The 57,671-nt window shown below is 60.9% G+C and carries 46 protein-coding genes and 1 riboswitch (2 of these 47 only partly in view); of the genes, 26 read left to right on the top strand and 20 right to left on the bottom strand.

Annotated elements, in window-relative coordinates; translation table 11 throughout:
- Both FF098_RS01160 and FF098_RS01155 read left to right on the top strand, forming a co-directional pair.
- A protein-coding gene (locus FF098_RS01160) for an Hsp20 family protein (RefSeq protein WP_155136173.1) crosses the window boundary here: on the top strand, window positions 1–410 show its 3' portion. 73 nt of this gene lie to the left of the window's left edge; the window shows 410 of its 483 coding nt (coding positions 74–483); the start codon falls outside the window, past its left edge; the stop codon is at window positions 408–410.
- A gap of 184 nt (window positions 411–594) precedes the next feature.
- Window positions 595–852, top strand: a complete 258-nt coding sequence (locus tag FF098_RS01155) for a hypothetical protein (protein ID WP_155136170.1) — start codon at window positions 595–597, stop codon at window positions 850–852.
- 16 nt (window positions 853–868) lie between these two features.
- On the opposite strand, the gene FF098_RS01150 is transcribed toward FF098_RS01155, so the two are convergent.
- Window positions 869–1,729: a DUF2306 domain-containing protein gene (locus tag FF098_RS01150; RefSeq protein WP_205967330.1), complete on the bottom strand. Its 861-nt coding sequence runs from the start codon at window positions 1,727–1,729 to the stop codon at window positions 869–871.
- Between the two features lie 205 nt (window positions 1,730–1,934).
- On the opposite strand from FF098_RS01150, the gene FF098_RS17895 reads away from it, so the two are divergent.
- Window positions 1,935–3,035: a helix-turn-helix domain-containing protein gene (locus FF098_RS17895; protein ID WP_155136168.1), complete on the top strand. Its 1,101-nt coding sequence runs from the start codon at window positions 1,935–1,937 to the stop codon at window positions 3,033–3,035.
- Here the strand turns inward: FF098_RS17895 and gpmA are convergent.
- The 6 genes from gpmA to murJ form a co-directional block, all read right to left on the bottom strand.
- Complete coding sequence (gene gpmA / locus FF098_RS01140) at window positions 2,990–3,709, bottom strand: 2,3-diphosphoglycerate-dependent phosphoglycerate mutase (protein ID WP_155136165.1); 720 nt, start codon at window positions 3,707–3,709, stop codon at window positions 2,990–2,992. The two genes, FF098_RS17895 and gpmA, sit on opposite strands and share 46 nt — an antisense overlap.
- Before the next feature lie 107 nt (window positions 3,710–3,816).
- Entirely contained in the window at window positions 3,817–4,755 is a 939-nt protein-coding gene (locus FF098_RS01135) for a diacylglycerol/lipid kinase family protein (RefSeq protein WP_155136162.1), read from the bottom strand.
- A complete protein-coding gene (locus FF098_RS01130) occupies window positions 4,752–5,579 on the bottom strand; it encodes a metallophosphoesterase family protein (protein WP_155136159.1) in 828 nt (275 codons plus the stop codon). Before FF098_RS01130 ends, FF098_RS01135 begins: the two co-directional genes overlap by 4 nt.
- A 3-nt stretch (window positions 5,580–5,582) precedes the next feature.
- Window positions 5,583–6,917, bottom strand: coding sequence for an endonuclease/exonuclease/phosphatase family protein (locus FF098_RS01125; protein WP_155136154.1), 1,335 nt, complete (start codon window positions 6,915–6,917; stop codon window positions 5,583–5,585).
- A 17-nt stretch (window positions 6,918–6,934) separates the two neighbouring features.
- A complete protein-coding gene (gene trpS / locus FF098_RS01120) occupies window positions 6,935–7,966 on the bottom strand; it encodes a tryptophan--tRNA ligase (protein WP_155136151.1) in 1,032 nt (343 codons plus the stop codon).
- A gap of 41 nt (window positions 7,967–8,007) precedes the next feature.
- Entirely contained in the window at window positions 8,008–9,606 is a 1,599-nt protein-coding gene (gene murJ / locus FF098_RS01115; RefSeq protein ID WP_155136148.1) for a murein biosynthesis integral membrane protein MurJ, read from the bottom strand.
- A gap of 478 nt (window positions 9,607–10,084) precedes the next feature.
- Between murJ and FF098_RS01110 the strand changes: the two genes are divergently transcribed.
- The gene (locus tag FF098_RS01110; RefSeq protein WP_155136145.1) at window positions 10,085–10,702 is read left to right on the top strand and encodes a TetR/AcrR family transcriptional regulator; all 618 of its coding nucleotides are present in this window, start codon (window positions 10,085–10,087) and stop codon (window positions 10,700–10,702) included.
- A gap of 79 nt (window positions 10,703–10,781) precedes the next feature.
- Here FF098_RS01110 and wrbA read toward each other — a convergent pair whose 3' ends face one another.
- From wrbA to mutS, 4 genes are all read right to left on the bottom strand, one after another.
- Complete coding sequence (gene wrbA, locus FF098_RS01105; RefSeq protein ID WP_155136142.1) at window positions 10,782–11,381, bottom strand: NAD(P)H:quinone oxidoreductase; 600 nt, start codon at window positions 11,379–11,381, stop codon at window positions 10,782–10,784.
- A 111-nt stretch (window positions 11,382–11,492) separates the two neighbouring features.
- Window positions 11,493–11,816 (bottom strand): DMT family transporter, encoded by a 324-nt coding sequence (locus FF098_RS01100; protein ID WP_155136138.1) that lies wholly within the window; start codon window positions 11,814–11,816, stop codon window positions 11,493–11,495.
- Window positions 11,817–11,940: 124 nt separating this feature from the next.
- The gene (gene glnD / locus FF098_RS01095) at window positions 11,941–14,715 is read right to left on the bottom strand and encodes a [protein-PII] uridylyltransferase (protein ID WP_155136135.1); all 2,775 of its coding nucleotides are present in this window, start codon (window positions 14,713–14,715) and stop codon (window positions 11,941–11,943) included.
- Window positions 14,705–17,455 (bottom strand): DNA mismatch repair protein MutS, encoded by a 2,751-nt coding sequence (mutS, locus tag FF098_RS01090; protein ID WP_229714496.1) that lies wholly within the window; start codon window positions 17,453–17,455, stop codon window positions 14,705–14,707. Before mutS ends, glnD begins: the two co-directional genes overlap by 11 nt.
- 118 nt (window positions 17,456–17,573) lie before the next feature.
- Between mutS and FF098_RS01085 the strand changes: the two genes are divergently transcribed.
- Window positions 17,574–18,320 carry a M48 family metallopeptidase gene (locus tag FF098_RS01085; protein ID WP_155136133.1) on the top strand — a complete coding sequence of 249 codons (747 nt, stop codon included), beginning with the start codon at window positions 17,574–17,576 and terminating at the stop codon, window positions 18,318–18,320.
- Between the two features lie 2 nt (window positions 18,321–18,322).
- Here the strand turns inward: FF098_RS01085 and FF098_RS01080 are convergent, their stop codons facing one another.
- From FF098_RS01080 to FF098_RS01070, 3 genes are all read right to left on the bottom strand, one after another.
- On the bottom strand, window positions 18,323–20,773 hold the full coding sequence (locus FF098_RS01080) for a transglycosylase domain-containing protein (RefSeq protein ID WP_155136130.1): 2,451 nt from the start codon (window positions 20,771–20,773) through the stop codon (window positions 18,323–18,325).
- A gap of 151 nt (window positions 20,774–20,924) precedes the next feature.
- Window positions 20,925–22,106: an OmpA family protein gene (locus FF098_RS01075; RefSeq protein ID WP_166426265.1), complete on the bottom strand. Its 1,182-nt coding sequence runs from the start codon at window positions 22,104–22,106 to the stop codon at window positions 20,925–20,927.
- A 207-nt stretch (window positions 22,107–22,313) separates the two neighbouring features.
- Window positions 22,314–23,195, bottom strand: a complete 882-nt coding sequence (locus FF098_RS01070; protein ID WP_155136124.1) for an RNA polymerase factor sigma-32 — start codon at window positions 23,193–23,195, stop codon at window positions 22,314–22,316.
- A 277-nt stretch (window positions 23,196–23,472) separates the two neighbouring features.
- Here FF098_RS01070 and FF098_RS01065 point away from each other — a divergent pair, with 277 nt between their 5' ends.
- Together FF098_RS01065 and FF098_RS01060 are read left to right on the top strand one after the other, a co-directional pair.
- Window positions 23,473–24,837 (top strand): NAD(P)/FAD-dependent oxidoreductase, encoded by a 1,365-nt coding sequence (locus FF098_RS01065; protein ID WP_155136121.1) that lies wholly within the window; start codon window positions 23,473–23,475, stop codon window positions 24,835–24,837.
- Window position 24,838: 1 nt separating this feature from the next.
- Complete coding sequence (locus FF098_RS01060; protein WP_166426264.1) at window positions 24,839–25,648, top strand: DUF1365 domain-containing protein; 810 nt, start codon at window positions 24,839–24,841, stop codon at window positions 25,646–25,648.
- A gap of 3 nt (window positions 25,649–25,651) precedes the next feature.
- On the opposite strand, the gene FF098_RS01055 is transcribed toward FF098_RS01060, so the two are convergent.
- Both FF098_RS01055 and FF098_RS01050 read right to left on the bottom strand, forming a co-directional pair.
- Complete coding sequence (locus FF098_RS01055; RefSeq protein WP_155136115.1) at window positions 25,652–26,431, bottom strand: SDR family NAD(P)-dependent oxidoreductase; 780 nt, start codon at window positions 26,429–26,431, stop codon at window positions 25,652–25,654.
- 13 nt (window positions 26,432–26,444) lie between these two features.
- Complete coding sequence (locus FF098_RS01050) at window positions 26,445–27,110, bottom strand: DUF6134 family protein (protein ID WP_155136112.1); 666 nt, start codon at window positions 27,108–27,110, stop codon at window positions 26,445–26,447.
- Window positions 27,111–27,327: 217 nt separating this feature from the next.
- On the opposite strand from FF098_RS01050, the gene FF098_RS01045 reads away from it, so the two are divergent.
- From FF098_RS01045 to astB, 4 genes are read left to right on the top strand one after another with little or no spacing between them, the layout of a single operon-like run.
- The gene (locus tag FF098_RS01045) at window positions 27,328–28,578 is read left to right on the top strand and encodes a hydrolase (protein WP_155136109.1); all 1,251 of its coding nucleotides are present in this window, start codon (window positions 27,328–27,330) and stop codon (window positions 28,576–28,578) included.
- A gap of 25 nt (window positions 28,579–28,603) precedes the next feature.
- On the top strand, window positions 28,604–29,626 hold the full coding sequence (locus FF098_RS01040) for an arginine N-succinyltransferase (RefSeq protein ID WP_155136106.1): 1,023 nt from the start codon (window positions 28,604–28,606) through the stop codon (window positions 29,624–29,626).
- A complete protein-coding gene (gene astD / locus FF098_RS01035; RefSeq protein WP_155136103.1) occupies window positions 29,623–31,089 on the top strand; it encodes a succinylglutamate-semialdehyde dehydrogenase in 1,467 nt (488 codons plus the stop codon). Before FF098_RS01040 ends, astD begins: the two co-directional genes overlap by 4 nt.
- Window positions 31,090–31,100: 11 nt before the next feature.
- Window positions 31,101–32,444, top strand: a complete 1,344-nt coding sequence (astB, locus tag FF098_RS01030) for an N-succinylarginine dihydrolase (protein WP_155136100.1) — start codon at window positions 31,101–31,103, stop codon at window positions 32,442–32,444.
- Here astB and FF098_RS01025 read toward each other — a convergent pair.
- Window positions 32,441–34,663 carry a RyR domain-containing protein gene (locus FF098_RS01025; RefSeq protein WP_166426263.1) on the bottom strand — a complete coding sequence of 741 codons (2,223 nt, stop codon included), beginning with the start codon at window positions 34,661–34,663 and terminating at the stop codon, window positions 32,441–32,443. The two genes, astB and FF098_RS01025, sit on opposite strands and share 4 nt — an antisense overlap.
- Window positions 34,664–34,852: 189 nt before the next feature.
- On the opposite strand from FF098_RS01025, the gene FF098_RS01020 reads away from it, so the two are divergent.
- From FF098_RS01020 to FF098_RS00990, 7 genes are all read left to right on the top strand, one after another.
- Window positions 34,853–35,380 (top strand): hypothetical protein, encoded by a 528-nt coding sequence (locus tag FF098_RS01020; RefSeq protein WP_188544036.1) that lies wholly within the window; start codon window positions 34,853–34,855, stop codon window positions 35,378–35,380.
- Between the two features lie 136 nt (window positions 35,381–35,516).
- Entirely contained in the window at window positions 35,517–36,509 is a 993-nt protein-coding gene (locus FF098_RS01015; RefSeq protein WP_155136094.1) for a glutathione S-transferase family protein, read from the top strand.
- 56 nt (window positions 36,510–36,565) lie between these two features.
- Window positions 36,566–36,755: riboswitch (cobalamin riboswitch) on the top strand.
- 154 nt (window positions 36,756–36,909) lie between these two features.
- Window positions 36,910–38,739 (top strand): TonB-dependent receptor plug domain-containing protein, encoded by a 1,830-nt coding sequence (locus FF098_RS01010; RefSeq protein WP_155136091.1) that lies wholly within the window; start codon window positions 36,910–36,912, stop codon window positions 38,737–38,739.
- Between the two features lies 1 nt (window position 38,740).
- Complete coding sequence (locus FF098_RS01005; RefSeq protein ID WP_155136088.1) at window positions 38,741–39,580, top strand: ABC transporter substrate-binding protein; 840 nt, start codon at window positions 38,741–38,743, stop codon at window positions 39,578–39,580.
- On the top strand, window positions 39,577–40,560 hold the full coding sequence (locus tag FF098_RS01000; RefSeq protein ID WP_155136085.1) for a FecCD family ABC transporter permease: 984 nt from the start codon (window positions 39,577–39,579) through the stop codon (window positions 40,558–40,560). The genes FF098_RS01005 and FF098_RS01000 overlap by 4 nt, the downstream gene beginning before the upstream one ends.
- A complete protein-coding gene (locus tag FF098_RS00995) occupies window positions 40,553–41,332 on the top strand; it encodes an ABC transporter ATP-binding protein (RefSeq protein WP_155136082.1) in 780 nt (259 codons plus the stop codon). The genes FF098_RS01000 and FF098_RS00995 overlap by 8 nt, the downstream gene beginning before the upstream one ends.
- Window positions 41,333–41,401: 69 nt before the next feature.
- Window positions 41,402–42,625 (top strand): NAD(P)/FAD-dependent oxidoreductase, encoded by a 1,224-nt coding sequence (locus FF098_RS00990; protein WP_155136079.1) that lies wholly within the window; start codon window positions 41,402–41,404, stop codon window positions 42,623–42,625.
- Window positions 42,626–42,643: 18 nt separating this feature from the next.
- On the opposite strand, the gene FF098_RS00985 is transcribed toward FF098_RS00990, so the two are convergent.
- Together FF098_RS00985 and FF098_RS00980 are read right to left on the bottom strand one after the other, a co-directional pair.
- Window positions 42,644–45,580, bottom strand: coding sequence for a glycoside hydrolase family 31 protein (locus FF098_RS00985; protein WP_155136076.1), 2,937 nt, complete (start codon window positions 45,578–45,580; stop codon window positions 42,644–42,646).
- Window positions 45,581–45,610: 30 nt separating this feature from the next.
- A complete protein-coding gene (locus FF098_RS00980) occupies window positions 45,611–47,377 on the bottom strand; it encodes a DUF5597 domain-containing protein (protein WP_205967329.1) in 1,767 nt (588 codons plus the stop codon).
- Window positions 47,378–47,945: 568 nt separating this feature from the next.
- Here FF098_RS00980 and fucP point away from each other — a divergent pair.
- The 8 genes from fucP (at window position 47,946) to FF098_RS00940 (ending at window position 55,232) form a co-directional block, all read left to right on the top strand.
- Complete coding sequence (gene fucP, locus FF098_RS00975) at window positions 47,946–49,262, top strand: L-fucose:H+ symporter permease (protein ID WP_205967328.1); 1,317 nt, start codon at window positions 47,946–47,948, stop codon at window positions 49,260–49,262.
- Window positions 49,259–50,065 carry an amidohydrolase family protein gene (locus tag FF098_RS00970; protein WP_155136070.1) on the top strand — a complete coding sequence of 269 codons (807 nt, stop codon included), beginning with the start codon at window positions 49,259–49,261 and terminating at the stop codon, window positions 50,063–50,065. Before fucP ends, FF098_RS00970 begins: the two co-directional genes overlap by 4 nt.
- A gap of 78 nt (window positions 50,066–50,143) precedes the next feature.
- A complete protein-coding gene (locus tag FF098_RS00965) occupies window positions 50,144–50,941 on the top strand; it encodes an IclR family transcriptional regulator (protein WP_155136067.1) in 798 nt (265 codons plus the stop codon).
- An 83-nt stretch (window positions 50,942–51,024) separates the two neighbouring features.
- Window positions 51,025–52,068 carry an aldo/keto reductase gene (locus FF098_RS00960; protein WP_155136064.1) on the top strand — a complete coding sequence of 348 codons (1,044 nt, stop codon included), beginning with the start codon at window positions 51,025–51,027 and terminating at the stop codon, window positions 52,066–52,068.
- Window positions 52,065–52,415, top strand: a complete 351-nt coding sequence (locus FF098_RS00955) for a UxaA family hydrolase (RefSeq protein WP_205967327.1) — start codon at window positions 52,065–52,067, stop codon at window positions 52,413–52,415. The genes FF098_RS00960 and FF098_RS00955 overlap by 4 nt, the downstream gene beginning before the upstream one ends.
- Window positions 52,412–53,617: a UxaA family hydrolase gene (locus tag FF098_RS00950; protein ID WP_155136061.1), complete on the top strand. Its 1,206-nt coding sequence runs from the start codon at window positions 52,412–52,414 to the stop codon at window positions 53,615–53,617. The genes FF098_RS00955 and FF098_RS00950 overlap by 4 nt, the downstream gene beginning before the upstream one ends.
- An 11-nt stretch (window positions 53,618–53,628) precedes the next feature.
- On the top strand, window positions 53,629–54,357 hold the full coding sequence (locus FF098_RS00945) for an SDR family oxidoreductase (RefSeq protein WP_155136058.1): 729 nt from the start codon (window positions 53,629–53,631) through the stop codon (window positions 54,355–54,357).
- Between the two features lie 26 nt (window positions 54,358–54,383).
- On the top strand, window positions 54,384–55,232 hold the full coding sequence (locus FF098_RS00940; protein WP_155136055.1) for a fumarylacetoacetate hydrolase family protein: 849 nt from the start codon (window positions 54,384–54,386) through the stop codon (window positions 55,230–55,232).
- Between the two features lie 141 nt (window positions 55,233–55,373).
- Here FF098_RS00940 and FF098_RS00935 read toward each other — a convergent pair whose 3' ends face one another.
- Window positions 55,374–57,671, bottom strand: the 3' portion of a protein-coding gene (locus FF098_RS00935) for a glycoside hydrolase family 95 protein (protein WP_166426262.1). The gene runs 156 nt beyond the window's last position; the window shows 2,298 of its 2,454 coding nt (coding positions 157–2,454); the start codon falls outside the window, past its right edge; the stop codon is at window positions 55,374–55,376.

Raw genomic sequence — 57,671 nt, 5'->3', positions numbered from 1 at the left:
ACACGGTCAACAAGCTCGATGGCTCCGGTTATCCGCCCTACAATATCGAGCTGGCAGACGAGAACAATTACCGCATCACCCTGGCTGTTGCCGGCTTCGGCGAGGATGACCTCGACATCGAAGTCACCGAGCAGACCCTGGCCATCACCGGCAAGCGCAACGAGCCTGAAGGTGGCGAGCAACGCCAGTTCCTGCATCAGGGCATCGCCGGTCGCTCCTTCGAGCGCCGCTTCCAACTGGCCGAGCATGTGCGCGTCACCGGCGCGAGCCTGGAGAACGGGCTGTTGAATATCGACCTTGAACGCGAGATCCCCGAAGCGAAGAAACCGCGCAAGATCGAGATTTCCCAGGCAAAAGGCAACGTCCTTCGCGGCCCGGGCAAGCTGCTCGGCAAGAATGACGCCGCATAACTGAAAATTACCCGCAAACTCCCATTTGCTGCAGATCGGGCGCCTGACACATCTCAGGCGCCCTTTTTGCTGCGCAAGCATCGAAAATCCCGCGTTTCACAAGAATGCAGACAGGCCCGTCCTACCGTGCTAGCCTTTTCAGGCCCTTACGGGGTGTGTCGTGGGAAGATGGGGAAGGTTCGAGATGCTACGCTACGGTCTGGTTGTTTTTATCGCGCTGCTGCTTTGCGGTTGTGAAGCGTTCGGCAGGAAAGATATCCGCATGCCGTTCGATGTCGTCTCGTTGCAATACGATCCCTACAACTACTCCATGGCCGAGCTGACCCGCAATGCAACGGCCGCCTGCATCGCCAAGGGCGGCACGGAAGCGGTCGCGGTCGATAACGAGATCAACACCGAATCCGTGCGCTGGGCCTATATGAACTTCAACTGCTATCGCTGAGGCCGTATCGGCCCGGTCAGATATAGGGCCACCACATGAAGGCAACGGCACCGAATGTGCCGATGGCGATTATCCCGGTACAGACCAGCAGCAGCACCGACATGGCGATTTTCGGGACCATGTGTGATGTGTCCTGCGCCATTAGGTAGAGCTGCAATATGCCGATCGGCAGCAAATAGCTGGACGCGGCAATGCCAAGGTCGACCGGGCTCGACAAGGTGTCCGTCAGCCCCGCCCCTTGCATTATGATGGCCCAGGCCATGATGAGGATACGGAAGAACCAGACACCGTTGACGAGCAGCCACAGGCGCATCGCCCAGCGGCGATGACGGTCGATCTGCCGGGTCACGGCAAAATAAAGCGCGACGCCCGCGGTGATCAGGATCAGGACGCCATTGATCGATGTCGGTATTGCGCTGATCACGGTGATGTAGGTGCCGCGCACTATCACCAGCCACAGCCCGCCAGCCGCCATGATCACAGCCATCAGCATGAACAGCCGTCCGCTCCAACTGTGCAGGGCCGGGGCGCGGCGGCGCAGGCCGGGGATCAGCTGAAGGATACCCGCCAGCGTGATCATGGCAGCGAGCAGGACATGGACGGCGAACATGAAATTGCCGGCGTCATCGCCAGCCGTGTAACCCTGAATGATCGGCTTGTCGTTCCAGGCGGACAAATTTCCGCTCAGGGTGCGAGTGTAGTAATAGAGCACGATGAAGGCGATGAAAGCGAGCTGGCCTGTCGCCGCGGCGATGAACCAGAGGACACCGCTTGCTTTGAGGAGCTTTGCCGACAGGCTCGTGGGAGTGGTTGACGGGGATTGCCGGGACATGGATTGCCGGGACATGGATTGCCGGGACATGAATTGCCGGGACATGGGGGGAGACCTTTCCTGCCTGTGCCGGGCTGCGCCGGCTGGTGAACAGGTCGATCAATCCCGGTTTCGGGGCATGAAGTCTGGCCGATTTGGAAATCGGACATCGATAATGCCGCAAGAAATTCTGGCGAAAGAGCGTCTGGCCCGAAGGGTGCAGGCGGTGTAGCCTGTACGGACTGGCAGGACGAAACGGGAGAGAAGGTCGGTGAACGCCGCTCATATTTTCATGGCCGCGCCGCTTTTTTCCGCGGGGCTGACGCTGTCCATGCTGGGGGCGTATCGGAAGGTGCTGACCCAGCCAATTCACTTGTACTGGGCGTTCTTTGCCCTGGGGATTTTCTGTTTCGGCCTGTTGCAGGCGCAGGCCGCCGGACTGCAGCTGGGCATGCTCGGCACGGTGATTGCGATTATCGGCCTGCCGTCCTGCGGGATGAGCTGGCTGTTATCGCGCGCCCTGTTCAGGGGGCCGGATGCCGCGATGCTCTGGCCCATCGGGGTGGTCGCCGCCCTTTATGCCGCCGGCGCGGTATTGGTCGGTGCCGGGCAGATCGGTCTCGATGACGAGGGCGCCATTCTCGGCATGGTGGGCACCATCCATTCGCTGACCAGTTCAACCGTGTTGCTGCTTGCCCTGATCGAACCGATCGAAGGGTTCCGCCGCGGCCTGCCCCGGGCAGAGAGAATTTACAGGTTGGCCTTCATCTTCGGCTATGCCGCACTCGTTGCTGTTGCGGTTATCTGGGAGAGACAGGCTGTCGCCTCCTCAGGTGACGGATCGCAGGCGCTTTCCATCGTCAAGGTGGCGTGCTCAATCATAGCCCTTTGCATGGCAACCCTTGCCGTCATCTATCGCAGCCAGCATCCCCTGCCCGCCATGACGGCGGGCACAAAGCAGGCGAGACGGATCGAGCGGCAGGCAACCGATGCCGACAGGCAGATCGCCCAACGCCTGACAGACCTGATGGCTGGCCAGGACCTGCACACCGATGCGAGCCTGAAAGTCAGCGACATCGCCGCCAGACTTGGTGAGCCTGAATACAGGATATCCCGCGCCATCACCGGGGCGACCGGGTTCGCCAGTTTCAACCGGCTGGTAAACAGCTATCGCATCGACCACGCGAAGCGGCTGTTGTCCGACCCTGCCTGCGCAGAATGGTCGGTGCTGTCGATTGCTATGGAATGCGGCTTCGGCTCTATCGGGCCGTTCAACCGTGCCTTCAAGGACGCCGAGGGGATGACCCCCGGCGCCTGGCGGGAGGATCATTTCGCGGGCGGGATTTCCGTCGCGCGGGATGCGTCGAGGTAACGGGCCGAGACGATCTCCAGGCTGCCATCCTTCAGCTCGATCAGCAGCGGGTTGCCGGTCGGCATCTCGACACCGACAATGTCGTCATTGGAGACGTTGAACAGCATTTTCACGAGCGCGCGCAGGGAATTGCCGTGGGCGGCAATGATCAGGTTTTCGCCGGCCTTCACGCGGGGCGCGATATCCGCCTCCCAGTAGGGCTGGACGCGGTCTAGGGTCGTCTTCAGCGATTCCGTCTTCGGCATGGTGACGCCTGACGGGTAGCGGCCATCGGTCAGCGACGGAAACGCGCTCGCATCTTCCAGCTCAGGCGGCGGGGTGTCGTAGGAGCGGCGCCAGACCAGCACCTGTTCGTCGCCATGCTTTTCAGCCGTCTCGGCCTTGTTCAGGCCGGTCAGCCCGCCATAATGGCGCTCGTTCAGACGCCAGTCCTTCGTGACCGGCAGCCAGGACTTGTCCATCTTGTCGAGGGCGATGTTCAGGGTACGGATCGCGCGCGAGAGGACCGATGTGTAGGCAGCGGCGAACTCGATATCCTCCTTCGACAGCAGGTCACCTGCCTTTGTCGCCTCTTCCCGGCCCTGATCGGTCAGATCGACATCGACCCAGCCGGTGAAACGGTTTTCAAGGTTCCAGGCACTCTGGCCATGGCGGACAAGGGCAAGATAGGTCATGGGCGTTCGATCCTCTTAATTTCAATAGTGCCGAAACTGTTCGGGTTTCATGTAGCCCAGCCCGGCACTGATGACAAATGCGATAACGGACCCTGTTCTTCGGACGATTACTGCTCAAGGTTCGGCAGGCGCGGGACGCGCAGGGCGCCAGGCACAATCTCGAAGACCAGCGGCCCCTCGCTCTCAAGTATCTCGCCATCGACCGTGTAATGTATCGGTTCGCCATCGCGCGGTGCGATCGAGCAGCGCTTGCAGTCGCGCAGGTCGACGGCGTCGGAAGTCGCCAGTTCGCCGAGCACAGCCTCCGCCACACGGGCAAGAAAATCGATACCGCCATGGGTTTCGGTCAGATAGACGGCGAGCATGCCGGTGTCGAGTCGGTCGCGATGAGGAACGCCATCGACGGAGCCGTGAAACGCATTGTTGGATACGATGATCGTGTTGGTCGAGACTTCCTCTGCGTGATTGTCCATCTGCACGCGATAGCGGTGCTCACTGGAATAGAACAGCGCATCGGCAGACTCCACGAGGCTCAGCATCTTGTCATGGAGATTATCGGCGACACGGAAGTTTTCCCGCGCCTCGGCGACCTCGGCAAACGTGCCGAGCACGACGTTGTTGAGGAAGGCACGGCCATTGACCCGGGCGATATCCACGGTAGCGGTATCCGCCGTTATCGCCGCTTCCAGCGCCTGCCAGGGGTCGACCGGAAAGCCAATGTCGCGTGTGAACATGTTTGCGGTGCCAAAAGGCAATGGCAGAAAGACCGGTTTGCGTTCGCCCGGCAGCTTTGTGACGATGTCAGCAAGCGCAGCAATTGTCCCGTCACCACCGATGACGATGTAATAATCCGCATCGGGATGACATTTGGGCGCCGCTTCCATCAGCGACGGACAGTCATCAATAACGAATTCGACATCGAAACCCGATGCGATGAGGGGTTTTTTCAACTCCTCGCGCAGATCGTGCAGGTCAGATGACGACACGCGCCCGGAATGCTTGTTGACGAAGGCGACGGCCTTTTTCAGGCGGGTTGGCGACGTCATAAATCATGTGCCTCTGTCAGTTGCCAGCCACTATTGGTCCTGGCGAAAGAACGTGTCTTCTCTGGCTCAAAATGCTCATCGGCATAACGAATAATGCGTGTATGGAGTATATCGCCTTCGGCCTCGATAATGTTGAAGGACGGCATCTCGCCGCGGGTGCGCGTGGACGATGCCGTACCGGCCTGGGACAGGATGATCTTGCGATCGCCGACATCGACCGACCGTACCCGGCCCTGATGGACATGGCCGGTCATGAGAATATCGACCCCGGCTTCAACCAGTCGCTCCAGGATATGCGGTGCTTTCGGGATAACAGCGCGCCCGGCACTGCCCGCCTCAGGTTCGGGGAAAAACGGGTGGTGAATGCCGAGAATGTTCAGGCGTCCTGACTGGCTGTCCTGAAACGTCGTCAGCGCCTTGGAAATCTGCTTCGACGACAGGCGGCCTGTCGACCAGTCGAGCGAAAGGCGCATGCGGGTAGCCGAGTTCAGCCCGACGAAGACGAAATTCCTGGCGAACATGACCGGTTCAGGATCACGGTTGAGGGCATCGCGAAAGCGCTTCCACGGAGAAACGAAACGCTGCCAGAGATTGTAGACGGGCGCATCGTGATTGCCGGGAATGATGGTCGCGCGCTGCTTCAGCATGTCGAAAAACAGCGCGGCCTCGGCGAATTCGCTGCGACGGCCGGATTGCGTCAGGTCACCCGTAACGATGACTTCATCGACATGGGCGCGGTTGAAATAATCCTTCAGGGCAGCGAGAACCGGCGCATCGATCCGTCCGAAATGGAGGTCGGATAGGTGCGCGAATGTCGTAGCCATGAATTACTCTTCCTGTTGTTTCAGCCTCAGATCGACCCAGACCAGATGATGGTCGGATGATATGACAGGCCAGCCTTCGCCGACCAGCTCAAAACCCGGTTGATCCGGAGTGGGCCAGAAAACGCCTGAGCCGACGACCTGGAAGTCCTGCCGGGAAGGTAACACATAATCGATACGCAGGTTCCCGACGGAGTTTTCGCTGGTGTCGCTGAAATCAGCCGTATCGAGACGGGCGGGCGTGATGTGATTGGCGTTTACGCCGCCCTGACGCTCGGCGGCGGCAACTGCCCCCTCGCTCGCCGGGGCGGGATCGAGGATGACCGGATTGTCGAGCAGCAACGAGATCGCGTTGTTGTAGCTGTCGCCTTCATTCGGATCCGCATTCAGGTCGCCAAAAATGATGAAGGGTTCGCCCTCGGTTATCCCGCCGGTATTGCCCTTGTCGTCATAGATATAGTCGCCCACCCCTGGGGTGACATAGTCTGCAATCAGACGGATTTCGTCATGGTTACGGCGGCCATTGCGGTCTTCCGGCCCATCGAAGGCTGGCGGTGTCGGATGAGCGGCGATGATATGGATGGGCTGGTCCTCATAGAGGAAGGAGACATCGACCATGGTCTTGGAGGACAGGCGGAAGACCTCCTGCGCCTCGGCCGAGTAATACTCCGTCGGCATCGCATTGTCCGGCATGTCCTTCCACAGGAAGGTCTGGAAGGTGCGGGTGCGCGGCATGAAGACACGCTTTTTCGACAGGATCGCCATGCCGTACTGGCCCTCATAGGTGCCATAGCCGAAGGCGTCATTGCCATAGCCGCGTGTGCCCGGCTCTGTAACCGCCTGCCCGTCATTGTCGAGGTCGACACCGGACGGGACGCCGGTATTGACATTGGGTGAATAGATGAAGGGATATGACAGCGCCTTCTTGCCGTCGACCGGGGCCGGATCGAGATAATTGTCACGGAACACGCCGAGTGGGCGGTCGTTGTTATCCCAGTCGATTTCGTTCAGCACAAGGATGTCCGGATCGACGCGACGGATGATTTCAGCCACTGCCTCGATCTGCGGGTCACCGCCGGCCATCAGGTCTTCCAGCAGTTGGCCTTGCTCTTCGCGATAGAAGGAGACGTTGAAGGTCGCCACGCGCAGCGCGCCTTCCGGCTTGGCCGGTGGCCAATCCGCAGAGGCGTCGGCAGTAGTAGCATCGGCCGAAGGAGCGGCACCCTGCTCGACCGCTTCAACTTGCGGCGCGGTATCCGCAGTGGTTTGCGTGCCCGCTTCATGCTGCCCGCAGGCGGCAAGCAAGATCAGTGACGTGGCGGCCAGCAGTCTCTTCATCATCGATACCCCTTTTTATATCAAACAAGGAAACCGACGATTTCCTTGACCTCTCGCATGATCGGCGCTGCGATGGCGTCGGCCCGCTGCGCCCCATCCTTCAGCACTTTTTCCAGCGTCGTTTCATCGCCCTGGATCTCGCGCATCCTTGCAGTAATCGGTGACAGTTTTTCGACAGCGAGGTCGGCGAGCGCAGGCTTGAAGACGCCGAAGCCCTGACCGCCAAAGTCAGCGATGACCTGTTCCTTTTCGACGCCCGCCAGTGCGGCATAGATGCCAACGAGATTGTCCGCCTCCGGACGACCAGAAAGGCCCTCAATGTCACCCGGCAGGGGTTCCGGATCGGTCTTTGCCTTCTTGATCTTCTTCGCGATCATGTCGGCATCGTCGGTCATGTTGATGCGCGAATTGTCCGCAGGATCGGATTTCGACATCTTCGCCGACCCGTCCTTCAGGCTCATGACGCGGGCACCGGCGCCCTTGATCAGCGGTTCCGGCATCGGGAAGAAATCCGGGCAGTTAAAGTCGTTATTGAACTTCGCCGCCGTGTCGCGAGCAAGCTCGAGATGCTGCTTCTGGTCGTCGCCAACCGGCACATGCGTCGCCTTGTAGGCGAGAATGTCCGCACTCATCAGGTTGGGATAGACGAACAGGCCGGAGGAGGCGCGCTCCTTGTCCTTGCCCGCCTTGTCCTTGAACTGGGTCATGCGATTCAGCCAGCCCATGCGGGCAACGCAGTTGAAGATCCAGGCGAGCTCTGCATGGGCGGAGACCTGCGACTGGTTGAAGATGATCGACTTGTCAGGGTCGATCCCGGCGGCGAGATAGGCGGCGGCGATCTCCAGCGTCTGGGCACGCAGCTTGGCCGGGTCCTGCCAGACGGTGATCGCGTGCATGTCGACGACGCAGAACAGGCAGTCATGGGACTGCTGCAGCGTCACGAATTTGCGGATCGCGCCGAGATAATTGCCGAGGTGAAGGTTACCGGTGGGCTGAACGCCGGAAAAGACGCGTTCTGGGCCCTTATAGCTGGTTGTGAATTGCTCGCTCATAATGGGCGCGTGTTAGCGGATATTTCGAGGCGGCACCAGCCTTAAGCACGCCTGGTGATCAGCCCCTTGAAGTCTGACAGTTTCGCGCCGCCAAGAAGGATCGCGCTGACGCCATAGAGCGCGACACCGCCGGCAACGATGGCGAGCAGCAAGAGCCAGAGCTGGTCACCGAAGAATGGCAGCAGCGTGGTGGCGTTTTCCGCGGCCAGCCAGACGGCGAGGCCCATGACCCCGGCAGCAAGGAACAACCGTGGTGCGCGCCCGGCAAGCCGCTCGTCCGGTCGCAGAATCCCCGCCTTCCATAGCTGGCGGGACAGCAAGGTCACCTCTGTCCACGAGGCGATGATGGTGGCGATGGGGATAGCGATAAAGCCGATCATCGGGAACAGGGTCAGCGACAGGACCATGTTGATCGAGATGGCCATGAGCGCGAATTTCATCGGCGTGCGCGTATTCTCCCGCGCGAAATAGGCAGACGACACGACCTTCTGCAGGCAGAAGGACAACAGGCCAAGGCCATAGATGGACAGGGCAAGACCCGTCGCCTCGGCGTCGCGAGCGAGATAGGCGCTCTCGTTCTGGCCGAAGTAAGAAAGTGCATCGCCGGCAAAGTCGATGAACAGCGCCGCGCAGATCAGCGTCGGCATGGCGATCAGCGCCGCTGCCGATGGCAGGCCGAAGAGGAGAACCAGTTCCAGCCCGCGATTGAGATTGGACCGGGCGGCGGGCTCGTTGCCCTCCTTCACCGCGCGGGAGATGGCCGGCATCAGCACGATGCCCAGGGTGATGCCGATCATCGACAGGGGCAGCTGGTAGAGCTGGTCGGCATTCATCAGCCAGGAGATGGCCCCTGACTCGCGCGAGGCGATGTTGGTGCCAACGATGGTGTTGATCTGCAGCGCCCCGGCGCCGATGAAGCCGGGCCAGCCAAGCGCCAGCATCCGCTTTATGTGGGGCGTCCATTTCGGCAAGCGCAGCTTCAGCAAGAAGCCGGAGCGCCACGCCCCGAACATCAGGATCGCCAGCTGGGCAAGGCCAGCCGCGAAAACAGACCAGGCGGCGGCATAGCCGGTAAAGGTGACGCCCCTGTTGGCATAGATCAGCACCACCGTGATCATGATGACGTTCAGCGCCAGCGGCGCAGCGGCAGCCGCGGCGAACCGGTGCATGGCGTTGAGCAAGCCACCATAGAGCCCGACCAGCGACATGCAGGCGAGATAGGGAAACATGATGATGGTGAAATGGGTCGCTAGGCGGAATTTCTCAGGATCATCCTCAAAGCCCGTCGCGACGACCCAGACGAAGGCCGGGGCGAAAATCATCACCACCGCCGACAGCGCGGTGAGGATGAAGATCATCCAGGCGAGCACATCCTCTGCAAAAGCCCGAGCTTCTTCATCGCCGCCCTCGACATGGCGGCCCTGGAACAGGGGGATGAAAGCGGCCTGAAACGCGCCCTCGGCCAGCAGGCGGCGGAACATGTTGGGAAAGCGGAACGCGGCCCAGAAGGCGTCTGCCACCGGCGAGCCGGAGGCACCGATGACACCGGCGATCAGCACCTGGCGCGCGAAACCGAACACGCGCGACAGCATGATCAGCCCCGAAACGGTTGCCATCGACTTTAGCAGACTGCGTGACATGGAAAGCCAGTACCCCGGAAAGCAACGCCCCTTTTCGGGACAATCGGCGGCCCCGCAACGGAACCGGCGAACGCGAATAGTACCAGCGTTTGCGGCAGGACCAAGGAAAGAGCAAGTGTGTTTGGGGGTGTTATGGGGTGTTTTCGACTGCAGGCCGAAAGCTGGTTACATATCAGGCCGATAAAATGGTGGCTCGGCAGTGACGACCTTATCCGCTTTACGCCGGCCTGAAACCGGCAACGTGCCTTGACGGGCGTCACGCCGAGCCATCGAGCTGCATCGTGGCAGCCAGCTCCCCCGAGCTACCATATGATCGCTGTCATCCCTGCCTGGCGCCTCCGGTGTCGATTAGGGACCGTCAGCTCTCCCCGCCAGATCAGTGATGAACATCGTTCACAATCTGAAGATAACACCAAATGAACATAGTTCAAGACAATTTTGAACTTTGTTCACACAAAATTTTCAGTTAGAAGGGGATATGGCATATGTAAGTACCCCCCGCGAAACCCAGGAAGAGATGCGCGAACGCGCGCTCGATATCGGCGCTGCATTGATCCGCGAAGGCGGCCTGTCCCAGGTCAAGGCCCGCGTTCTTGCCGTGCGCCTGAACGTTTCGGTCGGCACGATCTATAACCTTTTCGGCCAGATGGACGAGTTCGTCTATCGGCTGAACGCCCGCGCCCTTGACGGTCTTTATATCGCCGGTCAGCAGGCAATCGATTCCGCGAAGTCGGAAAACCGGGACGTCACCGGCCAGATGCTGGCCCTGTCTCGTGCATATCTTGATTACGTCATCGCCCATCCGGACGAGTGGAATGCGGTGCTGACCTTCATGCAGCGGCGCACCGGCACACCGCCGGACTGGTACAAGGAAAAGGAGCGCGCGGTCAGCGGGCTCGTCGCCAGCACCATCGCGCAGATGCCGGGGATGGACGATATCCAGCGCTGCCGGATGATGGCCCGCGCCATGTGGGGCGCGGTGCACGGCATCGTCACCGTCTCCCTGCGCCCGACCGGCATGGACCAGCATGTCGAGGAGATCTGGGAGCAGATCGACTTCGTCGTCCGCTCCATCGCCGCCGGGATGGAAGGCTGAGGCCGAGTACCTTTGCCATTGGAAAAGCCGGTACGAGAATCCGCACCGGCTTTTGTTTTTTTCGGGTGGTCAGCTCAGATCAAGAAGCGAGTTTCGCAGCCGTATTAGCGACACGGGCGCCGAGATATTTCGCGCCATCGAGCTCGATCTGGCTTGGCTGGCGGCTGCCGTCGCCGCCGGCGATGGTCGAGGCGCCATAGGGCGAGCCGCCTTCGACACTGTCGAGCGTCAGCTGGCCCTGGAAACCATAGTCGAGACCGACAATTGTCATGCCAAAATGCAGCATGTTGGTGATGATCGAGAACAGGGTCGTCTCCTGCCCGCCATGCTGGGAGGCGGTACCGGTGAAGGCCGCGCCGACCTTGCCGTTCAGCGCGCCCCTCGCCCACAGGCCACCGGCCTGGTCGAGGAAGGCTGCCATCTGGGAAGACATGCGCCCGAAACGGGTGCCTGTGCCGATGATGATCGCATCATAGTCGGCCAGCTCTGCGACAGTAGCGACCGGCGCTTCCTGATCCAGCTTGAAGCCGGCGTTTTTCGCGACCTCCGCCGGAGCGGTTTCGGGCACGCGCTTCACATCAACCTCGGCGCCGGCTTCGCGGGCACCCTCGGCGATGGCCTTTGCCATGGTCTCCAGATGGCCATAGCTGGAATAATAAAGAACGAGAACTTTTGCCATGATGGCCTCCAATAAATTCTGCTTGGAAACTCACATAATACGTCTGAGCGCGTCGCGCCGTTGCTGATTAGGCAAATATGTGTTGCGGCAAACTCAGGGGCTGATGCAGGTTCAGGAAGGAGAGCCGGAAACCTTCATCAGGATAATCCCGGCAACGATCAGGCAGGCCGCGACAACCCGCATCGGTGTGAGCATTTCGCCGAGCACGAGGACCCCGACAAGGAACGCCCCGACAGCGCCGATGCCAGTCCAGACCGTATAGGCGGTACCGAGCGGCAGCGAGCGCATGGCGAAGGACAGAAGCGCGAAGCTGGCGATCATCGCGACGATGGTGACGGCGCTGGGAACAAGTATCGTGAAGCCCTCGGACTTCTTCATCGAGAAAGCCCAGACGATTTCCAGAAGACCGGCAACAATGAGATAAATCCAGGCCATGAGAAAGCCCTCCATGAATGGATCGGGCCGTCCCGAGATGACATGATAGACACGGGTCGTCCCGTGCCGGCCTCATATAGGGCTGATTTCAGCGCGCTTCAATACAGGCCGCTCGGGTACAGGTTCAATCGCTGTCTAGCACGGCAAGCAACGAGCGGCGGATCACTTCCTGGCGGCGCCGGTCTGTGATCTTGTAGCCCGGCAGGTCCTGGATATAGAAGGTATCGACAGCCATCTCGCCATAGTTGGCAATATAGGCAGAGCGGATCGACACGCCGATATCGCTGAGCGCGGCGGCAAGGCGATAGAGCAGCCCCGGCCGGTCACGGCCCTTGGCCTCGACGATCAGGCAGTCATGGGACGTGTGCTGATCGAGTTTGACCTCTGACGGCACATCGAACACATGCCGCCGGTCGCCAACCCGGGCACGCAACTTGATCTTTTCATAACCGGGCCGGGTAATGGCTTCCTCGAACTGCTTTTGCAGCTTCGCTAAAGCCGCCTCCTCATCCTGGCCTTCGAGGATCGAGCGGCCCTGCTCGCCATGAAAAACAACGATATTGCCGGCCATGTCCACGCCCTTGCCCGCCGGTTTGACCGGAAACGCAGTCGAGGCGCGGACCATGCCGCCATTGGCAATAACGACACCGGCAATCGCCGCATAAAGCCCCGGCTTGTCGCGGGAATAGATCGCCGCCTCGACAAGGCCATCCTCATGCACGCTGAGCTCGACCGAGCCGGGCGAAGAGCCGCCATCGACGTGGCGCATCATCTTGACGAACCGCACCGCCGTAGCGGGATCGACGCCCTCGAAGAACTCGGCCGGCAGGCGCAGGAGATAGCGGTCGAGCTGCTGTACCGGCCAGTCGGAAAGGAGCCTGGCCGCACGGCCACGAAGCGCATCGCGCTGTTTCAGGATGTGGGCGGCAAGCGCCTCCGCCCCGCCGGAGAACCAGGCTTTCGTCGCGTCGTAAAGGTTACCGAGGTCGCGACGCGTCCAACGGTCCCACGAATTGAAACCGGCCATGCGCAGGTGACAGATCGTCAGCACCATGAGCAGGTCAAGACGTTCAGCCGTTGCAACTTCGGCGGCGAAGGTCTCGATTGTGCGCTCTTCCATCACGTTCCGGCGCACGGCGATATTCGCCATCATCTGGTAGCGCGTCGACGCCCAGACGATATCCTCAAGTTTATCCTTGTCAGGCACCAGGTGACCGACAGAGGAGATGATCTTGCGGCGAAGCCTGTCCGGGGTCGGGTTGGTCAGCGTCTCGCCGGATTCATGCATCAGGATGGCGAGATAGAAAGACAGCGGATCAGCCGTTTTCGCCATGATGCGCGTTGCAATGGGGTGATGCTCCGTCTCTTCGCCATGACGGATACGATCGAGCACGCCAACGGAACGCAGAACATGTTCGTCCAGCGTAAAACCGCGATAGAGACCGTATTTGACCCGACCTATCAGCATGCCGAAGGCAGGCAGATAACTGCCCAGCAACCCGCATTCGGTCATGTCGCGCAGGACTTCCTCCGGGTTCTCCGTATCCAGAATAATTGCCCGGAAAATGGTTGCGACATCCTCGTCCTCGACGCTTGCCCGTTTCATGAAGCGGGCCCCGGCCGCGACGGTCTTCAGCGCTTCAGGATGAATCTCGGCAGCAGGCTTGCGGGCGGCGATGCGGAACAGGCGGAAAAGGTCGAGCGGCGTCTCCTGTGCTTTTGCATGATCCCTGAAATCGACCCGGTCGCCGCGCAGGGTGATATTCGTCGGGGTGCCGACCTCGTCCGGGCGGATGCGGCGGTTCAGGTCCTGCTTGCGGTTGCCGCCGCCAAGACCGCGGAAGAAACTGTCGATCAGGCGCGAGCGCTTGACCTCCGCCTCTTCCAGTGCGGCACAGACAACGCCGGTCAGCCGGCCGACTTCCTTGGCATTGATAAAGTAGTGCTTCATCAGCCGTTCGACGCCGAGGGTCTGGCCACGGTTGTGATAGTTCAGCGCATCGGCAACCTTTGGCTGGATATCGAAAGAGAGTTGCTCATCCGGTCGCCCGCGCAAGCGATGCAGCTGCACACGGACGGACCAGAGGAAGTCGAGCGCCTTTTCATAGCTCGCCGCTTCCTCATCAGTGAAAACGCCGATATTGACGCGCTGCTCGACATTTGTCGCGCCATAGGCATAGCGCGCCAGCCAGTGCAGGGTTTCAAGGTCGCGCAGGCCGCCCTTGCCTTCCTTTATGTCCGGCTCGACCGCGTAACGCGAACCGTTACCCTTGGCGATGCGGTCCTCGCGCTCCTTGAGCTTGGCCTCGATGAAAGGTGAAACCGTAGCCTTGCGATAGCGGTCGAAGCGCTGGAAGAAATCGCGGGCGAGTGTTTCGTTCCCCACGATATAGCGAGCATCCAAATAGGACGTACACCCCTCTATATCGGCCTTGACGAAATCGATCGACTGGGCCGGGGAGCGCACGGCCTGGGCGACGTTCAGCCCGGCGTCCCACAAGGCATAGAGGATGAAATCCAGCAGCGGCTTGATCTTCTGCCCGGCATTTGCTGAATGCAGGAAGAGGAGATCAATATCGGAGAACGGCGCCAGACGCCCGCGCCCGAACCCGCCGACGGCCAGCACGGCGAGATGCTGTGCCTCTTCCGGATACAGAGCGGCACCAGCCTCGAACAGGCCGTGGATGCCCTCTCCCGTCAGCGTGGAAAGGCCGCGGGAAATCTGTTCGCCACGCCGCGTCTTGCCGAACATCTCGTCAAGCCAATGGGCACGGGTATCGCGGATTTCCTGACCCAGCTTCGTGCTGCGCTCCATCGAGGACAGCTCTGCTGACATGGCGGTCAGCCGGTCGGCCAACGCGCCGGGCTTCCAGAGTTTGCGCGATGCTTCAGCTGCCATTGCGGGTCATTTCCTTCAGCGCATAGAGCGCTTCCAGCGCCTCGCGGGGCGACAGGCTGTCCGGATCAATATCGGCGAGTGCCTTGAGCGCCGGGCTGTCGGCGGGGGGCTTGGGTGCCGCTGCGGCAGCGCTGAAAAGCGGGAGGTCGTCGACGAGCGTGGATAGGCCGGCGCTGGAAGCCACCTTGCCTTCTTCGAGCAGGCTCAGAACTTCCTGCGCCCGGGCAACGACGGCAGGCGGCAGGCCGGCGAGACGGCCGACAGAAACGCCATAGGAACGGTCGGCGGGGCCTTCCGCCACCTCGTGCAGGAAGACGACATCGCCCTTCCATTCGCGCACCTGCATCGACACATTGTCGAGCCGGTCGAGGCGTGAAGAGAGTGCTGTCAGCTCATGATAGTGCGTGGCGAACAGGCCGCGGCATTTGTTGATCTCGTGCAGGTGCTCCAGTGCCGCCCAGGCGATGGAGAGACCATCATAGGTCGCCGTGCCGCGCCCGATCTCGTCGAGCACGACGAGGGAGCGCTCCGATGCCTGGTTGAGGATCGCCGCGGTCTCGACCATTTCGACCATGAAGGTCGAGCGGCCACGGGCGAGGTCGTCTGACGCGCCGACGCGGGAAAAGACGCGGTCGATGACACCGATATGGGCGGATTTGGCGGGCACGAAGGAGCCCATCTGGGCGAGGATCGCGATCAGCGCATTCTGGCGCAGGAAGGTCGATTTACCGGCCATGTTCGGGCCGGTGACGAGCCACAGGCTCGGGTCTTCATCCCGCGTCAGGCGACAGTCATTGGGGATGAAGGCCCCCTCGCCCGCCCGTGCCACGGTCTGTTCGACAACCGGGTGGCGCCCGCCGGTGATCGCGAAGGCGAAGCTGTCATCGACCTGCGGGCGGACATAGTCCTGCGCCTCGGCGAGCCCTGCCAGCCCCGCGCAGACATCGATCAGGGCAAGACCATCCGCACATGCCGCGATGTCGCCGGCGCGGGCGATGGTCTTGCCGCAGAGATCGCCAAACAGCTCCATCTCCCGGGCGAGCGCAGTGTCACGCGAGCGGACGATGCGCGAGTCGAGATCGGAGAGTTCGACCGTCGTGAAGCGCACGGCATTGGCGAGCGTCTGGCGATGGATGAACAGGTCGGAATGGGGCGCGCCCATCAGCGTGTCGGCATGGCTCGCCGGGGCCTCGACGAAATAGCCGAGAACGTTGTTATGCTTGATCTTCAGCGCCTTGATGCCGGCCTTCTGGCGGTACTGATCCTCAAGCCCGGCGATGACTCGGCGGGCGTTGTCGCGCAGGCCGCGCGTCTCGTCGAGGCCGGGGTCGTAGCCAGCAGCGATGAAGCCACCATCGCGGGCAAGCAGTGGCAGGTCTTCCGCGAGGGATTTCTTCAGCAGGCGGAGCAGATCGGCGAAGCCGCCGCTGGACTGGGCTTCCAGATCGCACATCGCCTCCTGCAGCATTGCCGCCATCGGCGCGTCCAGTGGCGCTTCATCGGCGGCACCATGAAGCAGCTCGCATAATTCCCGCGCGGCAATGAGACCATCACGCAGGGCGGCGAGATCGCGCGGTCCGCCCCGACCGAGCGCCAGCCGCGACAGGGCGCGGGCGATATCGGGTGTGGCAGCGAGACGCTCGCGGATATCGCCCCGCAGGGTCCGCGCCTCGACCAGCCAGGCGATGGCCTGCTGGCGGCGACGGATGGCATCGATATCGGTCAGCGGTCCGGCCATCCAGTCGGACAGCAGCCGCGCCCCGGCACCGGATACCGTGCGGTCAATGGCGGCAAGCAGCGAGCCGTCCCGGTCGCCGCGCTGGGTGCGGGTCAGCTCCAGCGAGGTGCGGGTAACGGCATCAATCGCCATCGCCGCGCCGCGGGCCGGATGGCGCGGCGGCTTCAGCGCCGGCATGCGCCCGACCTGCGTCAGCTCGATATAGGCCGCGAGCGCGCCGAGGGCGGCAATCTCGCTGCGGGCAAAGGTGCCGAAAGCATCGAGCGCCTGCACCTTGTAGAGATCGCACAGCCGCTCCTCGGCATTGGCGACGTCAAAGAAAGTGCGCGCCTGCGGCGTGACACAGGTCTCGTCGCCCAGCGTATCGAGGGCGGCGATCCACTCCTCCCCCGGCGCTTCGGGCGTCAGCAATTCCTTCGGCGTCAAGGCGGCGAGTTGAGAGCCAAGCGTGTCGGCGGTAACGGTCGCGACACACAGCTCCCCGCTCGATACATCGGCCCAGGCGAGCGCCCCGGCACCGGTCTTTGGCGCGTGCAGGGCGGCGAGAAAATTGTGGGAGCGGGCCTCAAGTAGCGAATCTTCCGTCAGCGTGCCGGGGGTGACGAAGCGCACGATCTCGCGCCGGACGACGGATTTGGAGCCGCGCTTCTTGGCCTCCGCCGGGTCCTCGGTCTGTTCGCAGATCGCGACCTTGAAACCGGCGCGGATCAGCCGGGCGAGATAATTTTCGTGGGAGTGGTGCGGTACGCCGCACATGGGAATTGGATCGCCCTGATGCTGGCCGCGCCTGGTCAGCGTGATATCGAGCGCTGCGGCTGCCTTGACCGCATCGTCGAAGAACAGCTCGTAGAAATCGCCCATGCGATAGAACAGGAGGGCATCACCCGCCTGTTCCCTGATCTCCAGATACTGGGCCATCATCGGCGTCAGGGCTTTGGTATCCTTGACTGCCATCGCCTTGCCCTTCTCGCCGATCTCGCTCGGGTGGGCAGAACCGTCCATTGAATTCTCCACGACTGACCTGTCTTATAAAACAGACTGGCCTGAGTCGATAGAGAACGGGCCTGGTGGTGGAAAACCGTTCTTGACGGGAGCACCGCAGAGGCCGAGACTCGGGCGCATGACCCTTCCCCGGGAGAAATCCCTCAAAGTTTCACCGCCCGACCCTGGTGCAGGTCCGAGCGTGCGTATCGGCGAGCGCGTGTTGCCTGTCGATGTGCGAATCAATCGCCGCGCCCGGCGGCTGATCATTCGCGTCGATGCGCTGGGCGGCCGCGTCCTGCTGACCTGCCCGAGCAAACGCTCCGTACCCGATGGGCTTTCCTTCGTCGAGAAACGGCGTGGCTGGATCGCGCAATGCCTGGCTGAAAGCCCGCAGACGCAGCCATTTCATGATGGCGCAATCGTGCCGGTGCGTGGGATCGAGCAGACGATCGTCCATACGCCGGGCCAGAGAAAGGCCGTGCGCGTCGACGGCCAGTCGCTCTATGTCGGCGGGGCGCCTGAGTTCCTTGCCCGCCGGGTCGAAGACTGGCTACGGGCCGAGGCAAGGCGGGAATTCTGCACTATCGCCGACGAGCTCTGTGACAGGATCGGTGTCATCCGTAAACGGATTACCGTGCGCGACACACGCTCGCGCTGGGGCTCCTGCTCATCGGCGGGCGCGATTTCCTTGAGCTGGCGGCTGATCATGGCGCCGGAACATGTCTACACCTATGTCGTCGGGCATGAAGTGGCGCATCTGAAACACATGGATCACTCGCCCGCTTTCTGGCGTGTGGTTGATGAATTGATCGAGGATCGCCACCCCGCGCAGGAGTGGCTGAAGGCCCATGGCGCCAGCCTCTACGGCATTGGCGTACGTTGATATCAACCGCCCGTACCGGGATCTGGAAGGGCGACCTCTGGAGATTGAGGCTCTGAGAGCTGACCGTTGAGGAAGGCGCCAAGCTCATCCCCCTCTGGCAGGGTCTGCGCCGCCTCCTCTTCTTCGAGTATATCCGCCACAAGATCGTCCATGCTCGCCTGCGCCCGTGGCAGCGGCCTGTCAGCGGGTGGCGGCGCTGTCATTTCATAGGACATATCGTAAGGCACAGCCGGGTCGGCAGCCGCATCGTTTCGGCTGAACAGCCCGCGGAACTGGTCGAAGATCGACGGCAGGAAGGGTTGCGGCTCCCACGGCGTGTAGGGCAGGTCCGGCCTGTCATTCAGCACTGCGACCATCATGTCCTTCCACAAGACCGCCGGCGCACCGGAGCCGCTGACCGGTGCCCAGCCATCGCGCATTGGGGAATAGTCATCCTTGCCGAGCCAGACGACGCCGGTCACACCCGCAGCATGGCCGGCGAACCAGGCATCCCGGCTTTCCTGTGTCGTGCCGGTCTTGCCCATGGCGACATAACCCGGCAGCGCCGCCGCCTTGCCGGAGCCATCATCGATGGTCTGGCGCAACATGTGGTTAAGGGCGATCAGGTCATCCTCTGCGACGACGTAGCGGCCCGGCTTTTCCTCACGGGCGTAGAGCACCTTGCCGCCCTCGGTATAGATAGACGTGATGATATAAGGCTCTGCCGTGACGCCGTGATTGGCGAAGGGCAGATAGGTGGCGGCGAGGTCGAGTGGCGTTGCCTCGTTCACGCCAAGGGCCAGTGCCGCGCCCGGATCGATTTCGCCCGGAAACCCGAGACGCTTTGCAACGGCGACGACGCGGTCGCGACCGGTTTCCTCCTGCAGGCGGATGGCAGCAGCATTGAGCGAGCGGGCGAGCGCCTCGGCCATCGGCACAGCGCCATAATACTTGTCTTTGTAGTTCGACGGTGCCCAGTCGGACAGCTCGACCGGCGTGTCGAGAATGATGTCGTCCGGCCGGCGGCCGTCTTCCAGCGCTGCGAGGTATACGAACGGTTTGAAGGCGGAACCCGGCTGGCGCAAGGCGTGGGTCGCCCGGTTATATTCGCTCTCTGCATAGTCCTTGCCGCCGATCATCAGGCGCACGGCTCCGTCGGATTCCAGCGCCACCATGGCGACCTGTACAGTGTCGGCAACGCGGGTATCGCGCTCTGTCAATGTCGCAATGGCAGACTGGGCGCGCTGGTGCGCAGCCAGGTCGATCGTCGTGTGAATGATGATGTCATGCTTGAGCTGCGGCATGATCTCGTTCAGCTCCGCCATGGCAAAATCTGTCGCATATGGCGCCGGGTTGCGGCGGCGCGAAACGGAAGCAATTCGTTGGCTGGTGATGGTCTCGGCGTCTTCCGGTTTCAGGTAACCGGCATCGACCATGGCGGCGAGCACGACTTTTGCGCGTTCCCGGGCAGCATCGGGGCTGGCGGAGGGCGAGTAGCGCGAGGGCGCTTTCAGCAAGCCGGCGAGCATGGCTGCCTCCCCGACTGTCAGGTCCTCCGGCGCTTTCTCGAAATAGCGTTCAGATGCAGCACTGATGCCCCAGGTGCCGGCACCGAAATAGACATTGTTGAGATAGAAGGCGAGGATCTCGTCCTTGGAATAGGTCATCTCCAGCTGCAGGGCGAGCAGCATCTCCTGCATCTTGCGCTTGATAGTGCGATCAGGCGTCAGGAAAACGTTCTTGGCGAATTGCTGGGTAATGGTCGAACCGCCCTGCCGCACACTGCCCTCGCGCAGGTTGACAATCAGGGCACGGATGATAGCGACCGGATTGACACCCCAGTGGTGATAGAAATTGCGGTCCTCCGTCGCGAGGAAGGCCTGGACCACATGGGGCGGCAGGCTTTGGACAACAACCGGTTCTCCGTGGAGCTGGCCATAGCGGGTCAGGAACTCACCCTGCGCATCGACAAGAGTGATCTGGGCCGGACGCTGGAGATGTTCCAGGGAGCTAAGCGGCGGCAGGTCGCGGCTGTAATAATAGATGACGCCGAGCGAGAGGATAAAGCAGCCGAACCCGACAAAGCCCACCCGAAACGCAATACCGCCCGCCCCTTTCACCCAGCCGGGTATGCCGGGACGCACCGCGCGACGAGATGCGGGACGGCGGCGCGAAGCAGGCTTGCGGCCAGAGGCGGCTTTACGCGGAGAGGCAGCCTTGCGCGATGGGCCGGCTTTTCGGGCCGGACCCGCGGCGGCGTTGCCGGCAGGTGCTTTTCTGGCTGTTGCGGAGGGCTTTGCAGTTTTCCTGCCCTTCCCCATCCATGGGATCAGTTTCTCCAGAAGGGGATGATGAACAGCACCCGCCTTGCCACTGCCACTCTTGCTACCGGCACGAGGTCGCCTGGCCGTCGCCCGCGCGGACGGGCGCCGGCGCGGTGTCGAACCGGAGCGGGTGGACGGTTTTCTGGCCATAAGGTGCAGCTTTGCGCGGGCGGCTTAATACATGATTAAGCAAACCGGGCAGGTGAAAAAAATGAGGTAAAATACGCGGGCTAGCTATGCCGGGCATAAAAAAACCGGCGCAGAAACCTGCGCCGGTTTTCTTGAACTAAATTCAGACCGATTAGAAATCGAACATGACTTCCGTACGGCGGTTGAGCGGTTCGCGAACACCGTCAGCCGTCGGCTTGGCCGGGTTGCTTTCGCCCAGAGCCTGGGTCGTGATCAGGCCACCGGAAATGCCGTTGGCGACCAGAGCTTCACGAACAACAGCTGCACGGCGAGCGGACAGGGCGTTGTTGTAGGAAGCCGAACCGGAGGTGTCGGTGTTACCCTGAACCGTGACGCTCGTCGGATTGTATTCCAGAGCTTCAGCCGACTTGGCGGCAATCAGGTCCTGAGCAGCGACGCTGAGGTTCGATTTGTCGAAGTCGAAATAGACAACCAGATCGAGATCATCAGGGATGACTTGATCTTCAACGATTTCTGGCTCTGGCGGACAAGTTGCGGTCGATACGACGCGGCTGCCATCCCAGCAGTTCTTGTAGGTTACCGGAGGCTCTTCCTCGATAACGACCGGAGCCGGAGCACCGAAGTTCCAGCGCAGGCCGGCAGTGACTTCCTGAGCGCGGTAGCCAGCTTCGATCGGGGTGACCGGACCGTTGATGGCTGCACCATACTCGAAGGAGTCGGTGACCAGATAACGGTACCCGAGGTCGACATCGACCGTGTCGGTCAGATCGAACGTGAAACCAGCAAGTGCCTGAACGGCCGTTGCATAGTCCTTGTCACCCATGACGATGAGGTAAGGCTGGTTCGGGCTGGAAGCCGGAGCGGATACGATAGAAGAGTTGTTTGCTTCCGGACGGATGTAACCAAGACCAACACCGGCACCGATATAAGGTGTGAAGCGGGATTCGTTGGTGAAATCCTTGAATACGTTAACCATCAGCGTGTGAACGGTAAGGTCGCCGATGTTGCCGCCGCTCGGGAAGCCAACGAAGCCAAGGCCGTCGCCTTTCAGCTCGTCGATTTCCTGTGTGCGCGTGGACAGTTCCAGCTCGGCGCGCAGGCCGTTGTTCAGGTATTTACCGAACGAACCGTAGATGTTCAGCGACTCGTCGAGGTCATAGTTGGTGACGAAAGACGCAGGAACGGCGCTGCCGGTATCCTCGAAATCATTTTCGTCTTCAGCAAACGTATAGCCGAAGCCGAGCTCGCCATAATAACCCTGATCCTGAGCAGAAGCTGCCGAGACCATCGCCAGTGAGCCAGCGGCCGCCAGCAGTGCAATTTTAAGTTTCATAATCCCCTCCTGTAAGGTGACTGCATAGTAGTGCATCGCAACGCACAATTAAACCAATAAGTCCTGTTTAGCTAGTCCAGAACTGGATGAGCAACAGGTTTTTCCGGAATTTCGTTCCCCGAAAATCCATTTACCAAGACATGTTGCATAATCGTCGCGGTAAAACAAGGAAAGCCGGTCCGGAGCGCCGCCCTTAAACGTGTCAAGTTAGGCATTTTCAAGGCCGATATAAGCTGAATGCCCTTCCGATGTTAAAGTATTTCTAAGCTTGCCTATGGCCTGCTTTTCGATTTGCCTCACACGCTCTTTCGAAAGGCCAAGGTCTACGCCAAGTTGTGAGAGTGTTACTTTGTCACTATTGAAAAAACGCTCATTGATAATCGTTTTCTCGCGATCGGTAAGCTGATCCATGGCGGATCGTAACCAGGCATTGCGGCGCTTTTCATCAATGGATGTACTGGCGACATCTTCGGGCAGGTCGCGTTCATCGGGGATAAGGTCCTGACGTTCCGTGTCGCCTTCCTCATTGAAGGTTGCGTTGAGGGACATGTCCTTGTTGCGCAGGCGGCCGGTCATGAAATCGAGATCGTCTTCGGTAACCTTGAAGCGTTTCGCGATGGTCTCGCGTGTCTCTCCATTACCATTGCCGCGATCAACCTCCTCGATCATCGAGCGGATACGGCTAAGGTTAAAGAAGATGGTCTTGTGGGCCGACTTGGAGCCGATGCGAACGATCGACCAGTTTCTAAGGACGTAGTCCTGCATCGACGCGCGGATCCACCAGCCTGCGTAAGTACAGAAGCGTACTTCACGGTCCGGGTCGAATCGCTTGGCCGCCTCGAGCAGACCAATACCGCCTTCCTGTATAAGGTCGGCCAAGGGAAGGCCATAACCGCGAAACTTGATTGCAGTGGATACCGCCATGCGCATGTGCGACTCGGTCAGCTTGGCCAATGACTTCTCGCATTTGTCGTCACGCCATCGGACCGCGTAGTCATATTCTTCTTCCGGCTCGAGCAGCGGCGCTGTCATTGCCTGCCGGATCATGTCCTTCACGTAGTCGCGTTCAGCATAAGCGGTAGAAGCCATGGTGTTCCTTTCCTGCGCAATGATGCGTTAACAACCGGCACGTCAAAGAGTTCGAAAAAACTTCTGCTCAGGGAACTTTTGGTCAGACATGCTCACCGCAGAGCCTCAGGGCGAGCGCCCTGACAATCTACCGAAACTCCTCGCGTGCAAATTCACTCCCATTCACAAACGCGTTATCCGCTGGCTCTTTGTCGCTTTGTGCCAACGTAACAACATGCATACGAACATTAGAGGGCCGCTACCTCGCGAGCCATAACGCGTAAGGCAATAAAGTCAGATGAAAATAGCAATTATCGGGTCGGGCATTGCGGGGCTCAGCGCGGCCTGGGCCCTTCACCGGGACCACGAGATTACCCTGTTCGAACAGGATGACCGACTGGGGGGACATTCCAATACAGTAGACATGCCGGACGGCTTTGGCGGCCAGGTTGCCGTCGACACTGGCTTTATCGTCTACAATACCCACAACTATCCCAACCTCGTAAAGCTGTTCGAGGCGACGGGTGTGGCGACAGAGGCGAGCGACATGTCGTTCGCAGTATCTATCGGCAAGGGGCATACGGAATATTTCGGCGATGTGCCCGGCATGTTTGCCCAGCGGCGCAACATATTGCGCCCGAGCCACTGGCTGATGATCCGCGACATCATGCGCTTCTACAAGGAAGCGCCGTCTTATCTGGACCGGGCGCGGGAGGCGAATTTGTCTATCGGCGAACTGCTCGCAGGACTCGGCTATTCCTCCGCCTTCCGCTATCGCCATTTGCTGCCTATGGCCGGCGCGATCTGGTCGACGCCGGTCGAACAGGTCAACGAATTCCCGGCGGAGAGCTTCATCAATTTCTTCCAGAACCACCGCCTGCTGGAAATGGACCTGCAGGCACGTCCGGTCTGGCGCACGGTGACGGGCGGCAGCCGTACCTATGTCGACAAGGTCACCCGGCTGTTCGCCGACCATATCGCCATGGGCTGCCCGGTTCGGGCGGTGCGCCGAAGCGACGAGGGTATAGAAGTATCCTTCGGGGCGGAGATCCTCGAACAGGCAACTTTCGACGAGGTGATCTTCGCCTGCCATCCGGACCAGGCGCTGTCGATCCTCGGCACAGAAGCGAGCATGGCCGAGCGCGATATTCTCGGCAGCATCGCCTATGAGAAGAACCGCGCCATTCTGCATACGGATGTCAACCAGATGCCGCGCCGCAAGCGGGCGTGGGCGAGCTGGAACTACATTGCCGCGCGGGAGGCTCATGAAGACGGCCCCTCGCCCGTCGCACTGACTTACTGGATGAACAAGCTGCAGAATTTGAACACTGCGGAACCGGCGCTGCTGACGCTGAATCCGCTGGAGGAGCCGGACCCGGCAAAAGTGATCGGCGAATGGTCATACGATCATCCGCAATTCACCCGCGCCGCCCTGCGCGGTCAGCGGGCGTTGCGGGAAATACAGGGCGCCGGGGGCGTATGGTTCTGCGGCGCCTGGTGCGGACATGGCTTCCACGAGGATGGCGCGGCAGCAGGCTTTGCCGTTGCCAAGGCGCTCGGCTCACCGGTGCCGTGGAGCGACGAGATCACCGAAATGAGCCCGTCGGCAGAAAATGCTGCTCCGCTTGCGCCGCCAGCGCGCCGGGTCTATGCCGCTGAATAGGATGAGCGACAAGACGACAGGCTTTTACTCGAAGATTTATACCGGCGCGGTGTCGCACCGGCGGATCAGGCCTGTCTCCCACCGTTTTGCCTATCGCATCTTCTCGCTGCTGATCGATATCGACGAGCTGCCGCGTCTCGACAAGGCCCATCGCTGGTTTGCCCATAACCGGCTGGCGCTGATGAGTTTTCATGACAAGGATCATGGGGCGAAGGATGGCAGCGCATTGCGGCCATGGATCGAGGAGAAGCTGGCCGAGGGTGGATTCGATTTCACGCCGGGCCGGGTGAAGCTTTTATGCTTCCCGCGTCTGTTCGGCTTCGTTTTCAATCCGTTGTCAGTGTGGTTCTGTTATGACACGGAGGATGTGCTGCGCGCAGTTCTCTATGAAGTGCGCAACACGTTCGGCCAGTGGCGGGCATACATGATGCCGGTCGACCCGGACAGGGCGCCCGGGGAAATGATCCGCCAGGCTTGCGACAAGGAATTCTATGTCTCGCCGCTGATGGAGATGGATTGCCGCTATCACTTCACACTGGCGGAACCGGGCGAGAAACTGAGTATCGCCATTCGCGAGACAAGGGCCGATGAACGCACGCTGCTGGCGGCGCAGACCGGCACGGCGCGAGACTTCAATGACAGGAACCTGCTGCGCACCTTCCTGTCCCATCCGCTGATGTATTTCAAGATTGTCGCTGCGATCCACTGGCAGGCAATCCGTACCCTGATCAAGGGCGCGCCGTTCCGCGTCAATCCGCAGACACAGACCGGCGATGTGCTCTATCCCGCCCGGGAAAAACCGGCGGAATAAGCCCTACCCTTCCTTGTCATCCGGCATGAAGTTCTTCGTCACCGACAGGGCGATGGGGGATGGCAAAATGCCGAGCGTTTTCGTCAGCAGCGCCATTTGCCAGGGAAAGGCGACATGGAAGGTGTCGCTGCAGATGCCCTTGTACATGGCCTGCGCCCCGTCCTCGAGTTCCATCAGGAACGGCATGTCGAACTCGTTCTTGTCGGTCAGCGGCGTTTTCACGAAACCGGGGCAGATGACCTGGATGTCGACACCGGCCTCGTCCAGTTCAGGCTTCAGCGCCTCGCACATATTGATGAGGCCTGCCTTGGTCATGCCATAGGCAGCGGAGGTCGGCAGGCCGCGATAGCCGGCGACCGAGGCGACGACGGAAATCTTGCCGCGTCCTTCGCTCATCATCTTTGGCAGCAATGCCTCGATGCAGTTGACCGTGCCCATCAGATTGATGTCGGTCAGCAATTTGAAATCGTCGGCGGAAAAGCTCTTCGCCCGCACCGGCTTGTGTGTGCCAGCGTTGAGCACGGCGATGTCGATCGAGTGAAAAACGCTGCGCGCCTTTTCCAGTGCGGCGGCGATGCTGTCACGGTCGGTGATATCGCAGGGCACTGCGAGGATCTCACCTTTCAGGTCGCTAGCCTCATGAGACAGGGCGTTGAGGTCGTCTTCCGACCGGGCGGAGGCGGCAACGCGCCAGCCATCGCGGGCCATGATGAGGGACAGCGCGCGGCCAATGCCGGAGCTCGCCCCGGTGATCCAGGCAGTCTTGTTGGGGAATGTCGGCATATCAAAAGTAAACTCAGCTTTCAGGGTCTATCGGCTGATACTCTATGTAGCTACCGTCGAACTCGAAGGCGAGTTTGCGCAAGCGCTTGTCTGTATAGCAAAGCGTGAGATCGAGATCGCCTGACAGCTCGTAGCAATCCGCGCCGAGCGCCTCATCGCGGGTCATGACCGCTTCTTTCTGCTCCATCAGCGTGCCGCGCTGGGTGTCGAGCAGGGTCGTGGCGTGGACGATATCCATGTCCCAATAGCTGGTCGGCACGATGCCGGGCGCGGTCTCTATCTCGCCCTCCATGCCGTCGACGATGAAAAGACCATCTTCCAGCATGCCGGAGACGGCGAAATCGTCGCCGTTCTCGGTGGTCTCCGTCTCGATCGCGACAAGCTGACCGTCGCGCCATGTCTCCCGGTTCTGGTGTTCATAACGATAGAGCGGGATGGGGCCGAAGGAGACATCGATATTGATGTCGATGAGGGCGGTCAGCGTATCTCCGTCGCGGGAAAACCGGATGGTATGATCGCCGATCCTGTTGCCGTTGCGCATGATCGCGAAGGCAAAATCCTGCGGCACCGACCCTGCGTGAGCCATTTCCTCGGGTTCGTCAGCCGAAAGGGCCGCGCCGGGAAGTGAGATAAAGGCGCCAGCGGCGGCCAGCAGACTTGCAGTTTTACGACCAACCATACACAACACACCTCGTCCCTGATAATCTTTGCATGATAACAGCTAGTTACGCCGTCCGTTCCGAAAAGGTTGCAGCATGGGCAGACTATTGCCCGCCATCGCGTGGCCGGGGCAGTAAATGCTTCCCCCTTCCTTCGCCGGGGTGGAAGCCTGCTTTTCGATAACTGGCTGGCGGCTGCCATTGCCATAGGCAATAAAAGGCCTATCACTAGGGGTCATGACAGCAAAAACTGACTTCAAGACACACCTGTCGGTTATCGACGGCGCAACGGAGCGCATGGTCGAGACGATCACCGGCTGGGCAAACATGAACAGTGGCAGCGGCCATCTGGATGGGATTTGCCGGGTCGCCGATTCGGTCGTGCCCGCCTTCGAGGCGGCGGGGCTGGAAAGCGCCTATCGCGAGCCGGATGCAGTAACCCATGTGGATGACGGGGGCAACGTCATCGAAATCCCGCGCGGCGGCACGTATCATTTCTCCAACCGGCCCAATGCCAATCGTCGCATCCTGCTGACCGGTCATCTCGACACGGTGTTCCCGAAGGAGCACCCGTTCCAGAAAGTAAAGCGCAAGAAAGACGAGCGCGGCGAGTTCCTGCACGGACCCGGGACCGCCGACATGAAGGGCGGTATCTGCGTGATGCTGGAAGCGATCAAGGCGTTCGAGCAAAGCCCGTTCGCAGACGCCGTCGGGATCGATGTTTTGCTGAACTCCGACGAGGAGACCGGCTCCCACGCCTCCGCCGCGGCCCTGGCCGAAAAGGCGCGCGGGGCGGATATCGGCCTCGTCTTCGAGCCCGCCCTGCCCGATGGCACACTCGCCGGGGCCCGTGCCGGCAGCGGGCATTATACCTTCACCGTGCGTGGCAAATCAGCCCATGCGGGCCGCGAATTCCACCTTGGCCGCAACGCGATTGTCGGCGCAGCGAAAGTTATCGAGGCGATCAACGAACTGAATGGCCAGCGCGACGGCACGACCCTTAACCTCGGCGTCATCAATGGCGGCCAGGCGACGAACGTCGTGCCCGACACCTGCGTTGTACGAATGAATATTCGCGGACGCAGCCCGGAAGACCTGAATTGGGCCGATGAGAACATCCACCGCGTGATCGAGGCGGGCGGCTTCGGCGAGGATATCGCGGTCGAGCTGCATGGCGGCATCCACCGCCCGGTCAAGGCCGATGAGGGTGGCACCCGCGCCCTGTTTGAACTGGTAAAATCTGCCGGCGCCGACCTTGGCATCGGCATCGACTGGAAGCCGACGGGCGGCTGCTGCGACGGCAACAACCTCGCCGCCGCGGGGCTGCCCAATGTCGACACGCTTGGCGTCGTAGGCGGGGCGATCCATTCGCCCGACGAATACGCCATCATCGACAGCTTCGTGCCCCGCGCCAAACTTGCCAGCCTCGTCATGATGCTGCTGGCCTCCGGCGAGGCCGCCTGGCCCGACCGCCTGACACCGCAATAGTTATTTGAGACAGGAGACCCAAGGGATGGTTCGTGTTCGTCCTGCTGAACAGAATGACCTGCCCGCGCTGATGGAGCTTGCGGGCAAGACCGGTCGCGGCATGACCACCGTGCCGCAGTCGGAGCGCACGATGCAGCACCGCATCTATCTCTCGCAGGAGGCTTTCGCCCGCCCCCGCCCAACGGAGAAGGGCGAGATATTCTTCCTCGTGCTGGAAGATGATAGCGAGGTCATCGGCATGGCCTGTATCTTTACCCATCTAGGCCATGACCGGCCGTTCTATTCCTATCGTATCTCGCACATCTCCAGCCATTCGCCGGAACTGGAACTGCGCACTGACGCGAACGTGCTGACGCTGGTCAACGATTTCCACGGCTATACGGAGATCGGGACGCTGTTCGTCGACCCGGACAAGCGCGGCGGCGGTGTCGGGCGGCTGCTTTCCTTCTCTCGCTTCATGCTGATGGCCGCGAACCCGGGACGCTTCGGCGACAAGATCATGGCCGAGATTCGTGGCTGGGCCGACGAGAATGGCGATTTCCCCTTCTGGGAACATGTCGCGCGGAAGTTCTTCCATCTCGAGTTCGATGAGGCCGACAAGCGCAGCGCTAATGATTTCCGCTTCATCGCCGACCTGATGCCGAAATATCCGATCTATGCGGATCTTCTGCCGAAACAGGCGCAGGAAGCGATCGGCAAGCCGCATGATTCATCGCGCCCCGCCATGGAACTGCTGATGCGACAGGGTTTTCACTATGAAAACCTGATCGATATCTTCGATGCTGGCCCCAGCCTGCAGGCGCGGATCGAGAACATCACCACGATACGCAATGCCGAGCGCCGCCGCGTCGAGAAGGGTAAAGAAGTAAAGGGCGACATGCCTGCCCTCGTTGCGAAAATCGGCATGACCGACTTTGCCTGCATCAGCGCGCATGTTGACGCGGTCGATGCTGACACCATCATCCTCAGTCAGGACCAGATAGACGAACTGGGTGTGAAAGAGGGCGAGGAAGTGCTCGTCACGCCCGTGAAAGGACGCAAATCATGACCGACAGCCTGTACATCAACGGAACATGGAAAAAAGGATCGGGTGCGGAGTTTTCCTCAATTGCCCCCGGCACCGGCGAGACCCTTTGGACCGGCACGATGGCCGGGCCGGGCGAAGTCGATGAAGCCATCGCCGCCGCCCGTGCCGCGTTCAAGCCCTGGGCGAAGAAAAGCTTCGATGAACGCCTCGCCATCATCAACGCTTTCGTCGAGGAACTGAAAGAGCACAAGGAAGAGATCGCCGCCGCCATCGCCCATGAGACGGGCAAGCCGCTCTGGGATGCGCGCACCGAGGCAGGCGCGATGATCGGCAAGGCCGCGATTTCGGTGAAAGCCTATGAAGAGCGCACCGGCACGAAGACCGGCGAGGCCGCAGGCGCGACCATGCGCCTTGCCCACCGCCCCCATGGCGTGATGGCCGTGATCGGCCCGTTCAACTTTCCGGGGCACCTGCCGAACGGCCACATCATCCCGGCGCTACTGGCCGGCAACACGGTCGTGTTCAAGCCCAGTGAATTGACGCCGATGGTCGCCGAAAAGACGCTGCAGCGCTGGGAGGCCGCTGGCCTGCCAGCCGGTGTCATCAACCTCGTCCAGGGCGGGCGCGAGGTCGCTGAGCAGCTGGTCGCCGATGAGCGCGTTGCAGGCATCCTGTTCACCGGCGGCATCCAAGTCGGCCGGGCGATCCACAAGGCCCTCGCCGGACAGCCGGACAAGATCCTGGCGCTGGAGCTGGGTGGCAACAACCCGCTGATCGCGTGGGACGTGGAAGACAAGCAGGCGGCGGCACGGATCATCCTGCGCTCTGCCTACATCACCTCCGGCCAGCGCTGCACCTGCGCCCGCCGCCTGATCGTTGAGGACGGACCGGAAGGCGAAGCGCTGATCGCCGCGCTCGACAGCCTGCTCGGCAAGGTCCGCGTCGGTGTGCCCGATGAGGAACCTGAACCGTTCATGGGCCCGCTCATTTCCGGCGATGCCGCACAGAGCGTCCTCAAAGCGCAAGACGAACTCATCGGTGCCGGGGCCCACGCCGTGCGGCTCGCTATGCTCACGCCCCAAGGGGCCGCCTTCGTCACCCCGGGCCTGATCGACGTGACCGACGTGAAGGACCGCAAGGACGAGGAAATCTTCGGGCCTGTGCTGCAGGTGATCCGTGTCGGGAGCTTTGAAGAGGCACTGGCGGAGGCGAACGACACCCGCTTCGGGCTTGCCGCCGGTCTCATCTCCGACAGCCACGATCTTTTCGAGACATTCATTCATGAGATCAATGCCGGGATCGTCAACTGGAACCGCCAGACGACCGGCGCGTCCGGCGCAGCGCCGTTCGGCGGGCCCGGCCTGTCGGGCAATCACCGCCCGGCCGGCTATTATGCCGCCGACTATGCCGCCTGGCCGATGGCGAGCCTGATCGCCGAAGGCAGGGTGACGGACGACACGGTTACACCGGGCATCAACGACTGAGACACGAGACCATGAGCACTGCAAGCGAGATCAATTTCGACGGGCTCGTCGGGCCGACCCATAATTATGGCGGCCTGTCCATGGGCAACCTCGCCTCGATGACCAATTATGGCGAGGTCTCGAACCCCCGCGCTGCCGTGCTGCAGGGCCTCGGCAAGATGCGTACCTTGATCAAGCTCGGCCTGACGCAGGGCGTACTGCCGCCGCAATCGCGTCCGCACCTGCCGACGCTGCGGGCCTTCGGTTTCACCGGCACCGACGCGCAGATGATCAAGGCCGCCCATGCTGCTTCGCCTGCCTTTCTCTACAACACAGCATCAGCCTCCTGCATGTGGACGGCGAATGCGGCGACGGTCTCACCCAGCGCCGATACGCAGGACGGCAAGGTGCATTTCACGCCGGCCAATCTGGGGTCGATGTTCCACCGCTCTATCGAGGCGGACCAGACAGGCCGGGCCCTGAAAGCGATCTTTGCCGACGAGGCCTATTTCACCCATCACGCGCCCCTGCCCTATGGCGGCGCGATGGGCGATGAGGGCGCGGCGAATCATGGCCGTTTCGCCACCGCCCATGGCGAGCAAGGTGCTGAACTGTTCGTCTACGGACGCTCCGCCTTTGAAAAGCTGGAAAGCATGAAATTCCTGCCGCGCCAGGCTGTCGAGGTCTGCCACGCAGTCGCGACCAAGCACCGGCTGCGGTTCGAAAACACGATCATCACGCGCCAGTCTCGCAAGGCGATCGAAGCCGGCGCTTTCCACAATGACGTCGTCTCGGTGACCAACGGCACCTGCCTGTTCTATCACGAGGAGGCCTTCGAGGACCTTGCCCAGACGCAGGCACAGATCCGAAAGGCGTGCGAACCGCTGGGCTTCGAGCCGGTCTTCATCGAAGTGCCCGCGGCGCAAGTGTCGCTTGAAGATGCTGTCACCTCATACCTGTTCAACTCGCAGCTCGTCACCCTGCCCGACGGCACGATGGCGCTGATCCTGCCGACCGAGGCCGAGGAGAACCCGCGCACAAAGGCCTTCGTCGACGGCATGCTGGAGAGCAATTCCAACCCGGTCTCGCAGGCCTTCTATCTCGACCTGAAGCAGAGCATGAAAAATGGCGGCGGTCCGGCCTGCCTGCGCCTGCGTGTTGTGCTGACCGAGGCCGAACAGGCCGCGACATCGACCGGCGCGATCCTGACTGAAGACCGGATCACCGAACTGGAAACATGGGCGGGCAAGCATTACCGCGACCGGCTTGCGCCGGCCGATCTCGGCGATCCGTCCCTGTACAAAGAAAATTGCCGGGCGCTGGATGAGCTGACACAGATCCTCGACCTCGGCCCGATCTACGACTTCCAGCGCTAGGGCTGCACCCTGCTCGCATCGATCAGCGCGGGACCGGAGAAATCCCCCGCGCCATCGGCGATGATGATCGTGCGAGCGCGATTGTTGAGATAGCTGCTGACGGCAGCATCGCCTTTCAGTTCAACGATCCACTCCAGCCTGGCGTGCCCCTCAAGCCCGGTTGCCAGCGGTGCCGTGCCCGCATCGAGCAGGATCAATCGGTGCGGCAATTTCTGCATAGAGAAATAGTCCAGAACCGCTGGAGTAAGTACAGAGGTGCATCCCTGTGCCGGGCGACATAGAAGTGTCCAGAACCGGTCGGGATGCTCGGCAATCAGTGTCGGCAGGACGGTTTCAACTAGCTTTGCCAAAGTCTGTTCATCCGCCTCACCACCGACCGGTTCCGCGATACCCAACCAGTATTCATGGCGGATCGAGCTATGGGTTGGCTTGTCAGTACGCTGTAGCAGTTGGTCACTCAGCAACTGGACCTGATTGCGGTCATACTGCTTCAGTTCCTCGGTCAGCCCGTCATAATCATTGAGCAGGTCCGGATGGATGCGGCGGGCATCGTCGCGCGGGCGACCGGCGCGCCAGCCATCGACCCAGCGTCCCGCCATCCAGGATTGATGCTCCAGATCGGCCATCGCTTCCATCTCGTCTCGATGGATCAGGGTGAAGCCATCCGGCACGCTCATATCCGTATGCGGCGGAATATGACATCCGGCGCTGGCGAGCTTGGCCGGGATATGGTCCGCTCCGCGGCGGTTCGACTGGCGCTTGGTCTCAGAAAGGCGGTTCCAGGCGTTGAGGCTCTCCTGACGGCTGGCGCTATTGTCCGGCGAGAACTGCTCGTGGCGCGAGGTAACGTAACCGGTATGGATCGACTGCGCGTAAAATTCCGCATTACCTTCAAACACGCTGACAGAGCAGGATGCCGATTGCAGTCCCCAAGGCCTGATCGCATCATGAAAACGCCGAGAGCCATCGAGCGGTGCGGTCAGCGAGCGGATACCATCATAGCTGTCCATCCGCGGAAACAGCGGCGCACGCCAGCACCCGGTGCGCGTCATCGCGGTGTGCAAGGCAAGGGTGCGTTCCAGCACCACAGTGTCGCTTTGTGCGAACAGAAAGACAGCCGTGACCGGCACCTCGGACTCTACGCTCTGCATCAGGGACGGTGAGACAGAACCTTCATGTTCCACGAAAGCGATATCGGCAAGGCGGTCTATCTCCGGCATCACGAGTCGCAATTCTTGGTCACGGGCGTTGGCTCTGTCGGTGAGGATCGTCACGCGCGTGCGGCCGAGATCCGTCGTCAGGATCGCCGGCAGCATGGTATAAAGGAGACTAAACGCATACGGATCATATCCGTCGAAGACCATATGTACTCGCTCCTGCCCGCGCAGGCGGGCGACGGCGAACAGGTGATGCTCCCAGATGAATTGCCGCGCGGCTACATCACGGATGGACAGGGGATAAACCTCCAGCCGCTCGCGCAGCCGCTCGACGGCGTCGGACTGGCTGATCTGGCGCCAGAACTCCAGATGGTCGATCAGGACATAGGCCTTCAGCGCGCCTTCCCTCTCCTTGCTCTCTGATTTCCCGATCTTCGCCCGGACACCACTGACCATGTCGAGCACGAGGGCCGTTTCGAGATTTTTCTGGTCTTCGGGCCCCACAAAGATGATGCGCTGCGCGTGGCCCGCATTGACGGCTTCCAGCGCGGCGATGTCGTGATAATCCGCCGCGACCAGTTCAATATCATATCCGCGGCACCAGGCTTCATCGCCTGGCTGCGGATCTGGCGTCATGGCGATGATGGGATATCTTTCACCCATCATGTCCCGCATGATCCACTCGCTATGGAGAAAGGCACGGCCCTTTTCATCCAGCCCGCAAACGATGACATGGCCTTTCAGGCGCGACAGTCGCCAACGGCGAATGCGGTCGGCAAAGACCATCAGCACGGTTTTCAGGATTGCGCCGAGACCGGCGGCGACGGCGAGGAAGCGCCCGACATGGAGCGCGACGTTGTCAGGCGCAGCGTTGCCAGCTTCGCCATCGGCAAGAAACATGAGGAGTGTGCTGTACAGAACATCAGAGAGCAGCGCGCCGCCGGTGACCCCCGCAGCCGCATGATGCACGCTCCACCCGATAAGACCGAACACGAGACCGAGAGCGCCGGCCGCCGCGACCAGCATCCAGATCCAGAAATCGCGTGAGCGCTCTTGCTTCATGATCGCAGCTTTCATCCCCGTTTGAGCCTCACACTCAACCGATTATGCCGTAAAATCAATATGTTCTGCTTTTCATTGGTCTCCATCGCATTTTACCTGAACAAGGGTTGCGATTTCGTGATCATTCGTGTTTCGCCAAAAGGAACAGACAGACGTAGGAAAGCGATGGGCTAACAACCGGAGAGAGACATGAACCACACGACATCGAAACCCGTCCAGATAGCGCTGTTCGGCGCCAGCCTTTTCATTTCCGCAATTTTCCTCGACAGCCTGCGCTTCAAGTTCACCGGCCATCCGACCCCGGAACATATCTTCACCACCCTGCGCGACTGGTCCGGCATCGGCCTGTTCTATCCGGCAGGTCCGTGGATCATCGGCCTTGCCGAGCTTGCCGCTTCCATCCTGCTGATCGCGATTCCGGTCATCCTTTTGCTGACGAAAGGCGACAAGCGTCTCGCCGGACTGTCGCAGGCGATGGGCGCATTGAACGCCCTCGGCGTAATGACCGGTGCCATCACCTTCCACCTGTTCACCCCGCTCGGCATCCCGACACCGACCCAATGGGAGAACGGCATGATCGTCGAGGAAGGCTCCTTCCTCTTCATCGCCGCCTGTATCAGCTGGTTCTGCGCATTGTTCATTCTCGCCATACGCGGCAAGGATGCGCTGGCCTATGGCCGAAGCCTGATCGGGCCGCGCAACGCGAAGATGGCCTGACACCGCCGTTCAGAACAAGTTTTCCCGTTTGCAGAACAATCATTTGAGGAATCGAGACTGGGTTTGCGCACTCATCGGCACAATCTTGTGTTCATGAGACACACGCAAACCCGACAACTTCAAGGGAGATGACCTGATGGGACTTCTCGTCGACGGCAAATGGCAGGACAAATGGTACAACACCGATGAAAACGGGGGGCGCTTCAAGCGATCCGAAAGCCAGTTCCGCAACTGGATCACCAGAGACGGCAGCGCCGGGCCGACGGGCAAGGCCGGTTTCAAGGCAGAACCCGGGCGCTATCACCTTTATGTTTCCTATGCCTGCCCTTGGGCACACCGCACGCTGATCTATCGTGCCCTGAAGGGGCTGGACGACACGATCGATGTTTCCGTCGTCCACTGGCTGATGAAGGAAAACGGCTGGACCTTCAAAAAGGACGATGACGGCATCGTCGGCGACAAGCTGTTCGACAGTGACTTCATGTACCAGGTCTATCTGAACGCCGACCCGAATTATTCAGGGCGCGTTACCGTGCCTGTGGTATGGGACAAGAAACAGCAGACCATCGTCTCCAACGAATCCGCAGATATCATCCGCATGTTCAACGACGCCTTCAACGAAGTCGGCGCGACCCCCGGCGATTATTACCCCAGAGACAAACGCGACGAGATCGATGCCCTGAACGAGCGGATCTATGACACGCTGAACAATGGCGTCTACAAGTCCGGTTTTGCGACGACGCAGGATGCCTATGAAGAGGCTGTCGAGCCGCTGTTCGAGACGATGGATTTCCTCGAGGACCGCCTGTCGCGCCAGCGATTCCTGACCGGTGACGAGCCAACTGAGGCCGACTGGCGCCTGTTCCCGACGCTGTACCGGTTCGACCCGGTCTATTTCGGGCATTTCAAATGCAATATCCGCAGGCTGACGGACTACCAGAATTTGTGGGGTTATACCCGCGACCTTTATCAATGGCCGGGCATTGCCGAAACGACAAATCTGGAACACGCCAAGCGCCATTATTACGAGAGCCATGACATGGTCAATCCGACCGGCGTCGTGCCCGTCGGCCCGGCGATGGACTTTGACGCGCCGCACAAGCGCGAGCGGCTGGACAAGGCTGCCTAGCCTGCCACAGCGATTTCATAAAGGGCGTCTTCGTTGACAAGCGGGACGCCCTTCTGCATAGACTTCTCCCAGATGGTGCCCCGGTAACACGGGGCTAAGAGGGAACCCGGTGTAAATCCGGGGCTGTGCCCGCAACTGTCAGCCAGGAGCTGACGGCCACGATGCCACTGGCGTGAAATGCGCCGGGAAGGCGGCCGGAAGCGTCGATCGGTGAGTCAGGAAACCTGCCATCGCGTCGTTCGTGCCGGGGCCGGGTCCAGCCTTCCGCGTACGGGAAAGTCTCTTTCCTCTGCAACGACAATCGAAAACCGAGCGCTGCCGCCGTGCACTTTTCGTGTGCGGTTCTTGTCATTGCTCCTTTCCGGTTGCGGCAGGCCGGTACGGGCAAAAGGAACGAGACATGAAAAGACTACTCCTCCTGGCTGGCACTGCCGGCCTTTCCGCCGCCTTCCCTGCTATCTTTCCTGCCTTTGCGCAGGGTGATGCGTACAGGGACGAAATTATTGTCGATGGCACGCGACTCGACCAGTTGGCGACCGAAACCGGCTCTTCGGTGGCCATCATCACCGACGAGATCCTGTCGCAATATGCCTTTGTGGTCGATGCGCTGGCGCGCGCACCCGGCGTAACCGTGAACCAGAATGGCGGCTATGGCGGCGCGGCAAGCGTGCGCATCCGCGGGGCCGGTAGCGAACAGACGCTGGTATTGATCGATGGCGTGGCGGTCAACGACCCGTCAGCTCCCGGCGGCGGCTATGATTTCGCCCGTCTTGATTCGGATCAGATCGCGCGAATCGAGATCCTCAAAGGCCCGCAATCGACCCTGTGGGGCACGGATGCCATCGGCGGTGTCGTCAACATCATCACCAAACGCCCGGAGGAAGGCCTCGGCGCCACGTTGTTCGGCGAGGCTGGCTCCTTCAATACGCTGCGCGGCGGCGCGGCCGTTGCTGGCGCGAACGAGGCGGGCGATTTCCGCCTGTCGGCAACGAGGACGGATACGGACGGTATTTCCAAGGCCGATGAAAACAATGGCAATACCGAAGACGACGGCTATGAGGCGACCACCTGGGCTGCACGCGGCGGGCTGAACCTGCCAGCCTCGGCACGCCTCGATGCAATGCTGCTTTATACCGATGCAGAGACAGAGTTCGACAGTTTCGTCTTCGGGGCCGAAGGCAATGTCGGCGATGGCGACGAAACCACTGAGACGGAGGAATTCTCGGGCAATATCGCCCTGAACGTCCCACTGTTCGACGGCAGGCTGGAGAACCAGCTCGTCGCCGGGTTTGCCGATATCGAGAGGGTGAATTTCGCAAGCGGCGTGGAGAGTTTTTCTGCGCAAGGCGAGCGCAGCCTGTTGCGCTATCAGGGCACGCTCGCCATCGATGCGAAAAGCACTCTCGCCTTCGGGGCTGAGCAGGAAGAGACGAGCGCCGATGGTGACGAGACCACGATCACCGGCCTGTTCGCGCTTTATGAACTGAAACCGGTCGAAAGCCTGACCCTGACAGCGGGCCTGAGGAATGACGATCACGACCGCTTCGGCTCGAAGACGACGGGCCGGGCCGCTGTCGCTTGGTCGCCGCGCGAGACGATGACGGTGCGGGCGAGCTGGGGCCAGGGCTTCAAGGCCCCGACCCTGTTCCAGACAACCTTCCTGTGTTGCGGACTGACCGAGCCTGCGTCTGACCTGGCGCCGGAAACATCCGAAGGGGTCGATCTCGGCGTCGACCTGCGCACACCGGATGGCCGGGGCACAGCCAGCATCAGTGTCTTCGCGCAGGACACGGAAAATCTCATCACCTTCAATATCGGTCGGTATGAGAATATCGCCGAGGCGACCTCGCAAGGCATTGAGCTGTCAGGCGAGTACAAGCTAACAGGCTGGCTCACTCTTGGCGGCACTTATGCTTATATCGAAGCCGAAGATGGTGACGAAAACGAACTGATCCGTGTGCCGAATTATACAGCGACCCTGCGCGCTACCTTTGACCCGGGCGGGCCCTTTTCGAGTAGCATCGACCTGCGTCATACTGGGAAGCAGATGGATTCCACCGGCCCGGTCGATGGCTGGACCCGGGTCGATCTCAACGGGTCATATGACCTCAGCGAGACGCTGGAGCTTTATGGCCGGGTCGAGAACCTGTTCGATGCCGACTATCAGCAGCTGCTTGGTTATGGCACGCCCGGCCTTTCCGGGTCTGCCGGGATCAGGGTAAGGCTGTGACATGATCAAGAGGCTGACGATCATCGCTTTCTCCCTTGCCGCCTGCTCCGCCCCGGCGGATCAGGTGGCGAGCGTGGAAGGCAATAAGGCACCCCGCCGGATCGTCAGCCTCGATTATTGCGCCGACCAGTATGTGCTGGCGTTGGCGGAGCGAGAGGACATCCTCGCGCTCTCACCCTATTCGGAAGACGAGTATTCATATTTGCGCGCTGAGGCCGCCGGTATTCCCAAAGTGCGCCCCGTCGCCGAAGACGTGCTGGCACTGAAGCCGGACCTGATCGTGCGTACCTATGGCGGCGGTCCGCAGGCGGCGGCGTTTTTTGCGGCGGCTGGCGTACCGGTGGTACAGATCGGCTATGCTGCGACTCTCGCCGATGTGCCGGGCGTTCTCGAACAGGCAGCATCCGATCTGCAGGCTGAGGAAAAGGGCGCAGAGATTATTGGCGACTACCGGGAGAGGCTGGATGCGATTGAGCCGCAAAGCCAGCCTCGCACAATCCTCTACATGACCTCCGGTGGTGTCACGACCGGCCCGGGCACCATGATCGACGAGATGTTCACCGCTGCAGGCCTCGTCAATTACGAGACCCGCCCCGGCTGGCATGCCCTGCCGCTGGAGCGGCTGGCCAGGGAAAAGCCGGACCTTGTCGCCAGCGCCTTTTATGAGACGGGCACGGATTATATGGATGCGTGGAGCGCCAGCGGACATCCTGTTGCCCGGCGGCAATTACGCGAGCGCCCGGTCATCCCTCTCGACAGCGCCTGGACCGCCTGTGGCGGGTGGTTCCTGATCGAGGCGATTGAGGCACTGGCGGAAGCCCCCGCAGGAGAAAGCTCATGAGCCGCTGGCTTCTCCCCTCCCTCATTGCCGCCAGCATTGCGGCGCTTTTCGCGGCCTGCTTCCTCGGCTCGACGCCAATGGGCGTGTCCCGGGTCCTCGCAGCCTTGTTCGGTGGCGGCGAGGCTGGTGATGCCGTCATCATCTGGCAGATCCGCCTGCCCCGGGCGCTTGCGGCGTATGTCGTCGGCGCGGCTCTGGCGATCAGCGGGGCAGCGCTGCAGGGCCTGCTGCGCAACCCGCTGGCCGAACCCGGCGTCCTCGGCGTCACCGCCACCGCATCGCTGGGCGCGACCTTCTCTCTCTATTACGGCCTGACCGCCCTCTCCGTCTGGGTGCTGCCGCTCAGCGCCATTGCCGGGGCACTGGCCGCGACGGCCTTCATCGCCATTGCGGCAATCCGCATACGGCACATGGTGACGCTGATCCTGATCGGGGTCGGCCTTGCCAGCTTCGCCGGGGCGCTGATGTCATTGCTGATGAATTTTGCGCCAAACCCGTTCTCCCTGTCGGACATGATCAACTGGATGCTCGGCTCCGTCGCCAATCGCGGGCTTGACGATATCGCCCTCGCCGCACCCTTCATGATCGCCGGGCTGGCGCTGCTGTTCGTGACGCGGCGCGGCCTGTCAGCCCTGACGCTGGGCGAGGAAGCGGCCCATGGCATCGGCCTTGACCTCAGGCGCCAGCGGCTCGCGGTCATCGCCGGGACAGGCCTTGCCACCGGCGCGGCGGTCGCCATTGCCGGCGGTATCGGCTTCATCGGCATCGTCGCGCCACATCTCATCCGCCCGCTGACAGGCCATGACCCGGCCCGCAGCCTGCTGCCCTCCGGCCTTCTTGGCGGCGTCATCCTCGTCCTTGCCGATATCACCGTGCGCCTGTTGCCGACAACGAACGAGCTGAAGCTGGGCGTCGTTGCGGCACTGATCGGCGCACCCGCCTTTGTCTGGATCGCCATGAGGAGGCGCCCCCATGGCTGAGCTTGTCGCAAAAAACCTCACCGTCTCGGCGGGCGCGAAGGCGATCCTGTCGGACGCTTCCATCACTCTGCGGCAGGGCGAACTCGTCGCCGTACTCGGCCCGAACGGTGCGGGCAAGACGACGCTGGCCCGGGCCATGCTGGGCGTGGAAATGCATGCAGGGTCATCAGAGCTTGATGGCAAACCCGTTACATCCTTTTCGCCGATGGACCGTGCGCGGAAGATCGCCTACCTGCCGCAGATTCGACCGCTGGCATGGCCCGCTGCCGTGCGCGATGTCGTCGCCCTCGGCCGCTATGCCCATGGCGCTGCCATCGGTCGGTTGAAAGCCTGCGATGCAGAGGCTGTCAACCGATCATTGGGTGCCTGTGATCTTCACCCTCTCGCAGACCGGGCGACAGACACCCTGTCGGGCGGCGAGCTGGCGCGTGTGCACCTCGCCCGGGCCTTTGTCGCCGAAGCGCCGCTGATGATCGCCGACGAACCGGTCGCCGCCCTCGATCCGCGTCACCAGTTCCAGGCCATGAATCTGCTGCGCCGTTATGTGGACGAAGGTAATGGCGCGCTCGTTATCCTGCACGATATCGCCTTAGCCGCCCGCTTTGCCGAACGGCTCGTGTGGATGAAGAACGGGCAAATCCTCGCCGATGGGTCGGTCGAGGAGACCTTGACCGAGACACGGCTGGAAGAGGTCTATGGCATCAGCGCCCGGATCGTGGAAACGGAAGATGGCCCGGCGATTATCGTCCGGTCACCGGCACGGCAGGTTTAAGCCGGCAGGGAGTGGCATCGGCCGCCAAGCCGCCTATAGTGCGCTGAAAATACAGAAAGCAGACTTCCAATGACGTCCTACGATACCCTCATCGTCGGTGCCGGCCATGGCGGCACGCAACTCGCAGTCAACCTCCATAAGCTGAAATATGACGGCACGATCGGCGTGATCGGCGCTGAACCGCACCTGCCCTATCATCGCCCGCCCCTGTCGAAGGATTACCTGTCCGGCGAAAAGGATTTCGAGCGCATCCTGTTGCGCCCCGAAAGTTTCTGGGAGGCAGAGGGCTTGACCTTGATGCGCGGCAGGCGCGTAACCTCGGTCGATCCGACAGCCAAGGCGGTGATGATGGATGATGGCGAGACGATCGGCTATGGCAGCCTGGCCTGGGCGACGGGTGGCATGCCACGCATGCTGACCTGCGCAGGGTATGACCTGCCCGGTGTCCATACCGTCCGCACCCTGTCGGACATCAATGCGATGATGGACGAGATGGCGGGCACGAAGCGCGTCGCCGTCATCGGCGGAGGCTATATTGGCCTCGAAGCAGCTGCCGTCTTACACAAGCTGGGGCGCGACGTCGTTCTGCTGGAAGCGCAACGGCATGTGCTGTCCCGCGTCGCGGGGGAGCCGCTCGCGAGCTTCTTCGAGAAAGAACATCGTGCTCATGGTGTCGATCTGCGCACTGGCGTGCTGGTCGACTGCATCGAGGAGCGCGATGGCCGCGCCGCCGGGGTACGGCTCGCCGATGGCTCGATCATCGAGGCGGACATGGTGATTGTCGGTATCGGCATCGTGCCCGAAGTAGGCCCGTTGGTGGCGGCAGGCGCAGAAGGCGGTAATGGCATCGTCGTGGATGAATTCTGCCGCACGAGCCTCTCTGATGTCTACGCCATTGGCGACTGCGCCGCCCATCGCAACGTATACGGAGAGGACGCGCTGATCCGGCTGGAATCCGTACAGAATGCCAGCGACATGGCGATGACAGTCGCCCGGGGGCTGACCGGCAAACCGCAGCCTTACGAGGCCGTGCCATGGTTCTGGTCGGACCAGTATGATTTGAAACTGCAGACAGCGGGGCTGGCCACAGGCCATGACACCCACGTCCTGCGCGGCGATCCAGCGACGCGCAGCTTCTCTCTCATCTATCTCAAGGGAGGTGTCGTCTGTGCTCTCGACTGCGTCAACGCGCCAAAGGATTTCGTGTTCGGGCGCAAGCTTGTCGAGATGCGCGTATCGGCGGAACCTGAGCGGCTCGCCGATACGTCAATCGAGCTGAAGGACCTGATGTAAGGTCCTCCAGCGTTTGTCTTACTGATCGAGCGTGACCATGGTCGCCGTGCCATCATACGTGATGGTCGTCGCGACATGGGCGTCGAAATCGTCCGCCCCGGCAAGCGAGCCGGAAACGAAGCGGACGGAAATCTGCTTGGTCTCCGCCATGCCCGGGAACGCGCCCTGGCGTTGGCCGATCATCAGGGTACGGTCTTCCTCGTTCCATGTCATCTGGATGCGGGAATACTCACCGTCCTTGTAGTCATAGGTATCGCCATCATCCTCGTAGAGGGAGAAGGAGCCATTGGCACCGGTATAGACCGTGACCGTCAGCTCATTACCCATATCCTCGCCCGTGTATTCGATCTCAGGCCCCGTCGGCACGATGGAGCCAGCCTTGACAAAGAGCGGCATCCGCTCCAGCGGCGCATCAGCCGTGATCGTCTGGCCGCCGGAGAACTTCTCGCCATCATAGAACGAATACCAGTCAGTGCCCATCGGCAGATAGACCTCGCGGGAGCGGGCTTCATATTCATAGACCGGCGCGACGAGGAAGGCATCGCCGAACATATACTGGTCGCCGATGTTCTGCGCCATCTCGTCATCGGTGAAGTCCATGACGAGGCCGCGCATCAGCGTGTAGTCGTTGTGATACATGTCCGCTGCCGCCGTATATATATACGGCATCAGGCGATAGCGCAGCTTGTCGTACCAGACCATGGACTCATAGACCGGGTGGCCTTCAGGCGAGATGTTGTAGATCTCGCGGAACGGATACTGACCATGGCTGCGGAAGATCGGCGAGAACGCGCCAAACTGGAACCAGCGCAGGTTCAGCTCGCGCCATTCCGGCAGGTGCGCCGGGTCTTCATTGGCATAACGGTTCTCGACCGAGAAACCACCAATGTCGTGGGTCCAGTTGGGAATACCCGAGATACCGACACCGATACCGGCATAGATCTGGTCGTGCAGGTCATCCCAGCGGGAGACGACGTCGCCGGACCATATCGCTGCCGCATAGCGCTGGATACCGGCAAAGCCGGAGCGCGTCAGGATGAAGGTCCGGTCGTCCGGATCGAACTCACGCTCGCCTTCATAGACGGCCTGTGCATTGGCGAGGGCAAAGGTGTTGAAATACTCCGTGGAAGAGCCCAGCGCCGTCGGACCGGTGCGCAGCTTGCGCTCCTCGATGGACAGGTTGGAGTGGGTGTCCGGCTCGGTCGCGTCCATCCACCAGGCATCGAAGCCGATTGTGGCCAGCTTCTCTTCCATCTGACGCCAGAAGATGTCCCGCGCCTCCTCGGAGTAAGGATCGTAGAAGGAGTTGAGGTAGCCTGCCCCGATCCAGTCGCGCGACTGCATCTCGATTGCCCGCTGATACATATAGCCGGCTTCGTCCAGTTCCTTGTAGTTATCCGTCGTCGGATAGAATTTCGGCCATACGGAGACCATGATGTTGGCATTCATGTCGTGAACCGCATCAATCATGCCCTCCGCATCCGGGAAGCGCTCGAGATCGAAATCATGGCTGCCCCAGGCATCTTCCGGCCAGTAGTTCCAGTCGAGAACGATGTTGTCGATGGGGATTTCACGCTTGCGATATTCGGCCAGCGCCTCGACCAGTTCGTCCTGCGTCTTGTAGCGCTCCCGCGACTGCCAGAAGCCATAGGCCCATTTCGGCAGCATCACCGACTTGCCGGTGACCGTGCGATAGCCGGAGATGACCTCATCGATGTCCTCGCCAGCGACGAAGTAGTAATCGATGGCATGGCCGGCTTCCGAAGCGAAGGACAGCTGGTTCTGTTCTTCCGTCGGCAGAGGGTTCAGATGCAGGAGGCGCAGATAACCGCCGACCGGCTCCCACTCGACACGAATATCGCGCGGCACGCCGGCGGTCATATCGACGGTGAAGTTGTGATACCAGGGGTTCCAGTTCTGGCGCCAGCGGTCGAGCACCAGCTCGCCATCGACATAGATCTTCATGTAGGACGAGCCATAGAGGCGGAACTTGTGGGCACCGCTTTCGTCGGCCTCTATGGTACCTTCCCACGTCACGAGGGTCGGGTCAGTCTCCTCCCCCAGCGCCTCATGCACCGCCGCCGGATAGGGATCGCGCATTTCATTGCCGCGCACGAACTGGTCCGCCGGCAGGTACTGGTAGTCGATATCGGCTTCGGTCTGGGCGAGCAGGACCTCGTCATCCATGTAATAGGTCGCCGTCAGGCCGCCCTCTTCACCGCTGGCATTGCGCACGGTCAGCGAGCCGGTGATCGGCTGGTATTCACGGGCGTCGCCGATCTTGGTGATCGAATAATTGTCCCACAGGACGCCGTAATTGCGGCTGGAAACGATGAACGGATTGGCGATGGAGATATTGTGCTGGGCCAGCTCGACATCCTCGCCATTCAGATTGTATTGCGCATTCTGGTGCTGGCCGAGGCCGTAAAAGCCTTCATCCGTTCCCTGATTGAAGGTCTGGCGCACACGGAACAGCTCCTCGCCATCGAGCTCGATGGCCGGATCGTCGATAGCCACGAAAGAGCCGCGGTCGTTTTCCTTCAGCAGGGTGTTGCCATTGGTGTCGAGGAACTCGATCTGGCCCGTCTCGCGGGTAACGAGCGCCTGGATGTCACCAGTGTCCAGGGTCACGAGAGTGTTGGTAATGCCGAGATCGAACGGCACATTGCTATTGGGCATTGCCACGGCAACAAGGCTCTCCTCGCGCGGCGTGCCGCCCTTGGGCGTCACCTCTACATGGATGATGTCGCTGGCAATTACGGACAGGCGAACTTCCTCGACATCGCCTGCCGCCGGGCGCAGCACAACGCCGGTATCGGTTTTCGTCACCGTGGTCATGGTTTTTCCGGCAACAGCATCAGTATTGTCGCGCGGAGATGTTTCAACGCTGGCACAGGCTGCCGTGGCTAGCATCGCCGTCCCCGCAAGCAGTATCGTCCGAATCTTCATGGTCATTCCTTCCCTATTATTTCAGTGTGCTGTTTATCAGTACGTTGCGAGGCGCACGCGCAGGAGCAGAGGCCGGTCGATGAAATTGAGACCGTAATCGGTCTGGTCGCCATTCCAGATACGCTCCATCACCCAGTTGCCATCCTCGTCGTAATGACCTTCCTCGACCGTGTCGATCAGCCAGTTGACCTCTGGTGCGTCGTCATCGCGACCGAAGAATACGCGGGCATCATAGCCCGTGATGAGGAATTCATTCTCGCCGAGTGGGGCGACGATGACCCCGCCATTGGGATAGTCATTGCCTTCCGGAACATCGACGCTCTGGGCGATCTCGTCGCGCATATTCCATTCGCGCATACCGAACTGCCATTGGTCGAAATGCACATCCATAGACCACGGTCCTGAAAGGTCGATGGCCTGATCGGCGCTGTCATCCGGCTCCGCAACGCCCCAGACGGGGCCCTCGAAGGCAAGCTGCGCCCATTTCTCTGCCATCGGCGCGACAAGGCGGTAATTGCGGGCGAAAGGTTCGATCCGTTCAGGCGTTTCCGGCGAGAGCAGGCGTCCGCCGAGCGGATAGTTCGCATAGCCCGTATAATCCATGCCGAAAGGCGCAAAGCCAATGGCGCCCGATCCCATGGACGGGAAGAAGAACCGCGCATAATCGTCGTCATTGCCGATTTCGGAAATGAACAACGCATTGTCCGGCGTCGCATAGAGATCGAGCACGGCCTCGACCTTCTCGTTCTGGCGCATATAGATGTCGGGAGAGACGAATTCGAGTGCCGGTGCCGCTTCCAGATAGATGTCGATGACATTGTCCGTCGGCCCGCCGGAGGCATAACCGCCCGCAGGGCCCGGATAGAACGGGTCGCGGAGAGCAGCATTCGTGTACATCGGCAGGTCATAGACCTCCCGGCCCGCCGCGGCAATCTCGCCGATAAAGCTTGCCATGTGCCAGGCGTGGAACATCTCGGCGGCATCGTCGCCGAACACCTCTTGCCATGTACCGGATTCAAGCCCGCGCATCGAGGTCAGCGCTTCAGGCACCTGACCTTCAAAGACTTCCTGCGCTTCCGGGCCATAATCGCGATCGGTGCCATAGACACCGCTTTCGTTCTGGACCTGCACCATGATGACCGTGTGCTGGGGATCGATCTCCTTCAGATGGCTCATCAATTCGATGAAGGCTTTTTTGTCGGCTTCCAGCGTGGAGCGGTGCATTGGCGACAGGGCGTAGGATAATTCGCCATCCTCGTGAATGATGCGCGGGAAGCGCTCATTGTCGAGCTTGACCCATGAGGGCGCGTATTTGGGCGCGGTGTTCTTCCATGTGGCGAACCACAAAAGCACGAGGCGCTTGTCGTTCTCGCGCGCCTGGCTGACCAGTTCATCGACGAAGGAAAAATCGAACTCGCCCTCGACCGGCTCCACCTGTTCCCACGCCACCGGCATCATCACCGTGTTGGCGTTCAGCACGTCCATCGCTGGCCAGACTTCCGGCAGCTGCGAGGCGTAGTTGGAGGAATTGTTTACCTGGCCCGCCAGCATCAGGAAAGGCTCGCCATCGACGCGCAGCATGTGGCGGCCATCCTGTGAGATGATCTCGGGCAGTGCAGTGACTTGTGCCTGTACGCTCTTTGTGGCTGTTCTCTCGGTAGAGCTATTACCCGCACCACTCCCGGCCTGACCTTGCGTTGCGGCAGCGTCATTGACATCGGTGTCAACTTCGGACGCGCCATCGCACGCCGCAACAATAGCCATCAGGCCGGTTAAAAAGCCGGCTTTCCACATTTTCCGCATTCTTACTTCCACCCCAGTCACATTCTGGCTCAGGCAATCCAGCCTGTTTCAATTACACTATAAAAGGCGGGGCCCGGAAATGGCCATAGCCACTGCCGGGCCCGCAAGTCGATTGCTCCAGGGAAATGAGGAGCTATGGAAACGCCATACCAATCGAAATTGACAAAGCAACTTTCCATTTTCATGGGTAACATGCAAATTTATATACAACAATATCGGGCGTCACGCTTTCCCACCGTACCTATCGCACAGTTCCTCGACGAAACAGGCGCTGACCGTCGACATCGTCAAGGGCGCGAACGCCGCGGCGGCCATAAAGCCTGCCGATGCCGACGGGTCTGGTATCAGCGGCAACGCCATCCCCTGACTGAACAGCTATGCCTCTGTCGACAGGCCCGAAAACACCTGCAGCAAACGCCAGTGTTTCCTGTAATCAGCGATTTCTGCCAGTATATGCGCAGCGGCTCCGACCCTTACTTCTTTTATTATATTTGACGGTCGATTTCATATTTGGTTTCATTTGGTAACAATAAACAAAACCAGCGATGGTATAAGGGCGAGGAAAACCATGACATCACCGGAATCAGGCGGCAAGGCGCGCTATCTCTGGCCGCTGGTGCTGATCATCAGCCTGTTCTTCCTCTGGGGGATCGCCAACAACCTCAATGACGTGCTGATCGCGCAGTTCAAGAAGGCGTTCTCCCTCACCGACCTGCAATCAGGCCTTGTCCAGTCGGCCTTTTATTTCGGCTATTTCGTCTTCGCCATTCCGGCAGCGGTCTTCATGAAACGGTTCGGCTACAAGGCGGCGGTCATCTTCGGTCTGATTGTCTATGGGGCCGGTGCGCTCCTGTTCCTGCCGGCAGCGGAAGTGCAGAAATACGAGCTTTTCCTCGGCGCGCTGTTCGTCATCGCCAGCGGGCTTGCCTTCCTCGAGACATCGGCCAACCCGCTGATCGCGGCGATGGGGCCCGAAGAAACCTCGGAGCGCAGGCTGAACTTCGCCCAGTCCTTCAATCCCCTCGGTGCCATCTCCGGCGTGCTGATCGGGCGGCAGTTTATCCTGTCCGGCATCGAGCCCACCGAAGCAGAATTTGCCGCGATGACGCCGGAACAGGTAAACGCTTTTTATGAGGCAGAAGCCCAGGCGGTCCAGATGCCTTATCTGGTGCTCGGGCTGATCGTGCTCGTCTGGGCGGCGGTGATCTTCTTCACGAAATTCCCGCCGGTTGCGAGTGCTCAGGCCGCCAGGGGTGAAGGGCCCGGCAAGGCGTCCGATTTCCTGGCGCTGTTCTCGCGCCCGGCCTACATGTTCGGCGTCATCGCCCAGTTTGCCTATGTCGGTGCGCAGGTCTGCATCTGGAGCTACATGATCCGATACGGTCAGTACACGGTAGACGGCATGGGTGAGAAGACCGCAGCCGCTTACCTGACCTGGTCGCTTGTTGCCTTCATGATTGGCCGGTTCATCGCCACCGCCCTGATGGGCATCATCAAGCCGGCGCAGCTGATGGCGCTGTTCGCGATCATCAATGTCGGCCTGTGCCTTGTCGCCGTCCTGTTGCCCGGCCAGACCGGCCTTTATGCCATGGCCGCGACCAGCTTCTTCATGTCGCTGATGTTCCCGACCATCTTTGCCATGAGCCTGCGCAATCTCGGGGCCCTGAAAAAAGCCGGGTCGTCCTTTCTGATCATGGCGATCATCGGCGGTGCGGTTCTGACGGCCCTGATGGGCTATATCTCCGACCTGACCAGTATCGCTACGGCGATGCTGGTGCCGACTGCCTGCTTCGTGGTTATCCTCGTATACAGCCTCAGCCGGGCAGGGGCGATGGATAGTCCGATTTCTTCTGAAGCAGCGCCGACGAATACGTCGGCGCCATGATCGACGCCCACCAGCATTTCTGGCGGCTTGGCAACCATGACTGCACATGGCCGACGCCTGACCTGAAAGCGATCTATCGTGACTTTCTGCCCGGCGACCTTGCGCCATTGCTGGCAGAAAATGGGGTGACCGGCACGATCCTCGTCCAGTCGCAGGAGAGCGAAGCCGATACGCGCTTCCTGCTGCAGCTTGCCGGAGAGAACGACATGATCCGGGGCGTCGTCGGCTGGACGGACCTTGCTGCTGCCGATGCGCCCGAAAAGATCGACCGCCTGGCGGGCAACCGTTTCTTGAAGGGCCTGCGCCCGATGCTGCAGGGCATGGACGATGCCAACTGGATTCTGTCCGACAGATTGTCCGCAGGGCTCGACTCCATGGAAACTCACAGCCTCTCCCTCGATACGCTGATCATGACGCGCCACCTGCCTGTAATCACCACTCTTGCACGGCGCAGGCCGCAGCTGGCGATCGTGATAGACCATGCGGCAAAGCCGCCGCTCGCGGACGGCAACCTGGCAGAATGGGACGAGGTGATGCGCTCTGCTGCGTCGTGCCCGAACGTTTCCTGCAAGCTGTCAGGTCTGCTGACAGAAGCTGGCACGAACCCCGATCTCGCCCTGATCCGTAGGACAATTTCCCGCCTTCTCGACCTGTTCGGTGAGGAACGCCTGATCTGGGGCAGCGACTGGCCGGTTCATACTCTCGCCGGCACCTATGGCGACTGGCTTTCCCTCTGCCTGGAGACGACAGGCCCGTCCCCCTTGATCTATGGCGTCAATGCCACGAGATTCTATCGGCTCTGAGCGGCCGGGGCAGCTTAGCGCTTTGATCTGCATTGCAGATCGGAGTAGAAACATCATCTTTGACGAGGAAAGACCTTTATGCCGACAAAAGCCGCCTCCTCGGGCAAGGACGCCCCTGAAAGCAAGTACCGCGCGCCGGCGCTGGAAAAGGGTCTCGATATCCTCGAGCTGATGGCGCGTCATAGCCATCCGATAAAGGCGTCCCAGATGGCCGAGACGCTTGGCCGTTCCCTGAGCGAGTTGTTCCGCATGATCCAGGTGCTGGAATATCGCGGGTTCATCGGGCTTTCCGACAACAAGGAAGGCTATGTGCTGACCAACAAGCTGTTCACGCTTGGCATGTCGCAGCCGCCTATCCAGTCACTGGTCCAGGCCGCCCTGCCTGTGATGAACGAACTGGCTCTCAAAACCAGCCAGTCCTGCCATCTCGTCGTGGCTTCCGACGACCAGATCGTCGTCATTGCCCGCGTCGAAAGCACCAGCGACATCGGGTTTGCCGTCAGGCTCGGCTATCGCCGTGGCGTCCGCGACACCACGTCGGGCCCGGTGCTCTTTGCCTTTCAGCCGGAAAACAGGAAAGCCGAATGGCTTGAGCGCCTCGAAAAGAGTGAGGGCAAGCGCCCGATTGCGAAATTTGTCGAGATGGCAGAGGAAATCGCCGGGCGCGGGTATGCCAAGGCGCATAGCGATTTCATCGAAGGCGTGACCGATTTGACCGCCCCTATCATGGGCAAGTCCGGGGCCGAGGCGACGATCACCATTCCGTATGTTTACTATCGCCCTGTCATCTGTCCGATCAATGTAGCCGCTGAACATCTCATAGCAGCAGCTCACCAAATATCCGCAGGGTATCAGGGCACGATGCCGATCGCGTAACAGGCGCTCGAAACCATGTAGTGCGCTTGTTTTATTTTTCATTCATGATAATGCTTTCAACCATAATAATGGGAGGCGCGCTGATGCTCGATTTGCCGAAACGGCAGATTGGCAAGACTGATTTGCATCTGCCGGTTCTGGGCTTTGGCGCGGCACCGCTGGGCAATCTCTATCGCGCGATTTCCGACGATGACGCCCAGGCCGTTCTCGACACGGCCCTCGACAAGGGCTTTTGCTATTTCGACACGGCGCCCCATTACGGTTTTGGCCTGAGCGAGAGGCGGCTTGGCAAGGCTCTTGCGGCCAGCAAGCATGCCAGTTCGATCATCCTTTCGACCAAGGTCGGGCGGCGCCTTGAGCCCGTTTCAGGGGATGTCCCGGCGATCAGGCACGGATTTATCGAGGCCGATCCCTATGAGCCCGTTTTCGATTACAGCTACGACGCCGTCATGCGGTCTTTCGAGGAGAGCTGCGCGAGGCTGCGCCGCGACCACATTGATATCCTCTACGCCCATGACCTCGGCAGGATGACCCATGGCGAACGCCATGAGCAACATTTGAAGACTTTCCTCGAGGGCGGCCTGCGCGCCATGGAGGAACTGCGCAGCACGGGTCGTGTCACCGCCATCGGCATCGGGGCCAATGAATGGGAAATCGGTGCCGATGTGCTCGGCCATGCTGATCTCGACTGCTTCCTGCTAGCGGGGCGCTATACGCTTCTGGAGCAGGGCGCGATCGATGACTTCCTGACCCGCGCAGAAAAGCGGAAGGTCTCCGTGATTGTTGGCGGGCCGTTCAATTCCGGCATTCTTGCCGCCGATCTAGAGGATGACAACCTGCCCTATAATTACGAGCAGGCACCCGCACCGGTCATCGAGCGCAGCCGCCGGATTAAGCAGGTCTGCAACGCCCATGATGTCAGGATCACTGCTGCCGCCCTGCAATTCCCCCTCGCCCACCCTGCTGTAACTTCCATCATTCCGGGGCTAGCCAATATCGAGGAGGTCACGCAAGCATATGACGATATCCGTGCAGCGATCGATGGCAGTTTGTGGACAGATCTGAAAAGGGAAGGCCTGATAGCGACAGCAGCGCCAGTGCCCGGCAAGGGACTGGAAGCAGCATGAGCGCATTGACACAGGCGAAAGACGACGAGAGCCGGGCCATGGCTGACAGCACGCAGATCAATTGCGTGCACTTGCACGACGCCGATAATATTCTCGTCTGTACTCGCCATATCCGTTCAGGCGAGACGATCCGCTATCTTGCCGGGTCCATGGCCGCCCTCGAGGATGTCAGCATCGGTCACAAGATCGCCCTTGCAGACTTGGGAACAGGCGACAAGGTCTATCGCTATGGCGCGCCCATCGGGTCTATGACGCAACCCGTCTCGCGCGGCGGCCATGTCCATATCCATAACCTGAAAAGCGACTACATCGGCATTCACGACAGGCAGGGCAAGAAGAATTCATGAGCGACCTTCAGGGATATCTGCGCAGCGATGGCCGCAAGGGCATCCGCAATGTCATCGCGGTCGCCTATCTGGTCGAATGCGCCCATCATGTCGCCCGCAAAATCGTTACCGCCAGTGACGATCTCGACGTTCATCTGATAGGTTTTCCCGGGTGCTACCCTAACGAGTATTCCTTCCGCATGATGAAGGCCCTGTGCACCCACCCAAATGTCGGCGGAGTGCTGCTGGTCTCGCTCGGTTGCGAGAGCTTCGACCGCGACGGCCTGCTGGAAGCAGTGCGCGAAAGCGGCCGCCCGGCGGAACTGCTGGTCATCCAAGAGGCGGGCGGCACCCGCTCGACCATCCAGAAGGGCACGGATGCCGTGGCCTTGCTGAAGCAGGAAAGCACAGCAAAGACCGTTCCCATGCGGATCGACGAGCTTGTCGTCGGCACGATTTGCGGCGGCTCGGACGGTACCAGCGGCATCACCGCCAACCCCGCTGTCGGCAAGTGCTTCGACAGGCTGATCGAGAATGACGCCAGCTGCCTGTTCGAGGAGACGGGCGAGCTGATCGGCTGCGAGACCATCATGTCCGAGCGCGCAATAACCCCGGAACTGGGCGCGGAAATCCGCAGTGCGGTCGAAAAGGCCGAGCGCTATTACCGCATCATGGGCTTTGGCAGTTTCGCCCCCGGCAACGCCGATGGCGGGCTGACCACGCTGGAAGAAAAATCCATGGGCGCCTATTCAAAGTCCGGCTCGTCGCCCATCTCTGGCCTGTTGAAGCCCGGCGACGTGCCGCCCGGCGGCGGGCTCTACCTGCTGGACGTGGTGCCCGACGGCGAACCACGCTTCGGCTTCCCCAACATCTCCGACAATGCCGAGATCGTCGAGCTGATCGCCTGTGGCTGCCACATCATCCTGTTCACCACCGGGCGCGGTTCCGTCGTTGGTTCCGCCATCTCGCCAGTCATCAAGGTTTGCGCCAATCCGGACACGTATGAGCGCCTGTCGGAGGACATGGACGTGAATGCCGGACGCATCCTGTCCGGTACGCCACTGGAGGAAGTGGGAGACGAAATCTATCAGCTTACACTCGAATGCGCCGCCGGACAGCGGACATTGTCGGAGGAGCTGGGGCACCAGGAATTCATCCTGACCTATAAATCGTTCGAGCCGATCGGCCCTGCCTGCCTGCCGGCCGCGGCGATGGCGCGATAAGGATAACGATCATGGGACGACTAGACGGAAAGACGGCGCTGGTAACCGCCGCCGGACAGGGCATCGGCAAGGCCTGCGCGGAACTGTTCGCAGCCGAAGGGGCGAGTGTCCTGGCGACGGACATCAATGCCGAGGCACTTTCCACACTGAAGGTTAGCCGCACTGCCCTGCTCGACGTGACAGACCCCGATGCCATCATTGGCCTCGCCGCTGAGACAGGCGCGGTTGATATCCTGTGCAATATTGCAGGCTATGTCCATGCAGGCACGATCATGGATTGCGACGAGGATGACTGGGCGCGCTCAATCGAGATCAACGTCACCTCGATGTACAGGATGGTTCGCGCCTTCCTGCCGGCAATGCTGGAAAATGGCGGCGGGTCGATCGTCAACATGGCATCCGTTGCCAGCTCTGTGACCTGCGCACCGAACCGGTTTGCCTATGGCACGACCAAGGCGGCCGTTATCGGCCTGACCAAGGCACTCGCCGCCGACCATGTTCAACAAGGCATTCGCGCCAACGCCATCTGTCCGGGCACGGTGGAAAGCCCGTCCCTACTCCAGCGACTGCGCGACACGGGCGATTTCGACAAGGCCTATCGCGACTTTTGCGCCCGCCAGCCCATGGGCCGCCTTGGCAAGCCGAAAGAAATCGCCGAACTCGCTCTCTACCTGGCCAGCGACGCCGCCGCGTTCACCACCGGCACGATCAATGTGATCGATGGCGGCTGGAGCATGTAACCGACACTCAGACGGAAGGATCAATCATGAAATTCCTGCGCTATGGAGAGAAAGGCTCGGAGAAGCCGGGGCTGGTCGACACAGACGGCACATTGCGGGACCTGTCGGGCATCATCAATGATATCGCCCCGGAGACAGTGGCAAGCCTTCCCGACAAGGTGAAAAGCCTAGACCTCGCCACATTACCGACGGTTGACGGCAAGCCCCGTCTTGGCCCCTGCATCGCCCGGCCTGGCAAGTTCATCTGTATCGGTCTGAATTATGCCGACCACGCCGCCGAGACGGGGGCAGAGGTGCCGCCTGAGCCAGTCATCTTCATGAAGGCGACCAGCGCCCTCACCGGCCCCTTTGACACAGTCATCAAGCCGCGCGGCTCGACCAAGCTTGACTGGGAAGTCGAGCTTGGCATCGTCATCGGCAAGGAGAGCCGCTATGTCGAGGAGAAGGACGCGCTGTCGCATATTGCCGGTTATTGCGTCATCAACGACGTCTCAGAGCGTGCATTCCAGCTGGAGCGCCACGGCACCTGGGACAAGGGCAAGGGCTGCGACAGCTTCGGCCCCACAGGCCCGTGGCTGGTCACGCCTGATGAGATCGAGGACCCGTTGACCCTGTCCATGTGGCTCACCGTCAACGGCCACAAATATCAGGATGGCAGTACACGGACCATGGTCTATGGGCCCGCCTTCCTGATTTCCTATCTGAGCCGTTTCATGAGCCTGCAGCCGGGCGATATCATCTCCACCGGCACGCCACCGGGCGTGGGCATGGGCCAGAAACCGCCGGTCTATCTCAACGATGGCGATGTCATCGAACTGGGTATCGAAGGCCTCGGCCAGCAGAAACAGACCGTCCGCGATTACGACAATCTCTGATCGCAGCCTCCGCACCTAATGAAAAAGCCTCGCCAGACCGGCGAGGCATTCTTGTTTCTGGCAATATGCCACTGGACCGAAATGCCGACCCATCAGGAATTCATCGACCGGCATTGCAAGGCGGACGACTGAGCCTGATGACTAGCCGGCTTGTTCGCAAGTGATCAACGCAGTTTCACCAGCACCAAGCGGGATCGAGAACAGGCCGTTTTTATTCTCGCCACCTGCTCCGCTTACGGATGAAATGGAGCATTCTCCCGTGACGCGAATGCTGTAGTCACCCCCCTCGTCGGAAGTCAGGCTTACCCGTGTCGCCAGCCCGCCCGTCCACTCGATATCCACCGTGGCGGCACCGCGCACGCGCAGGCCTTTCGCTGCCCCGTCTTCCCACGCAGACGGCAGGGACGGCAGGATGTCGATCGCCGCGCCATGGCTCTGGATCAGCATTTCAGCGATGCCCGCGGTTGCCCCGAAATTGCCGTCGATCTGGAACGGCGGGTGGGTGTCGAGCAGGTTCGGCATGGTCGAATGTACCAGCTGTTCGCCGAGCAGCTTGTAGGCGCGGTTACCATCGTGCAGCCTGGCCCAGAAATTGACCTTCCACGCCTTGCTCCACCCGGTGCCGCCATCGCCGCGCCCATCGAGCGTCGCCCGCGCCGCGGCCGCAAGCTCCGGCGTTTCGCCGGGCACGATCGCATCGCCCGGATGCAGTGCATAAAGCTGGGAGACATGACGATGATCGTTCTCCGGATCGTCGAGATCTTCCTTCCATTCCTGCAACTGTCCCCAGCTGCCAATGCGCAGGCCCGGGTCGAGGCGCTCACGGGCCTCTTCGATGCGGGTCGCAAAATCGGCATCAGGTTGGCCGAGAATTTCCGATGCCTCAAGGATATGCGTGAAAAGATCGTACACGATCTGTTGCGACATCGCCGCGCCGGCGGTGAAGTCACCTTGCTCGGGCGAATAGCTCGGCGAGACGACGAGACTGCCGTCACGCGCATCCTCTACCAGCATGTCGAGCCAGAATTCGCCCTGCCCCTTCATCACCGGCCAGGCCCGCTCGCGCAGGAAAGCCTCATCGCCGGTAAATTCATAGTGCTCATAATAGTGCCGCGTCAGCCATGCGCCCGCTTCCGGTTGCCAGAAGGCGGTCGGCCAGCTGATCAAGCCGGTAAAACCGTAAATGTTGGAATTGAGCGATATCATCCAGCCATCGGCATCAGCGATCTGACGGGCGCTGACCTCACCCGAAGGAACCAGCGTATCGACATAGTCGAACAGCGGCTGGGCCATGGACGACAGGTTCGTCACCTCCGCCGGCCAGTAGTTCATCTGTAGGTTGATGTTCACGTGATAATCCGCATTCCATGGCGGATACATGGAATTGTTCCAGACGCCCTGCAGGTTTGCCGGCAAGGACCCGGGGCGCGAGGACGAGACCAGCAGGTAGCGGCCATACTGGAAGTATGCCTGCTCCAGCCAGCGGCGTTCCGCCGGATCGAGGTCGCGATAGGCCGCAAGGACCTGGCCTGTCGGCATGTCAGGTGCCGCGCCTTGCAGGTCGAGGGTCATCGCATTCATCAAGGGCGTAAAGTCCGCAAGGTGATCGCGCAGGAGCGCCTCGCCGCCCTTGGCGAGTGCTGCATCGATGCGGCGCTGGACGTCGGGAGCGGGATCATCGCCGCGATAATCGGGATAGAACGGTGCATAATCCGTACCCGCAGCAATCACGAACCATGCTTCGTCAGCACCCTCGACCGTAATTGCCTCGCCTTCGACGGCATGGGAGCCGCCGGAGATCATCACGCCGACTGACGTCTCGTATCGCAATCCGTTGTCATCGAGCGCCCCGCGGGCAGTCAGCCTGTCTTCACCAGCCTCGACCTGGACCGAGCGATTCTCCGGCAGGGCCAGGGAAGCCGAAAGATCCAGAGCACCGGGCTCGCTGGCACTGAGATGCACGACGATGACGCCATCGGGATAGCTGGCAAAATAATTGCGACTAAAGGCGATGCCACCCTGCGTGTAGGTGACGCTGGCGACACCGGTCGACAGGTCGAGACTGCGGCGATAGTCCGAAAGATCCTCGCCAATGCCGCCATGGGACAGGACCAGATCACCGAAGGATTGGTAGTGGCCGTAACCGACCGGATCGATGCCAAGGCGGCCGGCAACCTCTTCCGGTGACATGCTGCCGCGTTCAGCCAGATCGGCCTGGACCGCTGCAAGTTCACCAGCAAGGGAGTCTGTGGGCCGGCCATAGCTATAGGGATTGTCGGGACCGGCCCCGCCCTCGGTGGTCGAGCCCGGCCCCCCTGTCCAGAGGGTCTTTTCGTTGAACTGCAGTATTTCTTCTCTGATGCCGCCGGTAACCATTGCCCCCATGGCGCCATTGCCGACCGGCAGTGCCTGCGTTTCCCAATCCTGTGCAGGGGCATC

It is taken from the genome of Aquisalinus luteolus (assembly GCF_009712425.2).
In the GTDB taxonomy this organism is placed as follows: domain Bacteria; phylum Pseudomonadota; class Alphaproteobacteria; order Caulobacterales; family Parvularculaceae; genus Aquisalinus; species Aquisalinus luteolus.
Note: the sequence above shows the minus strand (reverse complement) of the source record. Positions and strands in the feature narration are given on the sequence as shown.

Excerpts from the sequence above, each read along its gene's own strand:
- FF098_RS01155 (WP_155136170.1), top strand. The coding sequence starts at position 595 with ATGCTACGCTACGGTCTGGTTGTTTTTATCGCGCTGCTGCTTTGCGGT.
- FF098_RS01150 (WP_205967330.1), bottom strand. The coding sequence starts at position 1,729 with ATGTCCCGGCAATTCATGTCCCGGCAATCCATGTCCCGGCAATCCATG.
- gpmA (WP_155136165.1), bottom strand. The coding sequence starts at position 3,709 with ATGACCTATCTTGCCCTTGTCCGCCATGGCCAGAGTGCCTGGAACCTT.
- FF098_RS01135 (WP_155136162.1), bottom strand. The coding sequence starts at position 4,755 with ATGACGTCGCCAACCCGCCTGAAAAAGGCCGTCGCCTTCGTCAACAAG.
- FF098_RS01130 (WP_155136159.1), bottom strand. The coding sequence starts at position 5,579 with ATGGCTACGACATTCGCGCACCTATCCGACCTCCATTTCGGACGGATC.
- FF098_RS01125 (WP_155136154.1), bottom strand. The coding sequence starts at position 6,917 with ATGATGAAGAGACTGCTGGCCGCCACGTCACTGATCTTGCTTGCCGCC.
- trpS (WP_155136151.1), bottom strand. The coding sequence starts at position 7,966 with ATGAGCGAGCAATTCACAACCAGCTATAAGGGCCCAGAACGCGTCTTT.
- murJ (WP_155136148.1), bottom strand. The coding sequence starts at position 9,606 with ATGTCACGCAGTCTGCTAAAGTCGATGGCAACCGTTTCGGGGCTGATC.
- FF098_RS01110 (WP_155136145.1), top strand. The coding sequence starts at position 10,085 with ATGGCATATGTAAGTACCCCCCGCGAAACCCAGGAAGAGATGCGCGAA.
- wrbA (WP_155136142.1), bottom strand. The coding sequence starts at position 11,381 with ATGGCAAAAGTTCTCGTTCTTTATTATTCCAGCTATGGCCATCTGGAG.
- FF098_RS01100 (WP_155136138.1), bottom strand. The coding sequence starts at position 11,816 with ATGGCCTGGATTTATCTCATTGTTGCCGGTCTTCTGGAAATCGTCTGG.
- glnD (WP_155136135.1), bottom strand. The coding sequence starts at position 14,715 with ATGGCAGCTGAAGCATCGCGCAAACTCTGGAAGCCCGGCGCGTTGGCC.
- mutS (WP_229714496.1), bottom strand. The coding sequence starts at position 17,455 with ATGGACGGTTCTGCCCACCCGAGCGAGATCGGCGAGAAGGGCAAGGCG.
- FF098_RS01085 (WP_155136133.1), top strand. The coding sequence starts at position 17,574 with ATGACCCTTCCCCGGGAGAAATCCCTCAAAGTTTCACCGCCCGACCCT.
- FF098_RS01080 (WP_155136130.1), bottom strand. The coding sequence starts at position 20,773 with ATGGCCAGAAAACCGTCCACCCGCTCCGGTTCGACACCGCGCCGGCGC.
- FF098_RS01075 (WP_166426265.1), bottom strand. The coding sequence starts at position 22,106 with ATGAAACTTAAAATTGCACTGCTGGCGGCCGCTGGCTCACTGGCGATG.
- FF098_RS01070 (WP_155136124.1), bottom strand. The coding sequence starts at position 23,195 with ATGGCTTCTACCGCTTATGCTGAACGCGACTACGTGAAGGACATGATC.
- FF098_RS01065 (WP_155136121.1), top strand. The coding sequence starts at position 23,473 with ATGAAAATAGCAATTATCGGGTCGGGCATTGCGGGGCTCAGCGCGGCC.
- FF098_RS01060 (WP_166426264.1), top strand. The coding sequence starts at position 24,839 with ATGAGCGACAAGACGACAGGCTTTTACTCGAAGATTTATACCGGCGCG.
- FF098_RS01055 (WP_155136115.1), bottom strand. The coding sequence starts at position 26,431 with ATGCCGACATTCCCCAACAAGACTGCCTGGATCACCGGGGCGAGCTCC.
- FF098_RS01050 (WP_155136112.1), bottom strand. The coding sequence starts at position 27,110 with ATGGTTGGTCGTAAAACTGCAAGTCTGCTGGCCGCCGCTGGCGCCTTT.
- FF098_RS01045 (WP_155136109.1), top strand. The coding sequence starts at position 27,328 with ATGACAGCAAAAACTGACTTCAAGACACACCTGTCGGTTATCGACGGC.
- FF098_RS01040 (WP_155136106.1), top strand. The coding sequence starts at position 28,604 with ATGGTTCGTGTTCGTCCTGCTGAACAGAATGACCTGCCCGCGCTGATG.
- astD (WP_155136103.1), top strand. The coding sequence starts at position 29,623 with ATGACCGACAGCCTGTACATCAACGGAACATGGAAAAAAGGATCGGGT.
- astB (WP_155136100.1), top strand. The coding sequence starts at position 31,101 with ATGAGCACTGCAAGCGAGATCAATTTCGACGGGCTCGTCGGGCCGACC.
- FF098_RS01025 (WP_166426263.1), bottom strand. The coding sequence starts at position 34,663 with ATGAAGCAAGAGCGCTCACGCGATTTCTGGATCTGGATGCTGGTCGCG.
- FF098_RS01020 (WP_188544036.1), top strand. The coding sequence starts at position 34,853 with ATGAACCACACGACATCGAAACCCGTCCAGATAGCGCTGTTCGGCGCC.
- FF098_RS01015 (WP_155136094.1), top strand. The coding sequence starts at position 35,517 with ATGGGACTTCTCGTCGACGGCAAATGGCAGGACAAATGGTACAACACC.
- FF098_RS01010 (WP_155136091.1), top strand. The coding sequence starts at position 36,910 with ATGAAAAGACTACTCCTCCTGGCTGGCACTGCCGGCCTTTCCGCCGCC.
- FF098_RS01005 (WP_155136088.1), top strand. The coding sequence starts at position 38,741 with ATGATCAAGAGGCTGACGATCATCGCTTTCTCCCTTGCCGCCTGCTCC.
- FF098_RS01000 (WP_155136085.1), top strand. The coding sequence starts at position 39,577 with ATGAGCCGCTGGCTTCTCCCCTCCCTCATTGCCGCCAGCATTGCGGCG.
- FF098_RS00995 (WP_155136082.1), top strand. The coding sequence starts at position 40,553 with ATGGCTGAGCTTGTCGCAAAAAACCTCACCGTCTCGGCGGGCGCGAAG.
- FF098_RS00990 (WP_155136079.1), top strand. The coding sequence starts at position 41,402 with ATGACGTCCTACGATACCCTCATCGTCGGTGCCGGCCATGGCGGCACG.
- FF098_RS00985 (WP_155136076.1), bottom strand. The coding sequence starts at position 45,580 with ATGACCATGAAGATTCGGACGATACTGCTTGCGGGGACGGCGATGCTA.
- FF098_RS00980 (WP_205967329.1), bottom strand. The coding sequence starts at position 47,377 with ATGCGGAAAATGTGGAAAGCCGGCTTTTTAACCGGCCTGATGGCTATT.
- fucP (WP_205967328.1), top strand. The coding sequence starts at position 47,946 with ATGACATCACCGGAATCAGGCGGCAAGGCGCGCTATCTCTGGCCGCTG.
- FF098_RS00970 (WP_155136070.1), top strand. The coding sequence starts at position 49,259 with ATGATCGACGCCCACCAGCATTTCTGGCGGCTTGGCAACCATGACTGC.
- FF098_RS00965 (WP_155136067.1), top strand. The coding sequence starts at position 50,144 with ATGCCGACAAAAGCCGCCTCCTCGGGCAAGGACGCCCCTGAAAGCAAG.
- FF098_RS00960 (WP_155136064.1), top strand. The coding sequence starts at position 51,025 with ATGCTCGATTTGCCGAAACGGCAGATTGGCAAGACTGATTTGCATCTG.
- FF098_RS00955 (WP_205967327.1), top strand. The coding sequence starts at position 52,065 with ATGAGCGCATTGACACAGGCGAAAGACGACGAGAGCCGGGCCATGGCT.
- FF098_RS00950 (WP_155136061.1), top strand. The coding sequence starts at position 52,412 with ATGAGCGACCTTCAGGGATATCTGCGCAGCGATGGCCGCAAGGGCATC.
- FF098_RS00945 (WP_155136058.1), top strand. The coding sequence starts at position 53,629 with ATGGGACGACTAGACGGAAAGACGGCGCTGGTAACCGCCGCCGGACAG.
- FF098_RS00940 (WP_155136055.1), top strand. The coding sequence starts at position 54,384 with ATGAAATTCCTGCGCTATGGAGAGAAAGGCTCGGAGAAGCCGGGGCTG.